Below are 49305 nucleotides of genomic sequence, written 5' to 3'. Positions count from 1 at the left end.
ATCGCAGCCTTCGGCAGCTCCTACAGGGGAACGCGGAAATCACTGTAGGAGCTGCCGAAGGCTGCGATCTTTTGATCTTGAAAATCCATCTACAAATAGAGATGCATGTCTCTTTATAGAGACTCTGCAATCCCCAACGCCACCATCTTCTTGTACAACGTCGACCGCCCCAGCCCCAACCGCGCCGCCGCTTCGATCACCTTCCCACCGCATTGCGCGAGGGTCGATTCAATCAACTGCCGATCAAACCGTTCGCGAGCCTCACTGAAGGTTTCATGGGCAATCGGTTCAAGGGGCAGAGGCGCCGCACGCTCCACTGGGGTAAAACTGCCAATCGCCGCGCGGATGTCCGCCGCGTTCAGCATCAAGTCATCACTGAGCAACGCCGCCCGTTCCAGCACGTTGCGCAGTTCACGAATGTTCCCCGGCCAGGCGTGTTGCCCCAACAAATCCAGGGCTTCGCGGTTCAATTCGTGTTGACTGCGCAGTTCCTCAAGGATCGCTTCACTAAGGGCCGGCAGGTCGTCGAGGCGATCACGCAGGGGCGGGACCTGGATCGGCAGCACGTTGAGGCGGTAATACAGATCGGCGCGAAACTCGCCGCGTTTGATTGCCGCCACCAGATCGGTGGAGGTGGCGGCGATCACCCGCACATCACTCTGAATCACTTCGTTGGAACCCACCGGTTCGAATTCCTTTTCCTGCAACACCCGCAGCAGTTTGCTTTGCAACGGCAGCGGCATGTCGCCGATTTCGTCGAGAAACAGCGTGCCGCCCTGGGCGATTTGCAACTTGCCGGCGCGGCCCTTGCGATCGGCGCCGGTGAACGCACCGGGCGCGGTGCCGAAGAACTCGGCTTCCAGCAGCGACTCGGGAATCGCCGCGCTGTTGATGCTGACGAAGGCTTTGTGGGCTCGGGGCGATGCGCCGTGGATCGCCTGGGCCAGCAGTTCCTTGCCGGTGCCGGTTTCACCGAGCAACAACACCGGTGACTCGGCGCTGGCGCTGCGTCGGGCGCGGCGTTTGACTTCGAGGCTGGCGGCGCTGGTGCCGATGAAGTGCGCGAAGTTGTACTTGGTCTGCCGCGCCCGCAGCAGCGAGCGGGTCGATGCCAGTTCTTCCTGCATGCTCAGGTAGCGCTTGAGCATTGGCGACAGGCTGCGCAATTCGTCGAACAGGGCAAAACCGATGGCGCCGATCACCGCGCCGGCATCGTCGTGAATCGGCAGGCGCATCACCACCAGCGGTTCCTTGGGGGTGTCTTGCATGTCCAGCAGGATCGGCCGTCCGGTGCGTACCACCTCGCGCAACAGGCTGCCGGGGATCACGCTTTCACAGGCCCTGCCGATGGCACCTGCGGCCGACTCCAGGCCAAACCGCCGGGCATAGCGCTCGTTCATCCAGACGATGTTCGCGTCGCGGTCGACAATCACCGTGCCTTCGCTCGATTGCTCGATGATCTCGAACAGCGAGCGGATCGCCAGGGTGCGAACGCGCTGGTAGTCCTTGAGGCTTTCGGTGGTGTTCATCGGGGTGTCCATTTTTGGAAATCAAGATCAAAAGATCGCAGGGATTATGCCTACCCCGGATGCGCCGCCGCCAACAGCTCTTTGGTGTAAGGGTGCTGCGGTGATTCGAACACCGTGTGGCTGGCGCCGCTTTCCACCACTTTGCCGTCCTTGATCACGATCATGTCGTGGGCCAGGGCACGCACCACCGCCAGGTCGTGGCTGATGAACAGGTAGGTCAGGCCATGTTTCTCCTGAAGCTGGCGGAGCAGGGCGACCACTTGCTTTTGCACCGTGCGATCGAGGGCCGAGGTCGGCTCGTCGAGCAGGATCAGCGCCGGTTTCAGCACCAGCGCGCGGGCAATGGCGATGCGCTGGCGCTGCCCGCCGGAAAATTCGTGCGGGTAGCGATGACGGCTTTGCGGATCGAGGCCGACTTCTTCCAGCACCCGGATTACCTGGGCCTCGCATTGCGCAGGGGTGGACTGGCTGTGAACCTCAAGGCCTTCACTGATGATCTGCGCCACGGACATTCGCGGGCTGAGGCTGCCGAAAGGATCCTGGAATACCACCTGCATCTTCTTGCGCCATGGCCGCAGTTGCTTTTGCGTCAGGCCATCCAGCGCCTGTCCCTGAAAGCGAATGCTGCCTTTGGAATCAAGCAAGCGCAGGATCGCCTGACCGAGGGTGGACTTGCCCGACCCGGACTCACCGACAATGCCCAGGGTCTTGCCGCGCTGAACGTTGAGGCTGATGCCATCGACTGCACGCAAGTAAGTTTTACGCTGGAACAGGCCGCCCCCGATGGCGAACTGTACGTGCAAATTATTCACTTCCAGCACGTTTTCACGCTCGTCCCGGGGCAGCGCTTCACCTTCCGGTTCGGCGTTCAGCAGCACGCAGCTGTAAGGATGTTTCGGCTCGGTGAACAGCGTTTCGCAAGGCGCCTGCTCGACGATTTCCCCGGCGTGCATCACGCACACACGCTGGGCGATGCTGCGCACCAGATTGAGGTCGTGGCTGATCAGCAGCAGCGACATGCCGAGTCGCTGCTGCAAGGATTTGAGCAGCAGCAGGATCTTGCGCTGCACCGTCACATCCAGCGCGGTGGTCGGTTCGTCGGCGATCAGCAATTCTGGTTCGCAGGCCAGGGCCATGGCAATCATCACCCGTTGCCGCTGGCCGCCGGACAGTTGATGGGGGTAGGCCTTGAGCCGCTCTTCGGGCTTCTGGATGCCCACCAGTTGCAGCAATTCGAGAATCCGCGCTTGCGCCGCCTTGCCGCTCAGCCCTCTGTGCAGCAGCAGGGTTTCGCCGATCTGCTTTTCGATGCTGTGCAGCGGATTGAGGGAGGTCATCGGCTCCTGAAAGATCATCGCGATCCGGTTGCCGCGCAGCTCGCGCAAGGTGCTGGTGTCGGCACCGATCAATTCCTGGCCGCGGTAGCGAATGCTGCCGGTGGTTTCAGTGCCGCTGTCGGGCAGCAGTTGCAGGATCGAGTGGGCGGTCACCGACTTGCCGGAACCGGACTCGCCGACCAGCGCCAGGCATTCGCCGGTGCGGATGTCCAGGCACAGGTTGCGCACCACGGTCTGGCCACTGAAGGCCACGTTGAGGTCACGGATTTCGATCAGGTTGTCACTCATATCAACAGTCCGCTTCAAGATCGTGGATCAAGATCGTGGATCAAAGGCATCACGCAACGCCTCGCCAATGAACACCAGCAAAGAAAGAATCAGCGCCAGGGTGAAAAACGCCGTCAGCCCCAGCCACGGTGCTTGCAGGTTCTGCTTGCCTTGGCCGATCAACTCGCCCAGTGACGCACTGCCGGCCGGCATGCCGAAGCCGAGGAAATCCAGCGCCGTGAGGGTGGAAATCGCCCCAGTCAGGATGAACGGCAGATAACTCAGGGTGGCGTTCATTGCGTTGGGCAGAATGTGTCGCACGATCACCTTGCGGTCGGTCAGGCCCAACGCACGGGCGGCTTTGACGTACTCCAGGTTACGCCCGCGCAGGAACTCGGCGCGCACCACGTCCACCAGGGCCAGCCAGGAAAACAGCGCCATGATCCCCAGCAGCCACCAGAAATTCGGCTCGACGAAGCCCGACAGGATGATCAGCAGGTACAGCACTGGCAGCCCCGACCAGACTTCTTGCAGACGCTGACCGATCAGGTCGACCCAGCCGCCGTAGTAGCCTTGCAGCGCGCCGGCAGCGATGCCGATCAGCGCGCTGACAAAGGTCAGCATCAGCGCAAACAGAATCGACACCCGCGCGCCGAAAATCACTCGGGCCAACACATCGCGAGCCTGATCGTCCGTACCCAGCCAATTGACACTCGTGGGAGGGCTCGGCGCCGGTTTGTTGAGGTCATAGTTGGGGGTGTCGTCGCTGAACGGGATCGGCGGAAACAGCAACCAGCCGCCATCCTTCTTGATCAGCTTCTGCACGTAATCGCTGCGGTAGTCGGCCTGAAACGGCAGTTGGCCGCCGAACTCCTGTTCGGTGTGGCGTTTGAGTGCCGGGAAGTACAGCGAGCCCTGATAACTGACCACCAGCGGTTTGTCGTTGGCGATCAATTCGCCACCGAGAGTCAGCAGGAACAAACCGACGAACAACCATAGCGACCACCAGCCTCGGCGGTTTTTCTTGAAACGTTCGAAACGGCGACGTCCCAGCGGCGAGAACTTGAACATCAGGCGTTCCTCGCGGCGAAGTCGATACGCGGGTCGACCAAGGTGTAGCAGAGGTCACCGACGATTTTTATCAGCAGGCCGAACAAGGTGAAGATGAACAACGAACCGAATACCACCGGATAGTCCCGCGATACCGCGGCTTCGTAACTCATGCGACCCAGGCCGTCGAGGGAGAAAATCACTTCGATCAACAGCGAACCGGCGAAGAAAACGCTGATAAAGGCCTGTGGAATCCCCGACACCACCAGCAGCATCGCGTTGCGAAACACATGGCCGTAAAGCACCCGGCGTTCACTCAAACCCTTGGCCCGGGCGGTGACCACGTACTGACGGGTGATTTCATTGAGGAAGGAGTTCTTGGTGAGGATGGTCAGGGTCGCAAAGCCGCCGACCACCAGCGCCGTTACCGGCAGCACCAGGTGCCAGAAGTAATCGGCGATTTTGCCCACGGTCGACAGCGACTCGAAGTTGTCCGAGACCAGGCCGCGCACCGGGAACCAGTTCAACGAGGTGCCCCCGGCGAAGACCACGATCAGGAACATCGCGAACAGGAACGCCGGCATTGCGTAACCGATGATGATCGCGGTGCTGCTCCAGATATCGAAATGGCTTCCATGGTGTACGGCCTTGCGAATGCCCAGCGGAATCGACACCAGATAAGTGATCAACGTCGCCCAGAGCCCGAGGGAAATGGTCACCGGCATTTTATCCAGGATCAGGTCGGTGACCGTGGCACCGCGAAAAAAGCTCTTGCCGAAGTCGAGGTGGGCATAGCTCTTGAGCATTAGCCACAAGCGTTCCGGCGCTGGCTTGTCAAAGCCGTATTGCTTTTCGATCTCCTTGATCAGCTGCGGATCGAGCCCACGGCTGGCCCGTGAGCTGCCGTGCATGGTCTCGCTGGAACCGCCGCCGACACTTGTGCCACCGATGCCTTGCAGGTGTGCGATGGCCTGTTCCACCGGCCCACCGGGCGCGGCCTGGACGATGGCGAAGTTGACCAGAAGAATGATCACTAAAGTCGGGATGATCAGCAGCAAGCGCCGCAGCACGTAAGCCCACATCAGTGCGACCCTCCGGATTTGCCGCGCTTGATGAGTTCGGCGGTCATCTGTTCGTTGGTCAGGGGTGTGGAGCTGACTTCCCACCAACTCTCGATGGCTTCGTCATTGCTTGCTTGTACAGAGGGAATGCCGAAGCGGTTCCACCACACGGTCGAACTGCCGGGCGGGTAATAGTTGGGAATCCAATAGAAGTTCCATTGCAGGACACGGTCCAGGGCATGGGCGTAGCGCAGCATGTCGGCCTGGGTGTTGGCGCGGACCAGGCCGTTGATCAACGTATCGACCGCCGGGTTCTTCAGCACCATGTAGTTGTTGGAGCCCGGATCGCTGGCCGCCGCCGAGCCAAAGTAGTTGTACAGCTCGTTACCCGGCGAGTTGGTGACCGGGTAGCCGGTGACGATCATGTCGTAGTCCCGGGACATCAGGCGGTTGACGTACTGGGAGGCGTCGATGCGGCGAATGTTCAGGTCGATGCCGATTTGTTTCAGGGTGCGCTTGTAAGGCAGCAGCAATCGGTCCATGCCGTTCTGGCTGATCAGGAAGGTGAAGCTCAGCGGTTGACCTTCGGCGTTGACCAGTTGATCGCCATCGGGTTTCCAGCCGGCCTGTTCGAGCAGGTCCAGGGCTTGCAACTGTTTGTCGCGAATCACGCCGCTGCCATCGGTTTTCGGTGCTTCGAAGACCTGAGTGAAGACTTCGTCGGGGATCTGCCCGCGCAGCGGTTCGAGAATCGCCCGCTCACCCGCGTCGGGCAGTTGTCGGGCAGCGAGGTCGGTGTTGGAAAAGAAGCTCTGCTGGCGGATGTACAGGTCGCGCATCATCTGCCGGTTGCTCCACTCGAAGTCCCAGAGCATGGCCAGCGCCTGGCGCACGCGGCGGTCCTGGAATATCGGGTTTTGCAGGTTGAACACAAAGCCTTGGGACGGTTGTGGTGCCTGCGTTGCCAAGTGCGCTTTTTGCAGGCGACCGTCGCTCAGGGCCGGACTCTCGTAGCCGATGGAGTAGGCGGTGGCGGAGAATTCGCGGTTGTAGTCGTAGGCACCGCCGCGCAGGACCTGACGGGCGACGTCGGTGTCGCCGAAGTACTCGATGCTGAAATGATCGAAGTTGTAGAGGCCGCGGCTGACCGGTAAATCCCTGGCCCACCAGTCGGCGTTACGCTCGAAGGTGATGCTGCGCCCGGAATCGACCTTGCTCACGCGGTACGGCCCGCTACCCAATGGTGGCTCGTAACCGCCACCGTTGGCGAAGTCGCGAGTCTTCCACCAGTGCTCGGGAAACACCGGCAGGGTGGCGATGTCGAGGGGCAGGGTGCGGTTTTCGTTGCTCTTGAAGTCGAACCGAATGGTTAGCGGTGATTCCACTTCGACGCCTTTGACGTCGGCGAATTGCGTGCGATAGCGCAGGCTGCCCTGGGTCATCAGCAGGTCGAAGGTGTAGCGCACGTCTTCGGCGGTGATCGGCTTGCCGTCGGCGAAACGGGCCTTCGGGTTCAGGTAGAAACGCAGGGACAGTCCATCGTCGGAACGCTCCATCTGCTGCGCCACCAGGCCGTACACGGTGTAGGGTTCGTCCAGCGAACGCACGGCCAGGGGCGAGTAGATCAAGCCATCGACTTGTGTGACGCCAATCCCTTTGTCGATGTACGGCAGGACGTGGTCGAAATGACCGATCTCCAGTGCCGAGCGACGCATCGTGCCGCCCTTGGGCGCTTGCGGGTTGGTGTAGTCGAAATGACTGAAACCCGCAGGATATTTCGCCGGTTCACCGTACACGGTCAACGCCTGTTGCGGTGCAGCGTTCACACCGGCGGCGCCCAACAGCAGGGCCACGGCAGTGAACAGTAAGGAGGGGAAAGCCAGTCGCATTGTCAGCCTTAGAGCCGGGTGATCGATAAGCACAATTTGTACGCTAGCGGCGCGTCCCTCGCCAGCCGTATCACGTAACGAAAACACAACGGCCCACCAAAGGGCGGGCCGTTGTGCAGGAAACCCAAGGGTTGATCAGTCCTGACGGCTGGTCACTTCCAGCAGGTGGTAACCGAACTGGGTCTTGACCGGGCCTTGCACCACGTTGATTGGCGCGCTGAAAACCACGGTGTCGAACTCCTTGACCATCTGGCCTGGACCGAACGAACCCAGGTCACCGCCCTGGCGGCTCGATGGGCAGCTGGAGTTGGCTTTGGCGACTTCGGCGAAATCGGCGCCGGCTTCGATCTGGGCCTTGAGTTCGTTGCACTTGGCTTCGCTGGAAACCAGGATGTGGCGGGCAGTGGCTTTGGCCATGGGAAAATACTCCATTCAATGTTCAGTAAAGTGCGGAGCCTACCGGATTCAGTGGGCTATTTCTTCTCAAAATGCCGTCCAGCTTAAGGCATTGCCTAAAGGCCGGCATTTCTCAAGCGTTCGGCATGCTGCACATACAGGTCAATGGGGTCGATGCCCTTGCGGACCTGACCGGTGGTCTGGCTGAGGCTGTCCAGATGATCCAGCGGATAGTCGGAACGGATCACTTTACCCAGATGGGAGCTGAACCGGCCGACCATGCCGTCATTCTGCTCGGCTTCGGTGGTGAAGTAGTGAGAGAACGCCCGCAGGAACCCGTGCAGCGGGTTGAGTGCATAGAGTCCTTCGTCGAGGATGTTTCCCTGCAGGGTGCCGCTCCAGGAATAGTAGCGCACGCCGTTCACCAGTTCGCGACCCTTGCCGCCCCAGGTTTTCGGCAACCCTTGAGGGTACTTGTCGTTGAAGGCACCAACGCCTTCGGTGGTCAGCGCGTTGAGTGCGGCGATGGCGTTCTGCGGCAGGTGCCGGTTGCCGCTGAGCAACGACAGGAAGTCGGCGAACAGGGTGGCCACCGCCCCCGCGACCTGTTCCGGCAGGCGCCCGGGCGTCAGTGCCTTGCGCAGGAAGTCGGCCAGTTCCGAGCCGTGGTTCGGCCCGCTGACCGATGTCACCGAAGCGACCACCTGTGGCGCCAGCGCCCCCGCATATCGTGCAGCCAATGCGCCCTGGCTGTGACCAATCAGGTTGACTTTGCTTGCACCGGTTCCTTGCAGTACCCGGTCGATCTGCACCAGCAGCTGTTCGCCACGGGTTTCATTGCTGTGGGTCGCCGACAGGTGCGGGATGAAAACCCTCGCACCGGCGCTTCTCAGTGCCTGTTTGACGTCATGGAACAGTTCCAGTTTGCCGATGCGATCGAAGCCGAAGAGCCCGTGGACCAGCAGGATTGGATAGTCCGTGGTTGCATTCCGTAGCATGTACATTTCCTTTTTCGGAGTAGGTCAGGTGTGTGCTCAAGGGGGCACTCTAAAGCACACCCACCGCTCGGCGATGTATGAAAAAGCCGCTGTAACCTGATGAAAACGGAATAGAAATGGTACGAAAACTCGAATGAGCGTGAGGTCTTGGTCGGAATATCCGGACATCTTTTTAACGATGGCCGAGATATTTCTTTCAATGACCTACCTCTGGTAGGTCATTTTTCCGTGTAAACCGACCCGATCGCTTTGCATCGCGGATCTCGGCACAGCCTACTTTGGCTGTTGAGTGCTTCGTTGTGCACGAAGTCTCTCGGCTCCCTGCAACAACAACTGTTCCGTCCCGGCCCAGCCAAGGCAGCCGTCCGTTACCGACACCCCGTACCGCAACGAAGGGCTCAACGGTTGGCAGCCTTCGAACAGATGACTCTCAATCATCATGCCGACCAGCGAGCGATCACCTTGCAGGCGTTGTTCAAGCACGTCGTTGAACACGGCGGGCTGACGCAACGGATCTTTACCGCTGTTGGCGTGGCTGCAGTCAACCATGATCCGCGCCGGAATCTTGAGTCTGGTCAAGTCGCTGTGCACCTTGGCGATGCTGTCGCGGTCGTAGTTCGGCCCGCGATGGCCACCACGCAATACCAGGTGAGTGTCGGGGTTGCCCGGTGTCTGGATAATCGCAGGATGGCCCTGGCTGTCGACACCGAAGTGGCGATGGGGATGAGCGGCCGAGCGCATGGCGTCGCTGGCGACAGCCACACCGCCATCGGTGCCGTTCTTGAACCCTACCGGCATGCTCAGGCCGCTGGCCATTTCCCGATGGATCTGCGACTCGGTGGTACGGGCGCCAATCGCGACCCAGCTCAGCAGGTCGTCAAAGTAACCGGCGGCCATCGGTTGCAGCAGCTCGGTGGCAACGGGCAGGCCCAGTTGGAGCATTTCGCGCATCAATTCGCGGGACAGGGTCAAACCGCCCGCCATGTCATCGCTGCCATCCAGGTGCGGGTCGTAGGCCAGGCCTTTCCAGCCGACCGTGGTGCGGGGTTTTTCGACGTAGGCGCGCATCACCAACAGCATCTCGTCGCTGACTTGTGCAGACAGGCGGGCCAGGTTGGCGGCGTATTCGAGGGCGGAACGTGGGTCGTGAATCGAGCAGGGACCGACGATCACCAGCATACGGGAGTCTTCACCGTTGAGGATCGCGCGGACGGCCTGGCGATGGGCGGCGACTTGTTGGGTCAGGGCATTGCTGAGAGGCAGTTGCTGTTTGAGTTGCAATGAGCTGGGTAGACGCAAGGTCAGCGCTTCATTGGCAGGGCTCAAGGTGGACAGCGGCAGAGCAGAGACGGACGAGTTCATATTCGGGCTTCCTGGGCTGGCGGCGGGTTCGTCCCGCGCGCTCGGCCCTAGTGGGGTGTTCGACAATTGGCCGGATTGGCTGCGTGTGTGTGCTTGCCACCTGTGGGTGACCGATCGGAGGCGGCAGGCTGTCCCGAGCGGAAGCTGGTAAATCGCCAGGCAGTAAAAGTGTCGTAACGGTAATAAGTGGCGTAATTCATGTCGTAAATCCTCAAGTTGTCTGGTGTGACGCTAAAAATGTTCAGGGCTGAAAAAACAAAACCCCCGGTCGGGAAGCCGACCGGGGGTTGAGAATTCTCTGGTGGCGACCCGTTTAAAGTGGGCGCCGTGTGGGTATCAGGCGCGCCAGTGGCTAAACCAATACCCAAAATAAAAGCTGACCGAAGCACAAACGTCATTCACCCGGGCAGCCGCAACCGAGCGCGGGGCGCTGGCGGTACGAAGCGGTGAGAGGGTGTTGAACATGGTCTGTCTCCGATGAATGAGCCGAGCTTACTAGAGGCCGGTACGCGGATTCAATCAGAAAATGCTATCGAGCATCACGGGGCGTTTCTATCGGTTGAGTATGTCGGGGGTTGTGACACACTTTGCGCAACGGGCGGCGTTTAACCGGCGCCCAACCATCAACGTCACAAGGACGAACCATGACGACACTGACCATCGCCGCCGCTCAATCGATCTCCGTCGCCGGTGATCTTGCCGCCAATATTGCCCGGCACCTGCGTTTCATGCAGGTTGCCGCGGAGCAGGGCGTGCAATTGCTGGTGTTTCCAGAACTGTCGCTGACCGGGTACGAGCGTGGTCTGGCAGCGGAGCTGGCCATCGTGCCAGACGCCAGAGTGCTGCAACCACTGCGCGATTTCGCGCGGGAGGTCGGTGTGACCAGTGTCGTCGGGATGCCGATTCGTCTGTCGGACGATTCGCCGGTGTTGATCGGTGCCCTGGTGTTGGGGGCAGATGGTTCGCTCGGGGTTTACAGCAAGCAGCACCTGCACCCAGGGGAGGAGGTGGCGTTTGCCCCGGGAACAGGCGGTTCGACGTTGAAGATCGGCACCGACACCGTCGCGTTGGCGGTATGCGCCGATTTTTCTCACGCCAGTCACGCAGCCGCCGCGGCACGGCAGGGCGCTGATCTTTATGCCGCGGGCGTGCTGATCACAGAAAACGGCTACGCTCCAGATACCGCACTGTTGCAAGGTTATGCCCACACCCACTCGATGGCGGTGCTGATGGCCAACCATGGTGGCGCAACGGGGGGCTGGGAGTCTGCTGGGCGCAGTGCAATCTGGGCGGCGGACGGGTCGTTGATTGCGGCTGCGCCGGGTACGGGGAACCTTATGGTCGTTGCTCGTCGCAATGCTGACGGCTGGAAGGGGCAAATCGTGGCTGTAGCGGAGGCTTGAATGGGTTTCGAATTGCGTCCGGCAACGTCTCGGGACCTGGACTTTGCTCGTGACCTGACTTGTCGAAATATGCTGCGCTACTACATTCAACATGAACTGTTGTGGCTGGACGAAGCTTTCGATGTTGCTTGGGAAGGGCGCGAAAACTGGCTGATTGTGCGTGATGACACACTGATGGGGTATGTCAGCCTGAGCCGTGACGCCAGCGCCTTGTATATCCGCGAATTGCATTTACTTGAAGCGTACCGGGGGCAGGGCGCCGGCTCCTGGGTGATCGATCAGGTATTCGCCATGGCCTGCAAGGAACGGCGCCCGGCATTGCGTCTGACCGTATTTGAAAATAATCCGGCAAAAATACTTTACGAGAGAAAAGGACTGAAGGTAGTCGGCAAGGACCAGTGTTTCCTGAGAATGCAGCGTGATATCAATGGACTGCATCGCTGAAACACACTGCCAGCAAGCCTCGCCAGAAGAATTGACACTTTTTATATGCTGCTTTCCGCTAGGTCTGCCAGTCGCTTTTTGCTAAGGTGTCCGGCAACCCAATAAGACCAAATCGCGAGGTGTCTGCTTGATTAGGGTGCTAGTAGTCGATGACCATGATCTCGTTCGTACAGGCATTACACGAATGCTGGCTGACATCGATGGCCTGCAAGTAGTCGGTCAGGCCGAGTCGGGAGAGGAATCCCTGCTCAAAGCGCGTGAGTTGAAACCCGATGTGGTGCTGATGGACGTCAAGATGCCCGGGATCGGCGGTCTTGAAGCCACGCGCAAATTATTGCGCAGTCATCCCGACATCAAAGTCGTCGCGGTCACCGTGTGCGAAGAAGATCCGTTTCCTACCCGCCTGTTACAGGCAGGTGCCGCGGGTTACCTGACCAAGGGCGCCGGATTGCCGGAAATGGTCCAGGCCATTCGCCTGGTGTTTGCCGGGCAGCGCTATATCAGCCCGCAAATTGCCCAGCAACTGGCGATCAAATCGTTCCAGCCAACCAACGATTCGCCGTTCGACGCGTTGTCTGAACGGGAAATCCAGATTGCGTTGATGATTGTCGGCTGTCAGAAGGTGCAGATCATCTCCGACAAACTGTGCCTGTCGCCAAAAACAGTGAATACCTACCGTTACCGTATTTTCGAAAAGCTTTCGATCAGCAGCGATGTCGAGTTGACGCTGTTGGCGGTTCGTCACGGCATGGTTGATGCCAGCCTCTGAAAATGACTGAAACCTTCGATCCAAGTGCTTTTCTGTCGACGGTCAGTGGGCGGCCGGGTGTCTATCGCATGTTCGACAGCGATGCCCGTCTGCTTTATGTCGGCAAAGCCAAGAATCTCAAGAAGCGTTTGGCGAGCTACTTCCGCAAAACCGGTTTGGCTCCCAAGACCGCTGCGCTGGTAGGGCGTATCGCCCAGGTCGAAACCACCATCACGGCCAACGAAACCGAGGCCTTGCTGCTCGAACAGACGCTGATCAAGGAATGGCGCCCGCCGTACAACATCCTGCTGCGCGACGACAAATCCTACCCTTATGTCTTTCTCTCGGATGGCCAGTTCCCGCGCTTGAGCATCCATCGCGGAGCGAAAAAGGCCAAGGGCAAATATTTTGGCCCTTACCCCAGCGCGGGAGCGATCCGCGAAAGCCTGAGCCTGCTGCAAAAGGCTTTTTTTGTTCGTCAGTGTGAAGACAGCTATTACAAGAACCGCACGCGACCTTGTCTGCAATACCAGATCAAGCGCTGCAAGGCGCCGTGTGTCGGCCTGGTGGAGCCTGAGGTGTATGCCGAAGATGTTCGCCACTCGGTGATGTTTCTTGAGGGGCGCAGCAATGCGTTGGCGGACGAGTTGTCCGCAGCCATGGAAGAGGCTGCGGTCAACCTCGAGTTCGAGCGTGCCGCCGAATTGCGCGACCAGATTTCATTGCTGCGCCGGGTCCAGGACCAGCAGAGCATGGAAGGCGGGACGGGCGATGTCGATGTGATCGCAGCGTTCGTCAATCCGGGTGGCGCTTGCGTGCACTTGATCAGCGTACGCGGTGGCCGGGTGTTGGGGAGCAAGAACTTCTTCCCGCAGGTGGGTATTGAAGAAGACGTTTCCGAAGTCATGGCGGCGTTTCTCGGTCAGTACTTCATCAGCAGCCCCGAACGCGACTTGCCGAGCGAGCTGATCGTCAACGTGGTTCACGAAGACTTTCCGACCCTGATCGCGGCCATCGAAGAGCTGCGCGGTCGTGAATTGACCATCAGCCATCGTGTACGGGGTACACGAGCGCGCTGGCAGCAATTGGCGGTCACCAATGCCGAGCAGGCGCTGGGCGCACGTCTGGCGAACCGGCAACACGTCGCGGCACGTTTCGATGCCTTGGCTGAAGTGCTGAGCCTGGACGAACCACCGCAACGTCTCGAGTGCTACGACATCAGTCATTCCAGTGGCGAGGCCACCGTGGCGTCCTGCGTGGTGTTCGGCCCGGAAGGCCCGATCAAGTCCGACTACCGCCGCTACAACATCGAAGGCGTCACGCCAGGCGATGACTATGCCGCGATGCACCAGGCCCTGACCCGACGCTTCAGCAAGTTGAAGGACGGGGAGGGCAAATTGCCGGATATTCTGCTGGTCGACGGCGGTAAAGGTCAGCTGTCGATGGCCCGTGACGTGCTCAATGAGCTGGCCGTGCCCGACCTGATTCTACTGGGCGTGGCCAAGGGTGCGACGCGCAAGGCCGGTTTCGAAACCCTGTACCTCAACGACGCGGCCCATGAGTTCACCTTGCGCGGTGATTCCCCCGCGCTGCATTTGATCCAGCAGATCCGCGACGAAGCTCACCGTTTTGCCATCACCGGGCACCGTGCGCGGCGCGGAAAAACTCGCCGTACCTCGACGCTTGAGGGGGTTGCCGGTGTCGGACCGACACGTCGACGCGATTTGTTGAAACATTTTGGTGGATTGCAGGAGCTGTCTCGTGCCAGCATCGAAGAGATCGCCAAAGCACCCGGGATCAGTAAAAAGCTCGCAGAGTTGATTTATGCAAATCTGCACAGCGAGTAGAATGCCCAACTCACCTCGTAGCCAGTTGTGCCGATGAATATCCCTAATCTGATTACCGTTCTACGCGTCCTGCTCATCCCGATCTTCATTTTGCTGTTTTACTTGCCTTACCACTGGAGCTATCTGGCGTCGGCTTCGGTTTTTGCCTTTGCCGCCGCGACCGACTGGCTGGACGGGTATCTGGCCCGACGTCTGGAACAAAGCACTCCGTTCGGGGCCTTCCTCGATCCTGTTGCAGACAAATTGATGGTCGCCGTTGCGCTGGTGCTGCTGGTGCAAGAACACGGCAACCTGTGGCTCACGCTGCCGGCCGCCGTCATCATCGGTCGCGAAATCGTCGTCTCGGCACTGCGCGAGTGGATGGCCGAACTCGGCGCCCGTGCCCATGTGGCGGTGTCGAACCTGGGCAAATGGAAAACCGCCGCGCAAATGCTGGCGCTGGTGATCCTGCTGGCCAACCCGTCGGACTTCAGCTTCTGGGTCCTGATGGGCTACGCTTTGCTGATGGTGTCCGCTGGCCTGACCTTGTGGTCCATGGTCCAGTACTTGCGGGCCGCCTGGCCGCATCTGAAGACGGATGTGGAAAAGAAATAAAACTTTTTTGAATCAAGGGGTTGACGGGGCATCTGGATTCTATAGAATGCGCCTCACCAAGACGCGGGAATAGCTCAGTTGGTAGAGCACGACCTTGCCAAGGTCGGGGTCGCGAGTTCGAGTCTCGTTTCCCGCTCCAAATATTGCGCTGCAGAGTTCCACTGAATTCTGTAAGTGATTGAAATCAGGACCTTCGGGTCCTTTTTTCGTTCCGGCGGGAACCACTGAAATCCAGCACCATCCAGTGTTTTTAAGTCCTGAATTGAGTCCTGAATGAGAGTCTTGAATTCGGACGCGCACTGAATCGGTTTGTTGCTGGAGCAGCTTGGATAGCGAGATGAGCATCTGGCCCTGACTCTGATCAGGAGCTCGCTATGGCACTCTCGGATACCACCGTTCGGCAAGCCAGAATTACCGGCAACGATTACTCCCTCGGCGACACGGATGGGCTTGCGCTCAATGTGACGGCCCGAGGGGGAAAGATCTGGTATTTCAGGTACTACTGGGCAGGCAAGCAGAAGCGCATGTCCCTGGGTAGTTACCCGCAGATTAGTCTCAAAGAAGCGCGTGGACGCCGTGATGAAGCGCGAGCCTTGGTTGCTCAAGGCATCAACCCTTATGAGCATCGTAAACAGCAGCGTCGTTCTGTTCGTAATGCAGCAGAGCACACCTTTGAAGCGGTGTTCGATCAATGGGTCGCGTTCCGCAGGCTGAGCCTGAAGGAGGGGCGCCAGAGCACACTCTCGCAGATCTTGAGAATCTTTAAAAAAGATGTCCTGCCAACGCTCGGTCGGCGCTCCATCTACGACATCAATCGCCATGACTTGATGCACCTACTGAGCGGAATCGAACAGCGCAAGGCCTTAACAACAGCCGAAAAATGTCGGACCTGGTTCAAGCAATTGTTCCGATACGCCCTGGTGAAGGTGGAGGGGCTTGACCAGAATCCCGCGTCGGACCTTGATGTGGTCGCGCTTCCCAGACCCCCTGTCGCACACAATCCCTTTCTTCGTATGGACGAGCTGCCTGCATTGCTGGCTGTGCTTCGAGGTTACGGTGGTGCAAACCAAACACGACTAGGTCTTCGCTTGTTGCTGCTAACGGGGGTGCGTACCGGCGAGCTGCGCTTGGCGACGCCCGATCAGTTTGATCTGGAGCAGCGGTTGTGGATCATCCCGCCGGAAGTGGTGAAGCAGCTTCAGTTGGGCATGCGCAAGGCGGGGAAACAGACCTCAAACATACCGCCTTACATCGTGCCATTGTCGGTCCAGGCGCTTGAAATAGTGCGCCAGATGCTGAGCCAAGTTGTCCCCGCGCAGCGTTATTTGTTCGCGCACCGGAGCGACCTAAGCAAGCGCATTAGCGAGAACACCTTGAATGGAGCGTTGCGTCGAATGGGGTATGCCGACCAACTGACCGGGCATGGGATGAGGGCTACGATTTCGACGGCGCTTAACGAGATTGGCTACCCCAAGGTATGGGTCGATGCGCAGCTTTCTCATGCCGATTCAGACAAGGTGAGTGCTGCTTACAACCACGCGGAATATGTCGAGCAACGTCGGACCATGATGCAGGATTGGGCGAATAGATTGGACCTTTGGGGGCAGGGTAAACCGAAAGCAGCAAGCTCTCCGCTGACTATTCGTTTGGAGGGCGCAGCTTCGCTGCCCTTACTGGAAAACGCGAAGGGAAATGCCGTTCTGTACAGCAGCAGCTTTGCAGCGGCGACCTCCCCATCGACGATGCTGGTCAGTAGCGAGAAAGACCCCATTGGGCCCAACCAATCGCCTGTCGTGCCCGCTCCAATACGGACTGAAAAACCTCACAAATCTCACGTGTCTGAAATCCAGCGTGAACGGGCCGAAATGTTGTCCACGTTTGAAGCTTCGAGTAACTTGCCGCTGCTGGTCTTCGCCAGACTGGCAGGCAAATCCCGCGATCAGATCAATCGTGATATTAAGGCTCGACGTCTTCTGTCCCTGAGCTTGGGGAATCGTGGTCAGCGCATTCCGGACTGGCAGCTTGATCCGTTACGGCACAAGTTGGTGCTTACGGTATTAGCGCGGTCTCCGGATGTGGATGCATGGAGGCTTTATCGGACGCTGTGTAAACCTCATGAGCGACTAAAAGGTCATTCGCCAATCGATGGGCTCACCATGGATAATTTCGAAATTACCGCGCGGATTGTCTGCAGGACCCTGGGCTCGAGCCGAGGTGCTGTCTTCGAGCGGTGACAACGGATGTCGCCGCTGGCTTGAGTGCATCTGGCGCGGGCTGCTCCAGGATACGTGGAATTTACAAGTCACCTGATGTGTTGGAGAGGGTCGTAAAGAGGCTTCTATTGCGCAGAAGGACACCATTTGGCAATATCCCGCCCCCCGCACTCTCTTGTCAGCTCTCCATCCCTCTCATTTTGGGGGCTGCGTCTTGGAGATGGTGGGTAACCCGGCCTCGTGCCGGGTTTTTTATTCGTCCGGCAAGCATGGCTGGCGGCGAAATTTGTGATATCCAGCTACCCCATGATGGGGTGCTAGGGGTCGAGTGTTCGAATCACTCCGTCCCGACCATATTTTTCAATGAGTTAGCCCAATCTTTTCAGGTTGGGCTTTTTCATGCCTACGAAATTACTCCCACATTTACTCCCACGGATAATCGTACCCTCGCAATAAAGAGCACTCGCTAATCCGCCTCATCTCTTCAGCTGAACATCTCGTTGATTTCCGTATCAGCACGGCCCAAGGATTTCATCGAGATGTTGCCTGCTTCGTTTTCACCAACGTGCCAGAGCGAAAATTTCGGAAGGTTGAGCCAGGCCGGACGCTGTGCCGCGACTGGAAACGCCGAGCGGGTTTCATAGGTAGCTGCACCGTCGATAATCGAGACCAGCGCAATACCGTGAGCTTTGGCATATTTGATTGCTCCTGACTGAAATCCTGATGTGGTGAACAGCATTCCTTTATGAGCGCCCACAGATCTGACCTTGTCGTGCAGCACTTGAACCAACTCTCGTTCGACTGCGCTACGGTATTTTTTGCACTCAATCAGAACCTTGAATTCGGCGCCTCCAAAGGCTTGAAATTTCGCTAATACGTCGATCTGGTAGGTTGAGTCGTAGCTCTCCACCTTCGCGTCATGAGTCACCTCTAGCGAGGTCAGCTCACCACCTTGCTTGAGGATCCAGTCCCTGACCAACCGCTCAAATTCGGTGGCTGTGATTTCGAGATAGGAGTTCGCCATAGGTGGAAACATTTGTCTTCCTTAAACTGAGAGATTGCCCGTCCAGCTTGCGGCTAGTGGGTAAAGTTAGTGCGACGGCGCGCAACTTGAGGTGCTGGGTTGGCATGACAGGGGAGCCATGCCCTCCATAAAAGAAATATAGCCCTATGCCATTCAAACTCACTAGGATGAGTTAAATTCGCCTAGCAAGGTCAGTGGTGCCCCGCGAGCTCTTAGCGCTTGGGGTTCGCTGAAGCGTACGGACAGCTTAGCGGAGTGAGCTCATGCTCGAGAAAATCATAAGCATCGACAACGTCGGGGTTCTGAAAAAAGCAGCTCAGCGACCTGTCGAGCTTCAGAAAGTCAGTCTAATTTATGCCGATAACGCTAGGGGGAAGTCGACGTTGTCGTCTGTGCTACTAGCCTGCTCTACTTTCGATGCCAAGGATGTCTCAGATAGGAAGACTGTCGGGGCGACACTCCCTCAAAAAGTCGTTTTACGGTTCAACCAAGGGGCACCGGGCGGGGCCTTCAACGTCCAGTTCGACGGCAATGCCTGGGCGGGGCAGAAACCCAATTTGCATGTATTTAACCAAGCTTTCGTTGATCGGAATGTGTATGCCAGCTCAGGTGTACTTCCGGAGCAGAGGGAGGCGCTGCTAGATCTTGCACTAGGTGACGCAGCAGTAGCACAGCGCACTAAATTTGATGCTGAGACCATTGCCGTGAAGGAGAGCACAGTAACGGTCAACTCTGCGGAGGCAGCTCTTCAAGGCTATCGAGGACAGCTTCCGCTCGCTCAGTACATCAAGCTTGCTTCTATTCCAGATGCGGATGACCTGATTGTTCAAACCGATAAGCTAATAGCCGAAGCTCGAGCCTCTGATCAAATTCGTCGGCGTCCTGAATTCCGGCCAGCGCCGTATCCAGCTTTCAGTTTTGACGATATTCCTAGCCTGTTGGAGAGCTCATTCGAGAGTATCTCCATCACTGCAGAGGAAACAGCGAAAGCTCACTTCGCGAAGCATAATGGAACAGCGACAGAGCGCTGGGCTGCTGAAGGGTTGCAGCACCAACCAGATAATGAATGTCCATTCTGTGGCCAGCCAACTCGGGATCTCGGCCTGCTCAAGGCATTCAAACTCTACTTTGACGGTTCCTATTCGGAGTACCAAAAACGTATCACTCAGCTTCGCCATTTGGTCAAGGAGCGTGTCGGAGAACAGCAACTTGCAAGCTGGCGCGCATGCAATGAGTACAACCAAGGGCTACGCAGCGTCTGGTCTGAGACCTCGCTAATTGATGAAATTCCCGAGCTGGATTTCGAGAAAGCCGCCTCGCTGCTTCAATGTGTTGAGGTGGCGTTGCTCGAAATCGTAGCCGCTAAGGAGGGCAATCCTCTCGATGCTTTGGATTCAAAACCATTTATGGCTGCCGTCGCTATGCTTAGTGAGCTGAGCGATCAAGCTCGCATCTTCAATGAGCAGATTGGTGAACTCAATGGTCGCATCTTGGCGTATAAACAGAGGCTTGCAGCACCTGATATAGCAGCTCTGAGTGAACAAAGGGAAGTGCTTACAATCACCAAAAACAGATTCAGTGCTGAGGTGCTGAAATTGATTGATGGGCTGGATGCTGCAAAGGCTCAGTTGCGGACTGCAGAGCGTGCGAGGGAAGCTGCACGCACTGAGTTAGACCATTTGATGGCCGCAACATTGCTAACTTTCCAAGATGCGATTAACGGTTGGTTACGAAGCTTTTCAGCTCCTTTTGAAATCGATTCCCTAGGCTCCACTCATTTAGGAGGCGGCCTGCGTTCGGAATACGTGCTCAAGATCAGAGGTGCTCGTGTGGTGATCGGGCCTAAAACTACCGGCGACTTGTCGTTTCATGCAGCATTGAGTGAGGGTGACAAGCGAACGCTCGCTTTCGCTTTCTTCCTTGCACGCCTATTTGCGGACCCGAAGCGAACTGAAACGACAGTCGTCTTGGATGACGTGTTCACCAGTTTGGATAGACACCGACGACACAACACAGTGGAAGCGGTACTGAAAATGGTAGCTGAATGCTCGCAGGTAATCGCCCTTGGGCATGATGCGCACTTCCTCAGGGAGGTGAAACGTCGTGTAGAGCGGAAAAAAATTGCGATTGTCGGCGAATACTCTCTCCATCGCGATGCTGAAGAGTACAGCTACTTGGACAGCTTTGATCTGGATGAATACTGTTCATCGGATTACTACAAGCACTATCAGCTGGTTGAGCGCTTCATCGCTGGGGATCAAACTTGCAGCATGCTTGAAGTGGCGAAGGCTCTGCGCCTGCTGGTAGAAGGGCATCTGCATCGATGCTTTCCGAAGAAGTTCAAGGAAGGCCAGACGGTGGGAGATATGTTGGGCCAGGTCAAAGCTGCCGCGCCCCCGAACCCCCTGGCCTTGCTGCTGCCTTTGCATGCGGATCTAGTGAGTTTTAATGAGTTCGCTGCTGCCTTCCATCACGATACGTCAGGGGGCTACACCAGGGTTGAGATCAATCAGGCAGAGCTACTTCCGTTTGCCAAAGGTGCTCTGGGCTTCATCCAGATGAGAACGTTCCGGTAAGCCTGTTTACCTGAGCGGTGAGCGGTGGCGCCTCATATTGAGGGTCGTAAGCGTCTAGGCAATACACCTTCCGAACTCCAGTATTAGGGGAGATGATGTCCGCGTATTTTTAATACGGACGCGATTGACCTTAACTTCAGACCCCTAATGCACCAACGATTTTTTACCCTAAACCTGTCAAGCCCCAGGTTGTTCAAGAGTATCTGCAATCAGGCGCGACGGAGTCAGAGGTCTATGGAATGTCAGCGCGTGTGGGCAGAGCAATCTCCGGCACATGCTTGATCATCAACTCCACTACCCAGTCCATGAACACACGTAATTTTCGGCTTACATGGCGGTTCGGCGCATAGGCAATATAGAGTGGCATCGACGCGATATCCCAGTCCTTGAACAGCGGTACAAGTTCGCCGCTCGCCACTGGTTGCAAAGCCATATATCGCGGCAGCCATATTACCCCCAAGCCAGCCTGTCCGGCTGCTAGATATGCATTGCCATCGTCCACTGCCAAAACATGTCGGCCATGCACCTGCAACTGCTCGCCCATGCGCCGCAAGGTGTAGGGGAGAGCTTTGCCTGTTCGTGCCCATCGATACCCCACAACACGATGCTCGCCTTCCTGCAATTCACGCGGATGGGCTGGCACACCATAGAGGGCCAGGTACCTGGGCGCTGCGTACACCCCCAGCGGCAGGTCGGCGATGTGCCGCGCGATCAGGGAGGTATCAGTAATCTCACCGCCGCGAATCACACAATCAACGCTCTCATCTATCAGGCTCACATGACGGTCGCTCACGCCAAGGTCTATCTGGATGTCCGGGTAGCGCTCAAGGAATGCTGGTAGCGCCGGAATCAGTAGCAACCTGGCCAGCGGACTGGGCACATCCACCCGCAGGCGCCCACGCGGCGCAGATGCGGCACTGGATAGCGCGGTTTCAGCGTCATCTAACGCTGCCAACAAGAACTGTACCCGCTCGTAGTAGACGCTGCCATCGGCGGTCACCTTCACCTTGCGCGTGGTGCGATTGAGCAGCTTCACACGCAAGTGCGTCTCCAGTTGCTGGACGAGTTGGCTCACTGTGGTTTTGCTCATGTGCAAGGTGTGGGCGGCCCGAGTAAAGCTGCCGGTTTCTACCACCCGAGCGAAGGCTTGCATGGCATCGAAACGATCCATGGATGCTCCATATTGTTTGGGGATTACAAACAGTAATGACCAGAATTGCCTGTTTATCGGGCCCGAGCAAGCGCCGTAAAGTCCTCATGTAGTTTCCAACTGCTGGAGTTTTCTGATGAACCAACGAGATGTTGTATTCCCCGCCGGCCGTCAGGCCCTTTACGAGCAAAACCGTTATTCAGCTGCGGTACGCGCCAATGGCTTGCTCTTTGTTTCCGGCCAAGTGGGCAGCCGCGAAGATGGGTCACCGGAGCCAGAGCTCAAGGCACAAGTTCGACGCGCTTTCGAGAATCTCAACGCGGTGCTGGCCGCAGCCGGTTGCAGATTTGATGATGTCCAAGACGTTACAGTCTTCATGGTTGAACCGCAGAAGATCTTCGAACAGGTGTGGGAGGTCGTACCGGAATATTGGGGCGAGGCGCCTTTTCCCACGGTAACGGTGGTAGGGGTCACTTGGCTGTACGGTTTCGATGTTGAGATCAAGGTTGTGGCTAAACTTCCTAACGTCTGAGTCTACACCTGCTCACCTTAAGCAAACTGGCATAGCTGGTTGCCTAACGGCACCCAGTTATGCGGCAACAACTTAACGATTTCACTCACGCGCTGTGCTGGCAATCGCGTGAGGATATCCTTCAGATACGCGTACGGATCATGTCCATTCAGCCGCGCTGACTGGATCAAACTCATGATCGCTGCTGCCCGTTTTCCGCTGCGTAGCGACCCTGCGAAGAGCCAGTTCTTGCGCCCAAGAGCCCACGGCCGGATTTGGTTCTCCGCCCAATTGTTGTCTATGGGGACGGCCCCGTCATCGAGGTAGCGCGACAGCGCTGCCCAGCGTTTTAGGCTGTAATCCAGGGCTCTGCTAATAGCCGAACCTTCCGGCACGAGATCTCGCTGGGCGATCATCCAGGCATGCAGCGTAGCCATCACTGGTACGGCTTTTTCTTGCCGTATTCGATGCCGTAACCCCGGTTCCAGGTCGCGGACTTCGCTCTCGATTTCATACAGCAACTGGATATAGCGAAGGGCCTGTTCGGCTAGCATGCTCTTGTTGGTGGCGTGCAGTTCGAAGAACTTGCGCCTTGCATGGGCCATGCAGCCGATCTCGGTCACGCCGAGTTCGAAACTGGCCTTGTAGCCACCAAAATCATCACAGACCAGCTTGCCCTTCCAGTCTTGCAGGAAGTTGCGCGCATGCTCGCCGGCGCGGCTGGGGCTGAAGTCGTAGACGACCGCCGCGGTTTCGCAGAACTGGCTGGTGGCGTATGCCCAGACATAAGAGCGGTGGGTTTTCTTTGTACCTGGCGCGAGCATCTGCACCGGTGTTTCATCGGCATGGATAACCTGCTGACCGAGCACTACGTCACGCAGTGCATCGACCAGGGGCTGCAACTGCACGCCCGTTATGCCCACCCATTGGGCCAACGTGGAACGGGGAATCGCCAAGCCGGCCCGACCGAAAATCGATTCCTGTCGGAACAGCGGCAGATGATCGGAAAACTTGGCGATCATGACGTGGGCCAGCAACCCGGCGGTCGGGATGCCCTTATCAATGACCTGCGCCGGAACTGGTGCCTGGATCAATGTTTCGCAGTCATTGCAGACCCACTTGCCACGGACATGACGTTCAACGGTAAACACGCCGGGCGTGTAGTCCAGCTTCTCGCTGACATCTTCACCAATGCGCTTGAGTGCGCAGCCACATGGGCAGTGAGTGTTGTCCGGCTCGTGATGAATCAGTGTGCGTGGAAACTCTGCCGGTAGCGCCGTACGCTTGGGCTTCTGCTTTTTTTCAGTCGCTACGGGAGCTGTTTGCAAGGCTTGGAGCTCGGCTTCAATCGCCGCGATATCGGTATCGATCAGGTCATCGAGCAAGCTGGCCTGCTCAGGATTCATCTGCTCGCTGCGCTTGGCAAACTTCAAGCGCTTGAGTTGGGCGATCTCGTGGGTCAGCTTCTCGATAACCGTTTGATCGCGGTTGATCTTCTTACCCATTGTCTCGACCGTCTTGCCCATGGTTTCGACTTGCGACAGTAGCTGCGCGGCCAAGGCACGCAGTTGGTCAGGGGACATTTGGTCGAGATTGGGCGAAGAAGTCATGCCCCGGATTTTGCCAGGGCGTGCCGTTCACGGCGATAGACCGATAGGATAATGGCTGCGTTTAAAGCAGTGTGATCGCGCCGCCGGAGCCCGCACGTTGCCATGGTAGCCCCAACACCAACGCCTGAAGTTGTTCGGTATCCAGCTCCATTTCAGCGCCGTGGCGAATGCCTGGCCAGTGAAACTTGCCCTGGTTCAACCGGCGCGCCGCCAGCCAGATCCCGAAGCCGTCATGCACCAGCACTTTCATCCGAGTGGCGCGGCGGTTGGCGAACAGATAAGCACAGTGCGGCTGCGCCGCACCGAACACCGCGATCACTCTGGCTAGTGCGGTCTCAGTGCCCGCTCGCATGTCCATCGGTTCGGTGGCCAGCCAGATGGAGTCGATGCGGATCACAGGGCAAGCCCCCGGATAAAGCGGGCGCAACCTTCAGGGTCGGAAGCTGGCCACTTCACGCAGATCGATTGCTCGCCAAGCAGAAGCTCGATGATCGCCGACGCTTGAGCCTTTGGTTTGGGGTCGACCGGCGCGACTTTCACAGGAACAAAAGCTGGCAGCGCGACTGCCTGTTGATCGCGGAACAGAGGTATCCAGCGGCGAACGACATTGGCGTTGATCCCGTGCCTCATCGCAATCGCGGCCACGGAAACTCCGGGCTGCTCACACTCTTGGACGACTTGGGTTTTGAAGGATTTCGGGTAGGACTTACGTTGGCGCATGGTGATCCTGGCGTTAAGGGCAATTGCGTCCGCTTAAAAATACGCGGACACAATCGTCCTTATGGGCCGGGCTCGGAAGGTGTGTTCACCGGCCCCTTACTGAGGGTCACCGCAGAGGGGATTAGTTGACCACTACAGGAGCACTCAACGCACTGGCTCAACGAACGCTGATTTACGATGAGTGATGTTACAAGTTGCCGCCCGATGATATGGAGCATTCCATTGAGCGGCTACTTGACCATTTATCTCGAAAGCCGAACCCTTAGTCGACGAGCACGCTCCTTGAAGGCAGTTTCTCCCCCCTCAAGAATTTCGCATACGCGCTCTCGGATCAACCTGTCCTCCAGTCCGCCCGATAAGTAGGTAATCGGAGGCAGTTGCCCGTTACCATGTGGGCCACACTCAGCGATGATGATCTGGTCGGCATCCGTATTCACCACCAGGTTGGCGTTATGGGTCACCATAATGACTTGCCGAGTCGACTTGGCGGCCATGAACAAAGGGACGAGATCGTTGTAGATTGACTTGGGGTCGAGGTTCTCTTCTGGCTGGTCAATGATCAGTGGCCGACTGTCATTCGCATCGAGCGAAAGGTAAAGCAGCAACAGTACAATTCCTCTGGTGCCAGGAGAGAGCTTCTGGATTTCAACGCCGTCGTAATTTATGGCGTAACGAACAGAAATGTGGTCGGTACCGTAGAGCCATTGAGCCAGGCGCTTAGTCCACCGTCGATACTCTGCCAGATCCGATGTGGCTACCGGCGCATGCTCAACGAGCTGTTCATGATAGTTCTTAATAAACTCTCTCAGCGCAGCAAGCACGGACTCGTCATCTCCGTAGAGCCAAGGAGCATTCAATGACTCGAGCACTTTCTCGCGCAAGGTACCCCGGCCTCTGAATGGGCCCTTTTTGGAGAGGTTGAGCAACGACTCACCCTCGGCAGACCAGGCCTCAATGTCGACAGTTCGGGCTACCGAAAACGACAGTTTGTTGAGCGTCCCTTGGGCACTATCCAGCCGCTGTTTGATGGGTGAGTAGAGCTCCTGAAGAACTTGCTCCTCAGCCACCAGGGCAGAGAAAACCCGTTTGTATGACTCGCACCTTTCGCTCACCAAAACTTCGAGACGTTGGGAGGCTCCGACATGGTCGGCTAGCTTCTCCCTGCTGGCTCGTAATAGCTCAGTTTCTGTGGTTATTTTTGTTGAAAGCTCCTTGAATCGATTTGCGGTATCTTGGTCAATGCTGACTAGTTGTTGTAGCCGATTAATTTCCGCCTGCAGCAGCGAGAGATTGCATTCTTCAAGCTTGGCACCTTCAGAAATATACTCGCGATGAGAGTCTTCGTTCTGAGTCGGTGGCATTCCTATCCATGCGTCTCTGTTCTTTTGAGCCTTGAGCAACATCTTTGACAGGATGGCTCCGACGTCGCCTTCGTAGTCCCTGAAAAAAGCACTCCACTCATCATTTCCTAGACCACTTTTGGTATGGCGTGCCTGGATGTCTCTAAGATCATTGGGCGCCACGACTTGACGAACATTGTTGACCTCGTCCTGCATGAGAAGAATCTGCTGCTCTTGGGCTTTGTAATACCTCACATAGCCGGCAACCTTTTCTGAGGCGGCAGTTAGTAATTGCAGCCTGGACAATCTGACCTCTGAGCCTTTAGCGACAAGCTTGCTTCTGTCTTCGGTTAACCTTTTGACCAGCGAATCTTTTTCCTGCACCTGAGTAGTCAACTGTGGCACGAGACTGCGTTTTTCGAGTTCGGTGTTAATTCTCTCTGACAGACCGCTGAGGGATTCTTCCTCCCGACGCCTAGCCTCTCGATAACGCTCTGAACGCATGTCTCTCAGGTCATTGAAGCTGATGGCACCCTCACGCTCGGTGGGCGAGTGCGCTTCGTAAATTACCCGTTCTACCTCTGCCAGGAGGCCGTCCGTCATACCATCGGCTGAGCAAAGCTCCTCCACGAACTGCTGCGACAGATACCGGGCTCTTGGATATACGAATTCATCGTCAGTCGTCTGGTTAAGCGGGCTGGCCTGTGTGTCCCCGTTGCACCAAGTGATATTCACTTCAGCATTTTGTAGGTGGTCTTGGGCTCTAACCAAGAATGAGTGCCCTGTAATTGCGTTGCCCCGCGCATCACAACCTGCCGCCAATATGTCAGCCAGCGCGGTCTTTCCTGAACCTCTTGCGCCTACCACGGCAATTAGGCCCGGGTTCAGAGCCAAGGATGGTGTCTTGAGCCACGGTGCGTTAGTAATGTCGACCTGGGAAATCACCTCGGAGGCGTTTCCGTAGGGCGGTGGTTCCTCTCCAATAAAAGCCCTGCCTGCCGGGTCGATACAAGCTTGCCGAAGTGTGTCGAAAGTAGGGCTGCCTTTAAGCCAGCTATATCTATTTCCGTCCGGAACTCCGGCTTTGGCAGTTTGATGAGCATCACTGCCGTGTAAACAGGGTTTCAGGCCGTTGTATCGCTCTATTAAGCTCTCCGCTGATAAAGCTTTCCTTCCTAACCAAAACTCGCGTTGATTCGGGTTAGAAGCGAAAATCACATGGGCAAAACGCTCTAATTCTTGGCGCAGCACCTCGTCTGCACCATCCTGCAATGCAGCGGTACCATCATTCTGCTTAGCCGCGACCGCAATGATGAGGTTATCTTGTGCCCACTGGCTGTGTTTGTACTTGTCCCTCAACTCTTGGAACGAAACCTTGAAACGTTCAGCTCCATGTCTCAACGCCGATTGGTCATCTTTGATTTCCGCATTTGCTCTTCTCCCAAGCCTCTTCAAATCACTTGGCGTGCATCTGAACTCATCATCAAAGGCTTTGAACGTAAGCGACGCGAGAAAACGCTCAAGCTCCTCAAGATGATTATCCTCATCGGGGCACACCAAAAGGTGAGCGTTGATCCAGGATTTAGCAGTTCCAATGTCGAAGCGAATTTCGACGTTGGGGAAGAGAAGCTCGCATTTCTCGAGCCGCCCTGACTGCTTGTGTTCAACCAGTTGCCTGTAAGTGTCAAGCAGGTAGTAATCCGTTACCGCGATCACACTTATGGGGGGAAACGAATCTTCAAGAGCCTTGAGATATCCGTCCCAGTCACCTTTGAACTGATCGTTGAACAACGTGCCTGGTGCGTGTACGTGAGGATCCCATCGAAGCCAGCGAGACCCTGAGGAGAGTGGCTTGGGTACAGTCTGCATTTTTACGTCCGAGTAGGCAGATAGATGATGCATGCCCCGACACACTATGAGTCATGGCTGTGCGCGAGGATGGATGTCGCCGTGCCACTATTTTGTATTCGTCCGTATGTGTCAATCTCAAGTAGATAAAGCGCGTGCTCTTATCTGCGAGCGAGTTCTGTTTGACCAAACGCGCGGCCGGGCCGCATCAATCAGTAGGGCTCCCTCCAATCTCCTATCGTGCAGACGGCTTGGAGAATTCGGATATTCGCAAATTGGTTTGTGACATTTTGGAAGGCGAAGAGTCGGCGTTCCGAGAGCACGCAAGACGTCTTCGTGTTCGTTTGGAGAGATGAGGCTTGAATAGCTTAGCAGCGGCCGCGCCAACCTCCAATGTTCGGCTGGCGTGGTGCTCCTTTTTATTGTGGGACTCAAGCGCTTGATCCTGCTTCATCCTGCGCTACCGGACCTGAGCACCGGACAACAGGATCGCAAGCTCGACGACGTTTCGAAGATAGAGGGCTGCGCGGCGGTCGAACTTGGACATCTCGATGCCGAGCGTTGGATGTCGTCGCACCAGAAACGCATGCGTGTGTTATGCGGGAGCACAAGTCATCATCACGGGTGCTTCCTTCCAACGCCTAAGGCGTTCATAGGAACAAACTCACCAAGTCTTACGTCGGATGACGCCCTCATACCATGTATTAAAGTTCTGCGATTTTAAGAAAAGGATTGTCGGGTGGTATCAATTCAAAAAAATGCTTCGGATCCTCAATCAAGTACCCCTTCAAGGTGGTTCTCTTCCTAGGGCCCTGCACTTGGCATGCCCAGATGTTTAGGCCATTGTCTCGCTTTCTGTGTACCTTCAGTTTCTCGAACTGCTTCTGTACCCAACGCCATTCTTCAATCTCTTGGTCGACACTCTTGGCGATGCCAGGAAACTCCTGGACATAACGTTGGAAGAGACCAGGCGTGACCAGAAATACGCTGCCACTCACCGTGTGGATTTTGGCCTTACTGTCATTGATGACTAGCTGGTGGCTCAGGATGCCTTCCTTGATCCAATTCAAGAATACGTAGCCAGGGTTGTCCGAAGGGAGGGTTGAGGTTTCAAGAGCGTTCTCTGACGGTGCATCACTGGCCTCAGGCTTTTCCAACTCGAACATGTCCAGCAACGTTCCGAGGTAATCGGCATCCTCCATCGCCAGGGGATCGGGTTGCGATGTGCTTTGAGTTGATCTTGTACTGACTGCGTTCGGCGGTGGTGATACCGGAGCATCAGCCGGGTGGTCATCGACTACAATGCTTACCGTTCCGCTGAATGCTTTTGGGCGGTCTTCGTTCCCCCAGATCAATGCCGGTTGAATGCGCAAAAACGTAAAGGTCTGCTGCCAGTCCCCCTGAGCGACAAGGGCGGTCCAGATGGCTTTGCCTTCAGGAGTCGACTCGGCAAGCCTATGCGATTGCAGTTCGTCGAACACAGCAATGTTGGAGGAGGGAATGCCCTCTATCGCTTGCGACAGCAGATAGGCTCGCAGCTTGTCCGTGACCGTCTTGCTGACCAGCCAGAGCGCGTCCTGGGTCAGCCATCCCGCGGCACCCGGCTGGTTGAGTTTCAGCTCGTGTTGAACCAGATGACGCAGTCCGCTGATCAAGTGATGTTGCAGCGAATGAATCGGCGCTTGCAGCGCCTTGCTCGGGTTTCCGCCGATGTTCTGCGCGGTGGAGACGCGGTCGGCCTGAATCACCAAGTCGCCCAGCACGCCTGCACGTTCGTACTGACCGGCTAGGACGTACAGCAGGCAGGCCCACAGCGACGGAAATCCACTGAGCCAGTCCAAGATAGGTCGGTTGAGAATTTCGGTGTACAGCAAGCCTGCGGCGGCGCCATGCAGGTGGTAGTCGCGACCTTTGAGGTAGCGAAAGCGGTAGGGTTGATCCAAGGCGCCGTGCCAAGGATGCCAAAGACTGCCATCCTGGCGTTCGACCTGCAGATCCACGGCGATCTTGCCGATGTCATGCAGCAGGGCGCCATAAGCAATACCCGCTGACCAGGCATCAGTCTGGGCGGCTTGGTCTTCGGGCGCGACGCCGGTGGGAAGCAGATACAACTGACGCAGTTTCAGACTACAGGCGACCAGTTCCAGTCCATGGTCGAGCATGCCGCCGAGATAAGCATGGTGGTGCGTCTCGCTGGCCGGGAGTTGCTGGACCTGTTCGGCGTAGCGATGGATCGGATTTAAGTAGAGCTGGGTGAATTGGGCGTGGGAGAGGGCGGTGTATTCCCAGATCCGATCGAGCAACTGACGGCGGTGCTCCGCTGCTAACAAGCTGTGGGCCGCCTCGATGGGCAGGTAGCCCTCGGCGACGCTCACGGAAAGTGGCGGAGGAGGCTTCTGCCTTTTGTGGCGAAACAGACTGAGCATCGTGACCTCCGGGTAGTGGCTGGGTCAGTGGCCTTTTAGCCTTTTCGGGTAGCGCTCTTACCCTTGAGTCCCCATTCCCTTCCAGCCCTTACCCGTCCTTTTGGCTTGTGTCCCTTTGTGCGGCAATCGAAATATGGATACTGCTAGACATCGTTTTGTTGGGGGGCTGGCACGGAAAAGACAAGAGTCGGTACACTGCGGTGCATATTTTTTGGGTCTTGCCATGAACCTCACTGACGCCACGCTCGTGCTGCTGCTCGCGGCACGTATCCATGGGACCGACGAGGCCGTCAGGGCCTCGGCGAAGAGCGTGGTCAAGAAGTTGCCGCGCAGTAAACGCGATCTGATCTACAAGGTAATCGATAGCCGAAGTCCGCTCGAGCTGGTGGATTTTCTGGCGCAGAACCTGGATACGTAACGGCATGCTGCGCGTGTGCGCCGCCTATCTTTTTTTTGCGTCAGAGTCCCGCGGCATGGGATTTTTTCTGGGCGTAGAAAAAAGGGCTCAACTCGCGTTGGGCCCTGTGCAGCGATTGCAGCGGTGAGGTAACGATTAGGCTCCATAGTTCATGCAAAGCGAGTCATCCAAGACTACTTGCCCCAGTTGCTGCTCCAGGTTGAGCACATACTCCGAGGCGCTGCGGGCGTGGCCACTGGCACGAAAGATTGCGCGCTTGTCAGCCTTGAGCAGGCTGAGCCAGTAGTCGATGTAGCCTTCGTGTCTCAGCGCTCCCTGAATGCCGGCGTAAGCACATAAAAACGCAGCGCCCATCTCGGCGATTAACTCCTCAAAAGCATAGCCTGGCGAGCCGAACGGGCAGGATGAAGTCACCCCCTCGCGCTGCAACCGCGAGTGATGCCCGGTCCAGTGTGTCAGCTCGTGTAGTGCGGTGGCGTAGTAGCCACCTTCATCGTGAAATTGCGCTTTTGTCGGCAGTTGGATGAGATCCCTGATCGGGTGGTAAAAGGCTTCGTCGGCAGAGCGATGCACGATGTTTGCCCCCGAACGTAACAGCAGATTTTCCGCAGCGCTGTTGGCCAGGAAGGGGCCGGTCGGGTCTGTCTCGAGCAGGGTGTCATTGAGCGTTTCGAGCCCCTCCGTTTGCTCGATGTTGAACAGAAAATGCGTCCTGAGAATGCCAAAGTGAGCGACCTTGGGCTTACCATGTTCATCAAGTACGGGTTGGCCTGACTCGGTCTGTTCCTCGCGCTCCATCGGCTTGTAGAGCACCGCCAGAGTGCTGTGTTCACCCTTACGGATGTGCCCACCGGCCTTTTTGGCTTGGTTGAAGGTCAACCAACGATCTTGAGTGAATCCCTGCAACCTGGCCTCAGCCCAGAGCAGCGGCAAGTTGATCCCGGAGTAGGGACGGCGCGTGATGGCGTTAATGGGGTAGGGTTGATGATGACCGGCGTAAGCGGAACCACTTGAGGACCAGGGTTTGATCCAGGGGGCAACGCCTTGGTCCAAAGCAGTAACGATCTTGTCAGTCACGTCTTGGTAGATATCGCGCATGGCATTTTCCTCGAGAGAAAACGGAGGAACGCCGTGCCCGTCGGGGAGGGTTCCCCGATTGGGTGATGGGTGGATTGATGCAGGTCTTGCATGCTGTCCGAATGTGGATTTGAGAGCCGAGTGCGGTTATGTGCGTTTAGTGTTGGCCTCTCCTGCAAGCGCTATCAGCAAGGCGCCAGGCTGACCCGCTTCTTGGAGCAGGCTAAGGCTTAATTGCAGTAACAGGTCATGGTGTGGATGACCCGTTGACGCGATTTTGGTTACCTCGAACAGCACATAGGGCTTGTGTGGAGAGGCGAGGTGAGCCTCGAAGGCTGCGCGCAATACGTGGCTCAGCCGATCGACCTGCAGCTTCTCAGCATGATCGGAACGCTCGAGCAGTACTGCGCGTTGCCACGCGCCAGGCGTGAACACGATGGGCAACCGAAGGGTGTTCAGTGCTTCCGGTGTAAGTGAGTCGGACATGGTATGCCTCCGTTGAAAGCGCGAAGAAACCTGTCCCGTGGGGGAAAGAATTTCCCCGCAGTGGGTTGAAGAAAAACAAGAAGGTTTGCCTGGCGAGCAGATCTCGAAAGGCACTCAGGAGAGCAGTAGGCGTTCATCACCGTTGAAACGGTCACCGTGCGAGCTACCGAACGCTAATCGCACTTGGGGAGAACCATCACCGAAGTGACGTAGTCTTGAAGGCTCTGGCTACCTAGGAAGGTGCTGTCGATAACAGCGATCCGTACTTGTATTTAGCCGGACGATTGATACGGGTCAATCATTTTAGAGAAGCTGGTTCACGAGGCTTGTCTTCTGTCTTCCAGTGAAGATTTTTCGGCTTGGCAAACTGATAAACGGTCAGGCACGGACAGTTTTCAGTAGTAGGCTGTTACTCTTGTCTCAACCATGAAAACGCTCAGAAGAGGGCGAGACCATGCCGACTCAAAAACCTGTTCAGAATTCACGTGCCCACTGCTGGGCCTATACCTGTGGCATGTCGATAAAGCGCGGGTATCGCAAGTTGAAAGCGTTTGAGTCCCGCGTGGCTGACCGTGCGGTGACGGCAGGAATGCCCGCAGGTAAATTACTCGTTCGCGGGAGCTTTCTGACTGCCAAGTTGGCGTTAGTTGGGGGGCTACTCTTTATCGGTTTCTGGCTGGTCGCTTCTGTTGTGGTGATGATTGCTGTGATTGCTTTTCTGCCGTCCAAGGTCGTCATTGACACGGATCTTGAAGGGGATAATCCAGGTCCAGACTATCTTGGGGCGAACTCCTATCTTGGCAACTACGATGACAATGGCCACTACATAGGTCATTTCAAATCATCTGATGACGTCAGATGAGTTTCTTCGTAGCACCCATTAACTGATCTGTTCCTTTGCCCGCTGCTCCATGCGAAGCTTTGCTTGCACCTCCTAACATCCCCTCAAGACTGTTGCCTATTGAGTAGCCAGCCCAGCTCATGGCGACCAAAAATAGTCCAGGCAGCACCAAGAACATCGCCCCCATCACATACTCAATTACTTGCGCCGTGACCGTCCCATCCATAAGGCCGGATGTGGGCAGCGATAACAGCACTTGCTTGGAAGTCGAAACTTGGTTGTACAAGGTGTCGAGCATGCTGGAGTCGACCCAGCGTGCTAACTCCCACCAGAAACTCAGCATGTGCAGCGTGAACAGTGCGAACGTCACCGTCATGACGGTCTTCAACTGGTAGGTACTGACCAGCAGAATCAGCGGCAAGCTGATGATGACGCCCATGATCAGGAAAGCCTGCACCATCGGCAGGGCGGCGCGTAGCGCATTCATTGCGGGAAAATTACTGAAGGAACCCAGTGCCAATCCGGTATTGGTGGCCAGGTTATTAAGCCCCTGATTGATCGAGCCGCCGCGGGCGCTGGAGCCATAGTCCTGGTACACCTGTCCGGGCGACATGGACATCGATTGCTGGCGCGGGCTGACCAGCTCACGCAAGGTCGCATCCTCGATCTCGTTGCTCGAACGACCAGTCAGCCAACCTTTCAGCTGAGTCAGCAGCGAAGGATCGACCTGCTCGATCAAGCGCTCGCGCAAGCCGACGCCGCTGTCGCTCCACCACTGCTTGCAGGTGGGGTAGCCGGCGCCATTCTCCAGCCGAGGCAAGGAGACATCGCGGTTTTCATCATAGGGCCAGTTGACGCGCGGCGTGCGTGAACGATCCGTATCGTAGTAGCCGGGTGTGTCGAGCAAATAGCTTGAGCCGATCCAGGACGTGTCGTGACTTTGTGCCTTGTCCAGCTGCGGACGGTTGGTGAACAACCGAGAACGGGAATAGCCATAGCAGTCGCGGGTGAAGTCGGCGACTTCCTGCAGCAGGACCTGACTGTCGATGCGCGAACTGTCGATCTCCATGCGCATCTGCCGGATATCCGGTGCGCAGGGGATGGACGCGGTGGCCGCGGAGGTCACGCCTTTGCTCAAGGCATGCACAAGAAACCACCAGATCGGCACGGTGGCGGAGCGTTCGCCGATGGTATTGAAGGTGGCACCCCAAGCCGTTTCCGCTGGCTTGGCCACACTGACACCGCAGCGCTGGCTCGCCGCATCATCGAACGCCATTGAGGCGAGGCTCAGCGGAAAGACCGGCGCGCAGCCAAACAACACGACGATGTAGGCCAGCCACAGCCGGTTTTCGATCCGCGGCACCGAGAGCAGTCCCTTGTTACCTTCATCCGCGCCTTGCTGACGGGCCGACAGCCATTCTTGGAGGATGATCGCGCCGAAGGGCGCGGCGAACAGCCCAGTATCGGACAATACACTCCAGAGACCGTTATTGATGATCCAGGCCAGCAGGGAGAGGTAAAACTCCAGGTAGCTGTTGGTACTCATGAGCATGGTAGTGGCCTCACAGTCGGGTGAACTCAACGACGGTCAATAGCACGAGCCCTAATGTCCCGATGCGCTTCACGCGCAGTCGATCCTGTGGTCGATGTCGGTAGCGCCGAAACAGATCCCACCAGAGCGTAAAGAGGGCGCCGTAGAGCAGGGCACGCCACCACCGCAGATAGGGCCGTACGGATTCCCATGCCTGCTGCCAGACCTCGAAACTACCCAGCGCAGTGCGGCCGATCCAGGCGACCAGTGCGGCAGTCAGGACCATCACCGCGGCAATCCACAGACTCGAAAGCAAAGTGAATAGCGGTGAGCGTTTCATGGCTCACTTGCGCCTGGCGTCAGCATCATTGAGTCGACCGGGCTCGGGGTCACCTTGCTCGACGGTACGCGAAGCATCGGCACCACCGGCATGCCGGTCGAGCACCAGGCTAGCGGTGTTGGTGGCCAGCATCTGCCGGACCTGCAGCTCGGTTTGTAGCAGGCGTATCTCGCGCTCCAATGCGTCGATATTTTTCGTCAGGGCGGTCTGGGCCGGCTCGGCGGAGGCGATGTTCGGTTCGTGACTGCCTGCCAGCAGGGTGCGCAGTAGTAGGAGCGCCTTGTCGAGTACGCTGGACAAGGCCGTCTCGCTGGCCAGACGTCGTGCCAACAGATCCTGATCGGGATCGTCGCGCAGGGCTTCGATCACACCACGGGTCACCGGCAACATCGGGCTGGAGGCTTTAGCCAGATTGTCAGAAGTAGGCGGCAGAGAGCCGGACAGCAACCCTTGCAAGGCCTTGAGGCGTTCGCTGTAGGCCTCCTGGATCAGCGGCGTCAGCCCGCTGCCGGCGGTAGCGCGCAAGGTTTCGCAGCTGTCGCAGGTCGCAACTTCGCTCTCGCCCAACACCCGAACGGCCCACTCGGATTCTTCCTGGGGCGAAGCCCAGGTCTGGCAAATAGTCCCACCTAGGCAATCACTGCTACTGATCGAGGCACTGTCATCCACCGAGCGGTTATGCAGCAGGTTGTAGCCTGCGCGCACTACGTCGGAGGTCACCCGGATGGGTGTCTGCCCGCTACCTCCAGCCTTCTGGCCGCCGACCCAGGACACCCCATTGTTGCCGTTATGGGTCTCGGTATTTTTTACCGCGGCCACCGCATCACCGCCGGTTTGCTCCAAATTGCCCTGCATCTCCTGGTGCTTGGCCAACGCGCCCCAGCCGGCTTGACCGACTTTGTCCGCCATCTTCTCAGCCATGGCCTGGCAGGTCAGCTTGGAACGATCGAAGTCAATACGGCCCTGCATCACCCCGTTACTGAGCAACTCGTAGAGGCCGGGGTTGGCGCGTTGGATGATCAATGCTGGCAGTGACATCACCGCCTGGGTCGCGTTCTGCACGACGCTGCCCATGATCTGCTGGAAACCTTCGGTGGCACCATTCAGTTGGTTTTGCAGGGTATTGGTGAGGCTCATGTTTCCGCACATCATGTTTGCTCGCCAGGACCCGCCGACGCCGAGACCGCTGGGTCGGTAGAGCGAGCTCGGTGAGCCCACTGCAGAGCCGCCACCGATGGTGTACATCACTCGGTCGTCGAGCACTTCGCCTTGAGTACCCAGGCGGTAGTCGCCCTCGGCGGCGCGGGCATGAGTGGGCATGGCGAGCAGTCCGCAGAGCAAAAGACTCACCACGCCCAACCATGGTCGCGCGCGAAGCCGATTCATGAAGCACCTCCTTCAAAGTCGATGCTGAACAGAAAGGTCTGCCCCTCACGTTTGCAACAGCTATAGGGACGCCATAGCGACCAGGCGTAGCCGCTATCCGCGCTCTGTACGGGATCGCTGGGGAAGATGGCGCACGTGGGTTGAACCTGAGGGTAGAGCAATTGCCATTTGTGGGTCGAAGCGTCGTTTTCAATGATTGGGCCCGGCGGCCAGTAACCGTCGCGTTTGGCCGGCGTGAGCGGTACATACACATGCGGTTGCCCGTTACGTGTGATGACATCGCCGGCCCGTTGCGCCATGACTGCGGCGGCTTTGAAGTCGTCAGGCTGTACCAGAAAACCCTGACGGGGATAGACGTTGCCCCACATGTTTCCCGAGGCCTGACGACCGACTTCACGGATCCCCGAGATGAGCGACTCAGGGTAAAAACTTTCCGGTATGCCATGGCGCCAAGCCAGCGAGTCCAGGGTGCTCAGGAAGTAGGGCATGAACGCAGTCGCGCCGCTGGCGCAGGCGTAACCGGATTGAGAGGCCAGTTGCGTGGCGGCCCAGCCACCGGGGTGACCGATGCCATCGACGTTCTTGAAGCGAGGCAGGTTGTCGCGGCGGGTGTTCGGCGTGATCAGGTTGCCACCCCCCTCCGCACCGCTGATGGGAGAGGAGAGGGTGGACATCTCGGTCCATGGGTTATTGCCGGTGGTGGCGTAGCTCGAGACCACCAGTTCAGGAATGAAATGACGAACCTTGGTCGAGGTTTTGACTGTGCAGCCGAAGGGCGTGCAGAGGAGCCAGAAACAAATGCCAACGACCCTGTATGCAAGACAATTTGGCGACAACACAGAGGACGTGATGCTGGCGGTATCCAGCGCCACGCTTGGCCCGCACGCCAGCAGGATACTCAGCGCCAAAGGTCGTAGCTTCTGGGGTGCAATTGACGGGCATACGACAGGCATGATCCAGGCTCTTTGGGCTAATGGCCTGGACAGGTTCAATGACGTAAGAGGGGGTTGTCAGTGATAAAGCCGAACGTGGGGTTGTCGGTTTGCAAGGATTTACAGGACGATGAAATGGCTACTCGATGTCCAGCACACGGCGAAGGGCGTCAGGCTCGATGAGTAGCTGATCCGCGGTGATCTCGAAAATATTGGCGAGTTTGCACAGGACCAATAGCGACGGGTTGCCTACCCCTCGTTCGATTTGACTGACATAGGTACGATCCACCTCGGCCATGAGCGCCAGTTGCTCTTGGGTAAGGTTCTTCACGCGCCGTATCAAGCGGATGTTCTCCGCCAGTTGCAGGCGAAGCTGTTCGTAGTCTTGAGTCATGCGCGCAAATTGCGCCTTGAGGGACTCTCAATCCACGGGATATAGTCTACATTGGTATTGATCTAGGCCATTTGATGCTCATGCCTGTTATCGAGCATTCATTTGGTGTCGTTAAGATTTTCGAGGCTGGACTCTGCGTCTAACAATAAATCAGAAATCTAGGGTGTGTATGGACGAAAACTACATTTCAATTCCTGCAGCGGATGGTTGCCCGAGTCTTCTGACACCTTGGGGCAACGAATTTGCTCCGATGATCGAACGTGGTGTGCAATGCGCGCAGGCTTGGCTTGATACAACCGGTGAGGTTCCCCTGTGGTGGGAGCTGGCGCAAACACGCAAGACCTTTCCTGTTGGAGACTGCCAAGATGCTTTTGAAGCCGGGTTCTTGTTGAGGATTCAGCAGCGGCTTGGAGGTGCACCGAGGTGATTCACTGCTCGCAGGCTTGGGTCGGTGTGCATTGGCACTGTCACAAGGACAGCAATTTGAATCTCTGGGGGCTTTGAAGCTTTGTGCTTTTGCCCCGTCGTTGTAAGACATCGATTGAGCCTCGGCGAGATAGAGCTATGGCGGCCATTCACTAACTATCCGGGCACACAGCTTCCCTAACACTTTCACTTAAATTGATCATATCTACCTCAATTTTGACCTCAGGCATCCATCATCGATGGGAGCTACTTTCACACTTCGGAACAGGGTTCTGTTGTGCATTGGAGTTTACGGTCTTTCAGCACAAACTCGAGGGTTCGAAACTGCGTTGGGCAACACAATCCGTCATTGTCAGCGTGCATCATGAGTTGCACGACGACATTCTCACCCTGAATAGATACGCTACGAATCTCTACCCTATCCCCCAAGACGTAAGCTTTCCCGTAAGCCCTTGCATTTCCTCTGTCAATGAAAACGGTGGCAAGGTAGTAGTAAATCCCACTGCCTCCTTCCGATGCCTGCAACACTGCGATGGCATCACCGTTACCGTCGCCATCAATATCGCCAAACGCATGGTCTACTAAGTAAACGGCTATATCTTTATCGGGCAATTCACGTCCGGTGTCAGGAGCAAACTCACGCTTTCCGCCTTGCAACGTAATGAAATCGTCGTCAATTCTATATGTAAGATTTTTCAATACCTCCATCGATATCGGAGGGTAGGTGATTGAGGCTGGTGGCTGGGCGCCAAAGCTTGCAATTGAGACATATACCCAAGCTGCGATGCTTGAGAGCCCTAGGGTCAAAAAAGTGAACGCCGTGAACATGACGATCCAAAAGTTTTGTTTCTTTGTGAGGTTCGGAAAGATGATCTTTGCAATGATGTCACGGCCAACGCAAAGGGCCGCTCCAATAGCTAGTCCAGCCGGTGCTGCAATTGGTGCGATTGATTTGATTAGGTCGAGTGTAATTGTTGAAGACATAGGGGATGGCAGTGCCTAGCTATCGAGTTGATGCGGTGTGCTTGAGACTCCGCGTAGTTTGATGTTCAAGAAAGACTCTGCCGAACCACCTCTGCTAGGTGTTTCACGGCCTGTAGACAAGTCTCCTGTCGATCGCCGAGGACACCAATGCAAAAATTGTGGGGGGGGAGACAACAGCAACGCGGCTCAATGTCGCCTTGATGGGGTGGCCAAGGGCCACTCGAGGGTGCAAGATGCGCTAACTTGCATTGTCCAGTCAAGATGCAAGAAAGGCAGGAGGATGCGTAAACAGATGTCCTACGCGGGTTCTATTCCTCGCGCTCTATCGATCCGTTCAGCTACCCGGTAAGCCGCTTCCAACTCTGAGCAGCCGTTGTCCTGCATCAGTTTCCAGCGCTCGGCTTTTTCCTCGGGCTCCGTCATGGCCAGGGCGAGGTAAAGACTGGGCGGCACGGCTCGAAACAGCGTTTCGAGCTTTTTCGACAGCACTACCCCCTCGGTGTATTTGCCCGGCTCCTTGCCGGCGGAGAGCAGCAAGGCTTTCTGCGCCGGCGTGAGCTTCTTGAAGCGAGCGATTTCTTCGATTTCCGCGGGCGGCATGTTCAAACAAATCCACCATTCGATCATGTTGAGCATGGTCTGCGCAGCAGTGGGGAAGTCGGCAAGGTTTTGCGTCGCCAGCCAGAACCATGCGCCGAGCTTGCGCCACATCTTCGTCCCCTTGACCACGAATGGCGCCAGCAGCGGGTTCTTGGTGATGATATGGCCTTCGTCGGTGACCATGATGATCGGCCGACCCAAATACTGGTCGCGTTCGGCGAGGTTGTTCACGGTGTTCATCAGGCTGATGTAGCTGATGGACATTTGTGCCTCGTAGCCTTCGCGAGCGTAAGTGGCCAGATCGACAATGGTCACATCGCTCTCGGGCCAAGGCGTCCCCTCGCGATCGAACAGTGCACCCTCGAAACCCTGGCAAAACAGGTCGATGGACTCGCCCATTTCCTGGGCACGTTCGCGACGCTTCTCCGGCAAGTGCGGGTCGGAGGCGATGCGCAGTAAGGCGTCGCGCACGTCGCGGGTCAGCACCTGACGGCCCGCGGTGACGCAAGTCTGCGCCGCATCGAGAATGCACTCGCGGATCAAGCTGCGATCGGCTCGGCTCAGGCGCGCCTCTTCCTTGGCCTCGCCGCCGGTGATCATCAGTCGGGCGGTGATTTCCAATTCACCGAGAATGTCGCGCTGGTCTTCGCGACTGGTTACCACCTCATCGTCCCGCTCATCGATCGACAGACTCGCCACCTGATCCGGCTGCTTGACCAGGCGCCAAGCATCGGCGAACGGGGCGAGACTGACCGAGGCACCAGGTTTCAATTGGACCTTGTTGACCGACAGGCCCTGTGTCGCGAAGTAGTCTCCCTGCAAGCCGAAGGAGTTGCCGGCCTCGACGATAAACAGGCGAGGGCGGTACACGGCCATGACCTGCATCAGCAGGGTGACCAGGGTCGCCGACTTGCCGGCACCGGTGGGGCCGAACAACAGCAGATGACCGTTCATGGCCCGATCCAGGCGGGACAATGGGTCAAAGCTCAATGGCGAGCCACCACGATTGAACAGGGTAATGCCCGGGTGGCCGGTGCCCGTGCTGCGGCCCCAGACCGGAACGAGGTTCGCCAGGTGTTGAACAAACATCAGACGGGTGTACCAGTTGCGCGTGTCGCGGGATGGGTTATAGGACATCGGCAGCCAGCGCAGGTAGCTGTTGCAGGCCGCAACCTCGTCGCCTTCACGTACCGGTTGGAGCCCCGCACCCAGTAGGGCGTTAGCCAGGCTGACCGAGCGCTGGTGCAGTTGCTGTTCATCGTGACCGCGCACGTAGAACGCCAGGGTGCCCCGGTACAGCTTGTGCTGACGGCCGATGATCGCACGAGCCTCTTCGACATCCTGGCGGGTCTGGGTCGAGGCCAGGTTTTCACCGATGGCTTTGCGCGCCAGGCGGTTCAACTGATCCTCGAGCACGTCCTGCGGTTTGATCACCAGGGTCAGGCTCATCACCGTGCCTTCAGGTAACTGGTCGAACAGGGCATTCACCGCGTCACCCTTGCGGGTTTCGCCGGTGAGTTGACCAATCAGGGGCGCTCGGCGCAGCTTGTCCACTATCATGACCCTGTGGGGCTGATCGTCAAAAAACCAGAGTCCGCGCTGCACATCGGAACGCGGTTCGTTGAAGAGCAGCCGCTCGGCAAAGTCATGATCGAAGGGCAGTTCCAGCGACTCGCCCTCGCTAGACTCCGGATAGGCCACGCAGCGGTAGAACTCCTCGGGCGCTTCATCAGTGAGCCTGGGTGCCGGATTGAACCAGGGCAATAACCAGGCATACAGACCTTGGCCATCGACTCGCGTCGATTGCACCCCGCACGCCTGCAATGAAGCCACGATACGTTCGCAAGCCTGATGCAGGGATTGCATCGGGGTGAGTCCTGTCTCCTCAGCATCAGACTCAAGCCAGCGATAGACCACCAGGCGCACCCGTCGGTTATTGCCACGCCAGGGCAAGCGCGTAACCACCTTATCCTCAAACAGACCATCGGGCTTAGTGATGGCCTTTAGATGACGGCGGCTGAACTCCAAATACGCCTCGGTGAAGAGCGTGCCTCGCGCGCTGTCCTGAATATAATCGGTGAGCCGGGTCAGGTAGGGGGTGAAGTCGTTGTCGTCCTGGCAGAAAAACTGCGCCACCCAAGGCGCTTGATCCAGCTCGTCAAAGCTATCTTGCAGGGCGTCTTCGAGGGCGTCGCGGGCCGCCATCAGCCAATCGGGTTCACGCCCTTCGGTGCCGATGGGCAGCAACTCGAACACCGCACCCACCGAGCGATTGTCATCGAGCAGAAAACACTGTTCGGTGTCGAGGTATTCGACCCAAGGCAGGTGATCGGTGAAGCTTGGGTTGTGTGCATAGAGTGCCGCTTCATCGGCCAAGGTCGCGCGAGGGCGCAATGGGTTGCGCCACGCTTTCCACGCAGGAGTGAGGTTGCCCGAATCGCCGGTACGCACTACAAGTCTTCCTGACGTTCACCCGGCAATGCGTACTGCACTCGTTGGTAGAACGGAAAAACGGTCGAGTAACCGGGGACTGGTGCCTGCTCGGTACCGCTCAGGTGCGGATACACGTACAGCACCAGATCGGGATTGGGCAAGCGAGGGAACAGGTTGCGGATCTCGTTCGCCGCTGTGCGAGTGTACGGTTCCTGGAGAGCCACCGAGAAGTCTGCTTGAGCCAACGGGCGGCGTAACTGCTGTCGAGCATCCAGCAGTTGTTGCTGAGTACCTTGCGAACCGGCGCCGTTCCAGATGTCCAGCATGGTTTGCTCGCCATGGGGCAGTAGTGTCTCCTTGTCGGTGGAACACCCCGCCAGGACCCAGCAGAGCAAGCTAATCCAGGTCAGGCAGAGAGGCATGGTCTTTTTCATGGCGAACGCTCCGGCCCTTGGGCTCGTAGTCGATGGTGATCTCTTGGTCGAGGTGCAGTGCGACTTGTGCTGCAGGCGGCACGTACACGGCAGCAAAGGCCTCGCCATACAGTTTGTCGACCCACTCGCGGATGTCGCTGACCCCACCGCTGAGGATTGAATTCAGTGCGCTATTGCCACTGCTATTGGTGACCCCGAGCGTACTGCCGCCCGAACTGATCACGCTGCTATTGTTCTGCTCATCCCCAAGCAAGGCGGCGACACCTGCGCCGGCCGCGGTGATCAGGCTCTGGCTGCCGAGGTACTGCTGGGCGTTCGAGCGGCGCTCGCCGGCAATGCAAGGAATGCCATAGGGATCGGACAGGTAACCGAGTCCGCCACGGATCTTGTCGGTGCTCGAACTCTGGGTGGTGGAGGCATTACGGCTGGCTACCGCTTTCGGCTGAGGCACTGTGCGGATGGTGCCATCGGTAAACACAAAGGTGATTGACTCGACCTGTCCGCGTACGCAAGACAGGGTCCAGTCACCGGACGCCGTGCCGCTCATCACGGCCCCCGCGACGTCCGGCAGGTCGATGCCGTTGGCGGTCAAGTTCTCCGGGCCGACCAGTACTTTGAAGGGGTAGGGATCATTCACGGTGCCGTCTACTGGGACTCTGCCGATCAGTGCGCTCATGGCGATCGAGCCCATCAATGTCGCGTTTTCGGGAATGGTGTAGACCGGCTTCGCGCCTTCGGTACGATCAGCGGATCGTGTCAGGTCACGTTCACCCTGGGTGACTGCACGTAGCTGTTTCTGGCTGCGATCAATAGCGTTATCGTTCAAGCCCTCCAGTGAGTTGAAGGCGGTAGGCAGACTCAGAGCGGAGGAGGTCTTGGTTTTGCCTCGGGCGTCGGCGGGCGGAGCATCCGAGGGTTCAATCCACTGCAGCGCATCATTGGTAGAATGTCGCCCTTCGAACTGAGTGCCGTCGCCAGGCTCGAGCCCCAATCCAATCGGCATGTCCTTACTTTTGCCGGTCAGCCCCGACAACTGTTCCTGCAATTGCGTCAGCAGACCGCGAGCCTGACGACTGTCTTGTTCCGCTTTGAGTCGGGCCTCGTTGGCTTGTCGGCGGCCTTCGTCGACCTGCTGGGTCACGCTACCAAGGGCAGTTTGGATACGCGAATCGACACTGTTTTCCCGCTCGCGCAAGCGGTTGTTCTCCGTCTGCAGCGAATCGTTGTGTTTCTTCAAACCGAGCATGTCGCTGCGCATGGCCTTCACCTGCCCGACGAGGGTGGCGACCGTGTCGCGAGGGGTATCGCCCGCAATGCCGAGCGACTTGGCTTGCTCGGCGGATAATTGAATGTTGCCCTGATCAACTGAGTTTTCTGGATAGTGAGTACTGCCACCCGCGACCCAGGTTTTCAGGATGATCAACACCACGGCCAGTAGCGCAGCCGGTACCAGCCATTTGAGTAATGCGTTAGCTTTCATCGTCAGCCCCTCGCGCAACGGGCGGGAGCAGCACGGCTTGTTCGAGGCCGGCACCGTGGGTGATGAGGTAGGCGATCGTGGTGTCTTCGGCGCTGCCGATAGGCCCGAGGAAAGCATGCTGGAAGGCTGCGGCGAACAGCTTGGCTTGAAGCCGGCGTGGATCGAGTTGCACTGTCGCTGAACCGCGATTGCGCAACTTCACCGCCGTCACCCAGTAATCACCGAGTCGCCAGACGGCGATGGGTGTGCTGGACACGTTTTCGGTCGGCAGCAGGGTTGGCAGTTCGGTGCGCAGCTTGAGTGGTACGCGGCGGACGCCGGGCAGGGATTCTACAGTGCGCAGCGGCGCGTACAGACTCTGTGCGGCGTAGCGCGTCAAAGCGACCGGGATTGGTGTGCGTTCTGGAACAGTGACAGTGTTAGATTCAGCCTCGGCAGCCTGCACCTGAGCATTCTTGAGAATACGCACGGGCTCTAGCGGTTGACCACCAGGCGTGGCCGCGATATCCAGCAGGATGATCTCGCCCGTCGCGACCGATTGCAGTTGCAGGCGGGTCGGGGCGATGGCTTCTGATGCGCGCAGGTACAGCGTGCCGCCGGTTGATTGCACGCGCAGCTTGCCCGTCAGGGTTGAGGGCACGCCGACTCGAACATCCTCATCGACAAAGACTACCCGTTCCTGATTGATTACCAGCGGGACCGCGAGGGGGAGGCGTTCCCAGTGCATGAGCTCGACGGCCTGCGCTGCAGCCCCCCATAGCATCAGTACGGCGGATAGTCCCAGGGTAGAAATCCGCTTCATGGCTCACCTCCAGGCAGGGAGATTTTTTGCGGCGTTCCCTGATAACAATCCAGTGCTAGCCCCCACTTGTTGCGCTCGGGATCAAGGTCAAAACGCACCACGCGCAATGGATACCGCACCACCACCCGCTTCACCGGTTCGGCGGCGTAATACTCATCGGCATTGAGGTCGAGCTTGACCAGCCAGCTATCGCGATCGAGTTGCTTGACCCTGAGTTCCGGATCTTCGCTGTAACCTCGGCCCAGAATTTCGTAGACGCCACGCACCCGCTGGCGCAGCTCGCCGGCCGCCTTGCGGTACTCGTAGTCACCGTCGAGGAAGGCCTTGCAGGCGGGCGTCAGGTAGGACTGCAAGCCATAGATGGCACGGCGATAGTCCTGCTCGCCGTCCGAGGGCCAGCGGTTGAGTTGGCCAAAGATGTACAGGGCAAAGGCATACACATTCTCTGAGGGGATATCCCACCACTTGCGGGTGCTGCCCGAGCGCAGATCCGGTGGTACATGCACGGTCAGATCGGTCGGTGCCGAGCGCCAGCCGTACCAGAGCCCGGCACAGACCAGGGCAAGGATCATTACCGCCAGACGCAGGCTGAAGATATGGGCCTGTTGGGCATCCACCTTGTTCCGAAAACGACTCATCGCTGCCACCGGGACAGGGCTGGGCGCAGTCGGCGCGAACGGCGAACCGTCCAGGCACCGGAGCGGAGGATCAAACTTCCGCGACCCAGGCGCCAGCGGCTGGCCAGTATCCATTCGAGCTTGCGGTACAACCAGGTCTCAGGGCGGGCCCGTTTGGCCCGACGCAGTAGTGTGCCACCGGCAAATAACACCACCGCCATGCTTGCGATCATGCTGGTCGGCGCCACGGCAATGGAGGCGGTGGCGATCGCCAGAGGAACGCCCAGCACCAGGCCAATGACGGCGCCGGTGCCGAGCGCCATCCACATCTCATCGTTGCTCAATCCACGCAGCACCGCAGGATCGCGATTGAGTCGCTCTGGCAGAAGGACCAGGGTGCCGTCAGCAAGACGTTCGATCGTGTCGTTCATACCGACCTCACAGAATCGCGGCGGCCTTGGTCAGAAACCAGATGATGATCACCACCAACAGGGCTCCAATACCGACCACCGCGCCGAGGTCCTTCCAGGTCTTGCGCTGGTTCTGCACGTCGGCATAGACAGTCAGGGAATGCCAAGCCACGCCGAGAAAAGCGAGCAGGGCGATCAGCAGGCCGAGCAGGATGCCGCCGTCATAGGCGTAGTTTTTGATCGTCTCGATCAACCCTGAACCTTCGCCGCGCGAAGGGGCCTCCATGGTCGGGAGCTCGGCAAAAGCCAGACTGGGGCCGAGCACCAACAGCAGACCGATCAAGCGTTGGCTGGCACGATCACGCAGGTTGTTTTTCAGAGGGGCAAAGCATTTGAGCATGACGGCGATCTCCGGTGTCAGGACAGGGTGAAGAACATCAGGACGAGTAGGGTGAGCAAGACGCGGGCGGCGCTGCCGCCGAAGGCTCCAAAGCGCACACTGCCGGCCGCCCAACCCCGGTAAGCCGTCCACATCACCCAGGTACACCAAAGCAAAGCCAGGACGAGAACTAGGGACAGCCACAGTGTCGAACTGCTCTGTGCCGAGAAGCCGGAGGCGTTTTGGAAGGCAGCGGTCTGGGAGTCGGTCATGCTCATGGCGAGGGCTCGGCAGGCGGAGTGTCGAGGCGGTAATCACCGACCAGTTCACTGGGGTCACGGGGTTGAGCGCGAGAGGGGGACAGATAGTCCTGCACGCCCTGGCGAATACGTTGGATGTCCTGAGACAGGCGGGGATAGTCGAAGCGATAGCGATCGTCGGGTTGAGGCGTGCTGGCTGCCTCAGCTTTCGTTGCAACGCGTTCGATAATGTCGAGCTGCTGCTGGATTAGGCTGAGCTGATCCTGCTCATGACCAGATGCGGCATAGCTGCTGTCATCGACGATAGCCAGCGAGAGTAGTAAGCAGCGAAAGACGGTAATAGTTGGCATGATGCTGGCCCATATGGATCTGAGGGCAGAATCAAGTCTGAGATCGATTTATTCAGCAGGAAATATGAGGTGTGATGGATCGCTTTTTGAGGGGAAGTACTGGAGATGTTTACTTGCAGTATTTACCCCTTCGGCCTTTGGTGGAAAGTGCAACCGACATCATTCCCAGGTCACATCCGAGCAGTGCGCTGTGAAAGAGCTGCTCGGATATGCAGAGGCAGCACCCGGATGTTAGAAAATAGTCCTATAGATACAATGCACGGAATCTCCTATCGGCAACGGAATCCTGGTAGGTACACGTGCCGCCAATAGACAAGACGGCTCTGGAAGTGGGCGTGTTGCTACCGGCGTGCGCTTCGCGGCCGCTTTCACTTTTGCGTCTGAAACTGCGATGCAACGATCGGAAAAAGCGTCAAGGAGCTTGAGTGAAAGTCCGGCGTAACGTCCCGGACATAGAAGTAGAACGTCGCCAAAACGGAATTGGCGAAAGGCGCTCACGCTGTAGAGACCCTCTGTGCCCTCGAATGACTGACGCTCCCAGGGAGCGGACTCAAATAGGGCTTTAGGATAGTCCTTTACATCCAGCACATAGCCGAGAGGTCGATTGTCACGAAGTTTAAGCAGGTTGGCGGCGGAATATACCCAGATGTCGAAAATTGCGGGCATTAGCATGGCATTGAGAAAAATAGCCCCTAACATCGCAAGAGATGCTTTGCCGGCGCGTTGTATCAGACTCCCCTTAAACGAATAGAACAAAATTACTGGGACTAGATAGATCATCATTACGAGTAGGCAGCCTCCAATGGCTGCTCGCGCCTCCCAGCCATTTTCAGCTCCTCGCCAAGCCAGCAGCGCGATTTGCGCAGGTAGGACTCCGCTCATTGCGGTAAACGCTAACAGGAAGCCCAATAGCGTCATTCGTAGGTATCGATGAGCTTTATGGTGCATCGTTTTTTTTTGACCTTGCGGTACCTCAAATGCCGCGTCGGCGAGCTCCTTGTGTTTAGACAGCAATACCTTCGCCGCCAACATCGATATGACCGTCACCAGCGCGAACGTCAACCATGGTGCCAGCTCAAGATCAAACGTGGAGGCCAGAAGATTCAACGCCATTATTCCGAAGCCAACTGCGATCACCCAGCTCAAGTGTTTGGCAAGCACCGGTTCTAAGTCGCGTCCAGGTTCAACCAAGCCCATGCAAAGCATGAATGACAGCGACGGTACTGAGAAGGTTACCAGCAGTAGTAGAAAGCCAAGCACCGTAAAGATCAGCCAAACTAGCAGATTCGAGGGACTTCCAATGGAACTCAGGATCAATTCTGGATGACCGATGACCCATAAATACTTCGACAGCAGTAAGATCGAAATTAGGCTAGCCATGGGGGCCAACCACCACTTGCCATCATTTAGAATTCCCAAGAAAACCTGGATATAACCTATCGAACTTTGATTTTGTGTTTCAGTGTTTTGTGTCCTGATCGCTTCTTCTGAAGCGTTTGACTGTGCGTTCATCTATTGCCTTCCTTCCGTTGATTTTGAGTCGTCCGCTGTAAACATGATTTGTTTCGGCAGCTTGAGTTGAAAGCGTAGGGCTAATGGGAAAATAGCTTCGCTAAGCGTCTAGAGATATTTTTTGAATGTCGTCACTGTGATCGCTACCGCCGTTCCAAGTACTACCGCGCAAGGCAAAAAAATAACTATGGGATTGAGCGAAAAGGGCAGTGACAGATAAATGATCCAGGGCACGACTAGCAGTGGTATCACTGCTCGTTTAGCCCTGTGATAAACAAAGCTGCTTTCCCGCCCTGCGCCAAATTTTCGCAGGTCGCGACGCATCAAACCATCGACCAAACCGGTGAGCGCGGCCAGCAGAAACAAGGGTGTCGCCAGGACCAGAATGCTCAGGCGCACCACGAAGGTGAAGGTGACATACACCGCCGCAAGGACAAAGTCCTCGATACCCACGTAGAGCTGGTTGATCCAGCCCCAGAAACCGTTGCCTTGGCTCGACACCCGCGCCTGCAGGAAAAAATCTGCAAAGCCGGTCTTGACCAGCAGCCACTGATTGAGGAGATCCAGCATCTGGATAATCGTTGGCCCAGGCTGTTGGATGAGAAGTGAAGATTTGAAGTGCTCGCTGAGCCAGCCCAGTTCACTGGTCAGCATGGCCTGGCTGTGCCGCCAGCCCTGATCACCCCAGAACAGCAGCAAACCAGCGAATTCAATCAGAATCGAGAACAGCAACGTGGCGATCAGCAAACCGATGATGCGCAGGACCAGGCTGATGGCTGAGACGATCATTCCCGGACGCTGGACCGGTTGTGGCGGCGTGTTCTGGGCGGAAGTTGCCATCGTTCACTCCATGCGCGCTGCAGAGTTGAT

The 49305-nt window shown here is 57.3% G+C and carries 45 protein-coding genes and 1 tRNA gene; 12 read left to right on the top strand and 34 right to left on the bottom strand.

Translation table 11 applies throughout. The features are described 5' to 3' along the window. Positions 1-113: 113 nt before the first annotated feature. The 8 genes from ACCC96_RS08660 to ACCC96_RS08625 all read right to left on the bottom strand — a co-directional run bounded on the left by ACCC96_RS08660 (position 114) and on the right by ACCC96_RS08625 (position 9889). The gene (locus ACCC96_RS08660; RefSeq protein WP_413695552.1) at positions 114-1529 is read right to left on the bottom strand and encodes a sigma-54 interaction domain-containing protein; all 1416 of its coding nucleotides are present in this window, start codon (positions 1527-1529) and stop codon (positions 114-116) included. A gap of 50 nt (positions 1530-1579) precedes the next feature. Further along, positions 1580-3154, bottom strand: a complete 1575-nt coding sequence (locus tag ACCC96_RS08655; protein ID WP_413695551.1) for an ABC transporter ATP-binding protein — start codon at positions 3152-3154, stop codon at positions 1580-1582. 27 nt (positions 3155-3181) lie between these two features. Continuing rightward, positions 3182-4204 carry an ABC transporter permease gene (locus tag ACCC96_RS08650; protein ID WP_413695550.1) on the bottom strand — a complete coding sequence of 341 codons (1023 nt, stop codon included), beginning with the start codon at positions 4202-4204 and terminating at the stop codon, positions 3182-3184. Next, on the bottom strand, positions 4204-5265 hold the full coding sequence (locus ACCC96_RS08645; RefSeq protein WP_019649162.1) for a microcin C ABC transporter permease YejB: 1062 nt from the start codon (positions 5263-5265) through the stop codon (positions 4204-4206). The genes ACCC96_RS08650 and ACCC96_RS08645 overlap by 1 nt, the downstream gene beginning before the upstream one ends. Further along, positions 5265-7133, bottom strand: a complete 1869-nt coding sequence (locus ACCC96_RS08640; protein ID WP_413695549.1) for an extracellular solute-binding protein — start codon at positions 7131-7133, stop codon at positions 5265-5267. The genes ACCC96_RS08645 and ACCC96_RS08640 overlap by 1 nt, the downstream gene beginning before the upstream one ends. A 135-nt stretch (positions 7134-7268) precedes the next feature. Continuing rightward, a complete protein-coding gene (locus ACCC96_RS08635) occupies positions 7269-7550 on the bottom strand; it encodes a peptidylprolyl isomerase (RefSeq protein WP_007933754.1) in 282 nt (93 codons plus the stop codon). 95 nt (positions 7551-7645) lie between these two features. Continuing rightward, positions 7646-8527 (bottom strand): esterase/lipase family protein, encoded by an 882-nt coding sequence (locus ACCC96_RS08630; RefSeq protein WP_258673600.1) that lies wholly within the window; start codon positions 8525-8527, stop codon positions 7646-7648. A gap of 273 nt (positions 8528-8800) precedes the next feature. Beyond that, positions 8801-9889, bottom strand: coding sequence for a 3-deoxy-7-phosphoheptulonate synthase (locus ACCC96_RS08625; protein ID WP_413695548.1), 1089 nt, complete (start codon positions 9887-9889; stop codon positions 8801-8803). 644 nt (positions 9890-10533) lie between these two features. Here ACCC96_RS08625 and ACCC96_RS08620 point away from each other — a divergent pair. The 7 genes from ACCC96_RS08620 (at position 10534) to ACCC96_RS08590 (ending at position 17159) form a co-directional block, all read left to right on the top strand. After that, the gene (locus ACCC96_RS08620; RefSeq protein ID WP_413695547.1) at positions 10534-11292 is read left to right on the top strand and encodes a carbon-nitrogen hydrolase family protein; all 759 of its coding nucleotides are present in this window, start codon (positions 10534-10536) and stop codon (positions 11290-11292) included. Further along, positions 11293-11736, top strand: a complete 444-nt coding sequence (locus tag ACCC96_RS08615) for a GNAT family N-acetyltransferase (protein ID WP_018927675.1) — start codon at positions 11293-11295, stop codon at positions 11734-11736. It begins immediately after the preceding gene. Positions 11737-11863: 127 nt separating this feature from the next. Beyond that, positions 11864-12505, top strand: coding sequence for a UvrY/SirA/GacA family response regulator transcription factor (gene uvrY / locus ACCC96_RS08610; RefSeq protein WP_008015884.1), 642 nt, complete (start codon positions 11864-11866; stop codon positions 12503-12505). 2 nt (positions 12506-12507) lie between these two features. After that, the gene (gene uvrC, locus ACCC96_RS08605) at positions 12508-14331 is read left to right on the top strand and encodes an excinuclease ABC subunit UvrC (protein ID WP_007933764.1); all 1824 of its coding nucleotides are present in this window, start codon (positions 12508-12510) and stop codon (positions 14329-14331) included. A gap of 33 nt (positions 14332-14364) precedes the next feature. Further along, positions 14365-14925, top strand: coding sequence for a CDP-diacylglycerol--glycerol-3-phosphate 3-phosphatidyltransferase (gene pgsA, locus ACCC96_RS08600; protein WP_007933765.1), 561 nt, complete (start codon positions 14365-14367; stop codon positions 14923-14925). 63 nt (positions 14926-14988) lie between these two features. Beyond that, positions 14989-15064, top strand: a tRNA-Gly gene (locus ACCC96_RS08595). Positions 15065-15299: 235 nt separating this feature from the next. Further along, positions 15300-17159: a tyrosine-type recombinase/integrase gene (locus ACCC96_RS08590; protein WP_413695546.1), complete on the top strand. Its 1860-nt coding sequence runs from the start codon at positions 15300-15302 to the stop codon at positions 17157-17159. Between the two features lie 463 nt (positions 17160-17622). On the opposite strand, the gene ACCC96_RS08585 is transcribed toward ACCC96_RS08590, so the two are convergent. Then, positions 17623-18174 (bottom strand): restriction endonuclease, encoded by a 552-nt coding sequence (locus ACCC96_RS08585; RefSeq protein ID WP_112196231.1) that lies wholly within the window; start codon positions 18172-18174, stop codon positions 17623-17625. Positions 18175-18425: 251 nt separating this feature from the next. Here ACCC96_RS08585 and ACCC96_RS08580 point away from each other — a divergent pair, with 251 nt between their 5' ends. Beyond that, positions 18426-20738: an AAA family ATPase gene (locus ACCC96_RS08580; RefSeq protein ID WP_413695545.1), complete on the top strand. Its 2313-nt coding sequence runs from the start codon at positions 18426-18428 to the stop codon at positions 20736-20738. Between the two features lie 232 nt (positions 20739-20970). Here ACCC96_RS08580 and ACCC96_RS08575 read toward each other — a convergent pair whose 3' ends face one another. Beyond that, positions 20971-21909, bottom strand: coding sequence for a LysR family transcriptional regulator (locus ACCC96_RS08575; RefSeq protein WP_413695544.1), 939 nt, complete (start codon positions 21907-21909; stop codon positions 20971-20973). A gap of 115 nt (positions 21910-22024) precedes the next feature. On the opposite strand from ACCC96_RS08575, the gene ACCC96_RS08570 reads away from it, so the two are divergent. Beyond that, positions 22025-22420 (top strand): RidA family protein, encoded by a 396-nt coding sequence (locus ACCC96_RS08570; RefSeq protein WP_111289544.1) that lies wholly within the window; start codon positions 22025-22027, stop codon positions 22418-22420. Positions 22421-22437: 17 nt separating this feature from the next. Here ACCC96_RS08570 and tnpC read toward each other — a convergent pair whose 3' ends face one another. The 5 genes from tnpC to mobH form a co-directional block, all read right to left on the bottom strand. Next, entirely contained in the window at positions 22438-24009 is a 1572-nt protein-coding gene (gene tnpC / locus ACCC96_RS08565) for an IS66 family transposase (protein WP_413695543.1), read from the bottom strand. A gap of 61 nt (positions 24010-24070) precedes the next feature. Then, positions 24071-24406, bottom strand: a complete 336-nt coding sequence (gene tnpB, locus ACCC96_RS08560) for an IS66 family insertion sequence element accessory protein TnpB (protein WP_007996831.1) — start codon at positions 24404-24406, stop codon at positions 24071-24073. Beyond that, positions 24403-24729, bottom strand: a complete 327-nt coding sequence (gene tnpA, locus ACCC96_RS08555) for an IS66-like element accessory protein TnpA (protein ID WP_111287737.1) — start codon at positions 24727-24729, stop codon at positions 24403-24405. Before tnpA ends, tnpB begins: the two co-directional genes overlap by 4 nt. Before the next feature lie 242 nt (positions 24730-24971). Next, positions 24972-27938: a TrlF family AAA-like ATPase gene (locus ACCC96_RS08550; RefSeq protein ID WP_413695542.1), complete on the bottom strand. Its 2967-nt coding sequence runs from the start codon at positions 27936-27938 to the stop codon at positions 24972-24974. A gap of 683 nt (positions 27939-28621) precedes the next feature. Then, complete coding sequence (gene mobH / locus ACCC96_RS08545) at positions 28622-30343, bottom strand: MobH family relaxase (protein ID WP_413695541.1); 1722 nt, start codon at positions 30341-30343, stop codon at positions 28622-28624. 223 nt (positions 30344-30566) lie between these two features. On the opposite strand from mobH, the gene ACCC96_RS08540 reads away from it, so the two are divergent. Continuing rightward, the gene (locus tag ACCC96_RS08540) at positions 30567-30761 is read left to right on the top strand and encodes a hypothetical protein (RefSeq protein WP_020300924.1); all 195 of its coding nucleotides are present in this window, start codon (positions 30567-30569) and stop codon (positions 30759-30761) included. A 135-nt stretch (positions 30762-30896) separates the two neighbouring features. Here ACCC96_RS08540 and ACCC96_RS08535 read toward each other — a convergent pair whose 3' ends face one another. After that, positions 30897-31859, bottom strand: coding sequence for an ArdC family protein (locus ACCC96_RS08535; RefSeq protein WP_413695540.1), 963 nt, complete (start codon positions 31857-31859; stop codon positions 30897-30899). Between the two features lie 126 nt (positions 31860-31985). Continuing rightward, positions 31986-32324 carry a hypothetical protein gene (locus ACCC96_RS08530; RefSeq protein ID WP_413695539.1) on the bottom strand — a complete coding sequence of 113 codons (339 nt, stop codon included), beginning with the start codon at positions 32322-32324 and terminating at the stop codon, positions 31986-31988. Positions 32325-32778: 454 nt separating this feature from the next. Here ACCC96_RS08530 and ACCC96_RS08525 point away from each other — a divergent pair, with 454 nt between their 5' ends. Then, a complete protein-coding gene (locus tag ACCC96_RS08525; protein ID WP_413695538.1) occupies positions 32779-33186 on the top strand; it encodes a DUF3742 family protein in 408 nt (135 codons plus the stop codon). Here the strand turns inward: ACCC96_RS08525 and ACCC96_RS08520 are convergent. The 5 genes from ACCC96_RS08520 to ACCC96_RS08500 form a co-directional block, all read right to left on the bottom strand. Beyond that, positions 33179-34717, bottom strand: a complete 1539-nt coding sequence (locus tag ACCC96_RS08520; RefSeq protein ID WP_413695537.1) for a conjugal transfer protein TraG N-terminal domain-containing protein — start codon at positions 34715-34717, stop codon at positions 33179-33181. The genes ACCC96_RS08525 and ACCC96_RS08520 overlap by 8 nt on opposite strands. A gap of 10 nt (positions 34718-34727) precedes the next feature. After that, the gene (locus tag ACCC96_RS08515) at positions 34728-35036 is read right to left on the bottom strand and encodes a hypothetical protein (RefSeq protein ID WP_413695536.1); all 309 of its coding nucleotides are present in this window, start codon (positions 35034-35036) and stop codon (positions 34728-34730) included. Positions 35037-35039: 3 nt separating this feature from the next. Next, the gene (locus tag ACCC96_RS08510) at positions 35040-36422 is read right to left on the bottom strand and encodes an integrating conjugative element protein (protein ID WP_413695535.1); all 1383 of its coding nucleotides are present in this window, start codon (positions 36420-36422) and stop codon (positions 35040-35042) included. Beyond that, complete coding sequence (locus ACCC96_RS08505) at positions 36419-37375, bottom strand: TIGR03756 family integrating conjugative element protein (RefSeq protein ID WP_413695534.1); 957 nt, start codon at positions 37373-37375, stop codon at positions 36419-36421. The genes ACCC96_RS08510 and ACCC96_RS08505 overlap by 4 nt, the downstream gene beginning before the upstream one ends. Positions 37376-37493: 118 nt before the next feature. Then, positions 37494-37748 (bottom strand): helix-turn-helix domain-containing protein, encoded by a 255-nt coding sequence (locus ACCC96_RS08500; RefSeq protein WP_087092597.1) that lies wholly within the window; start codon positions 37746-37748, stop codon positions 37494-37496. A gap of 169 nt (positions 37749-37917) precedes the next feature. On the opposite strand from ACCC96_RS08500, the gene ACCC96_RS08495 reads away from it, so the two are divergent. After that, the gene (locus tag ACCC96_RS08495) at positions 37918-38175 is read left to right on the top strand and encodes a LasR-specific antiactivator QslA (protein WP_413695533.1); all 258 of its coding nucleotides are present in this window, start codon (positions 37918-37920) and stop codon (positions 38173-38175) included. A 251-nt stretch (positions 38176-38426) separates the two neighbouring features. Here ACCC96_RS08495 and ACCC96_RS08490 read toward each other — a convergent pair whose 3' ends face one another. The 12 genes from ACCC96_RS08490 to ACCC96_RS08435 form a co-directional block, all read right to left on the bottom strand. Beyond that, positions 38427-39158, bottom strand: a complete 732-nt coding sequence (locus tag ACCC96_RS08490; RefSeq protein ID WP_413695532.1) for a hypothetical protein — start codon at positions 39156-39158, stop codon at positions 38427-38429. A 297-nt stretch (positions 39159-39455) separates the two neighbouring features. Beyond that, entirely contained in the window at positions 39456-42209 is a 2754-nt protein-coding gene (locus ACCC96_RS08485) for a conjugative transfer ATPase (protein WP_413695531.1), read from the bottom strand. Beyond that, entirely contained in the window at positions 42209-42625 is a 417-nt protein-coding gene (locus ACCC96_RS08480) for a TIGR03751 family conjugal transfer lipoprotein (RefSeq protein ID WP_413695530.1), read from the bottom strand. The genes ACCC96_RS08485 and ACCC96_RS08480 overlap by 1 nt, the downstream gene beginning before the upstream one ends. Next, on the bottom strand, positions 42588-44105 hold the full coding sequence (locus tag ACCC96_RS08475) for a TIGR03752 family integrating conjugative element protein (protein ID WP_413695529.1): 1518 nt from the start codon (positions 44103-44105) through the stop codon (positions 42588-42590). Before ACCC96_RS08475 ends, ACCC96_RS08480 begins: the two co-directional genes overlap by 38 nt. Beyond that, the gene (locus tag ACCC96_RS08470; protein ID WP_413695528.1) at positions 44095-44907 is read right to left on the bottom strand and encodes a TIGR03749 family integrating conjugative element protein; all 813 of its coding nucleotides are present in this window, start codon (positions 44905-44907) and stop codon (positions 44095-44097) included. The genes ACCC96_RS08475 and ACCC96_RS08470 overlap by 11 nt, the downstream gene beginning before the upstream one ends. Next, positions 44904-45545 (bottom strand): PFL_4703 family integrating conjugative element protein, encoded by a 642-nt coding sequence (locus tag ACCC96_RS08465; protein WP_016978885.1) that lies wholly within the window; start codon positions 45543-45545, stop codon positions 44904-44906. Before ACCC96_RS08465 ends, ACCC96_RS08470 begins: the two co-directional genes overlap by 4 nt. Further along, positions 45542-45955: a TIGR03750 family conjugal transfer protein gene (locus tag ACCC96_RS08460; RefSeq protein ID WP_413695527.1), complete on the bottom strand. Its 414-nt coding sequence runs from the start codon at positions 45953-45955 to the stop codon at positions 45542-45544. The genes ACCC96_RS08465 and ACCC96_RS08460 overlap by 4 nt, the downstream gene beginning before the upstream one ends. Positions 45956-45962: 7 nt before the next feature. Continuing rightward, entirely contained in the window at positions 45963-46334 is a 372-nt protein-coding gene (locus tag ACCC96_RS08455; RefSeq protein ID WP_046509162.1) for a TIGR03745 family integrating conjugative element membrane protein, read from the bottom strand. Between the two features lie 17 nt (positions 46335-46351). Beyond that, positions 46352-46591 carry a TIGR03758 family integrating conjugative element protein gene (locus ACCC96_RS08450; RefSeq protein WP_413695526.1) on the bottom strand — a complete coding sequence of 80 codons (240 nt, stop codon included), beginning with the start codon at positions 46589-46591 and terminating at the stop codon, positions 46352-46354. Further along, positions 46588-46923 (bottom strand): RAQPRD family integrative conjugative element protein, encoded by a 336-nt coding sequence (locus ACCC96_RS08445; protein ID WP_413695525.1) that lies wholly within the window; start codon positions 46921-46923, stop codon positions 46588-46590. The genes ACCC96_RS08450 and ACCC96_RS08445 overlap by 4 nt, the downstream gene beginning before the upstream one ends. A 231-nt stretch (positions 46924-47154) precedes the next feature. After that, positions 47155-48435, bottom strand: coding sequence for a hypothetical protein (locus ACCC96_RS08440; RefSeq protein ID WP_413695524.1), 1281 nt, complete (start codon positions 48433-48435; stop codon positions 47155-47157). Positions 48436-48543: 108 nt separating this feature from the next. Beyond that, complete coding sequence (locus ACCC96_RS08435) at positions 48544-49275, bottom strand: TIGR03747 family integrating conjugative element membrane protein (RefSeq protein WP_413695523.1); 732 nt, start codon at positions 49273-49275, stop codon at positions 48544-48546. Positions 49276-49305 lie beyond the last annotated feature (30 nt).

Origin of the sequence: Pseudomonas sp. Pseusp11 (assembly GCF_047304405.1) — a bacterium.
GTDB lineage: Bacteria > Pseudomonadota > Gammaproteobacteria > Pseudomonadales > Pseudomonadaceae > Aquipseudomonas.
Note: the sequence above shows the minus strand (reverse complement) of the source record. Positions and strands in the feature narration are given on the sequence as shown.

Bases quoted from the DNA above. Each gene is read 5' to 3' on its own strand.
- ACCC96_RS08660 (WP_413695552.1), bottom strand. From the start codon at position 1,529: ATGAACACCACCGAAAGCCTCAAGGACTACCAGCGCGTTCGCACCCTG.
- ACCC96_RS08655 (WP_413695551.1), bottom strand. From the start codon at position 3,154: ATGAGTGACAACCTGATCGAAATCCGTGACCTCAACGTGGCCTTCAGT.
- ACCC96_RS08650 (WP_413695550.1), bottom strand. From the start codon at position 4,204: ATGTTCAAGTTCTCGCCGCTGGGACGTCGCCGTTTCGAACGTTTCAAG.
- ACCC96_RS08645 (WP_019649162.1), bottom strand. From the start codon at position 5,265: ATGTGGGCTTACGTGCTGCGGCGCTTGCTGCTGATCATCCCGACTTTA.
- ACCC96_RS08640 (WP_413695549.1), bottom strand. From the start codon at position 7,133: ATGCGACTGGCTTTCCCCTCCTTACTGTTCACTGCCGTGGCCCTGCTG.
- ACCC96_RS08635 (WP_007933754.1), bottom strand. From the start codon at position 7,550: ATGGCCAAAGCCACTGCCCGCCACATCCTGGTTTCCAGCGAAGCCAAG.
- ACCC96_RS08630 (WP_258673600.1), bottom strand. From the start codon at position 8,527: ATGCTACGGAATGCAACCACGGACTATCCAATCCTGCTGGTCCACGGG.
- ACCC96_RS08625 (WP_413695548.1), bottom strand. From the start codon at position 9,889: ATGAACTCGTCCGTCTCTGCTCTGCCGCTGTCCACCTTGAGCCCTGCC.
- ACCC96_RS08620 (WP_413695547.1), top strand. From the start codon at position 10,534: ATGACGACACTGACCATCGCCGCCGCTCAATCGATCTCCGTCGCCGGT.
- ACCC96_RS08615 (WP_018927675.1), top strand. From the start codon at position 11,293: ATGGGTTTCGAATTGCGTCCGGCAACGTCTCGGGACCTGGACTTTGCT.
- uvrC (WP_007933764.1), top strand. From the start codon at position 12,508: ATGACTGAAACCTTCGATCCAAGTGCTTTTCTGTCGACGGTCAGTGGG.
- pgsA (WP_007933765.1), top strand. From the start codon at position 14,365: ATGAATATCCCTAATCTGATTACCGTTCTACGCGTCCTGCTCATCCCG.
- ACCC96_RS08590 (WP_413695546.1), top strand. From the start codon at position 15,300: ATGGCACTCTCGGATACCACCGTTCGGCAAGCCAGAATTACCGGCAAC.
- ACCC96_RS08585 (WP_112196231.1), bottom strand. From the start codon at position 18,174: ATGTTTCCACCTATGGCGAACTCCTATCTCGAAATCACAGCCACCGAA.
- ACCC96_RS08580 (WP_413695545.1), top strand. From the start codon at position 18,426: ATGCTCGAGAAAATCATAAGCATCGACAACGTCGGGGTTCTGAAAAAA.
- ACCC96_RS08575 (WP_413695544.1), bottom strand. From the start codon at position 21,909: ATGGATCGTTTCGATGCCATGCAAGCCTTCGCTCGGGTGGTAGAAACC.
- ACCC96_RS08570 (WP_111289544.1), top strand. From the start codon at position 22,025: ATGAACCAACGAGATGTTGTATTCCCCGCCGGCCGTCAGGCCCTTTAC.
- tnpC (WP_413695543.1), bottom strand. From the start codon at position 24,009: ATGACTTCTTCGCCCAATCTCGACCAAATGTCCCCTGACCAACTGCGT.
- tnpA (WP_111287737.1), bottom strand. From the start codon at position 24,729: ATGCGCCAACGTAAGTCCTACCCGAAATCCTTCAAAACCCAAGTCGTC.
- ACCC96_RS08550 (WP_413695542.1), bottom strand. From the start codon at position 27,938: ATGCAGACTGTACCCAAGCCACTCTCCTCAGGGTCTCGCTGGCTTCGA.
- mobH (WP_413695541.1), bottom strand. From the start codon at position 30,343: ATGCTCAGTCTGTTTCGCCACAAAAGGCAGAAGCCTCCTCCGCCACTT.
- ACCC96_RS08540 (WP_020300924.1), top strand. From the start codon at position 30,567: ATGAACCTCACTGACGCCACGCTCGTGCTGCTGCTCGCGGCACGTATC.
- ACCC96_RS08535 (WP_413695540.1), bottom strand. From the start codon at position 31,859: ATGCGCGATATCTACCAAGACGTGACTGACAAGATCGTTACTGCTTTG.
- ACCC96_RS08530 (WP_413695539.1), bottom strand. From the start codon at position 32,324: ATGTCCGACTCACTTACACCGGAAGCACTGAACACCCTTCGGTTGCCC.
- ACCC96_RS08525 (WP_413695538.1), top strand. From the start codon at position 32,779: ATGCCGACTCAAAAACCTGTTCAGAATTCACGTGCCCACTGCTGGGCC.
- ACCC96_RS08520 (WP_413695537.1), bottom strand. From the start codon at position 34,717: ATGCTCATGAGTACCAACAGCTACCTGGAGTTTTACCTCTCCCTGCTG.
- ACCC96_RS08515 (WP_413695536.1), bottom strand. From the start codon at position 35,036: ATGAAACGCTCACCGCTATTCACTTTGCTTTCGAGTCTGTGGATTGCC.
- ACCC96_RS08510 (WP_413695535.1), bottom strand. From the start codon at position 36,422: ATGAATCGGCTTCGCGCGCGACCATGGTTGGGCGTGGTGAGTCTTTTG.
- ACCC96_RS08505 (WP_413695534.1), bottom strand. From the start codon at position 37,375: ATGCCTGTCGTATGCCCGTCAATTGCACCCCAGAAGCTACGACCTTTG.
- ACCC96_RS08500 (WP_087092597.1), bottom strand. From the start codon at position 37,748: ATGACTCAAGACTACGAACAGCTTCGCCTGCAACTGGCGGAGAACATC.
- ACCC96_RS08495 (WP_413695533.1), top strand. From the start codon at position 37,918: ATGGACGAAAACTACATTTCAATTCCTGCAGCGGATGGTTGCCCGAGT.
- ACCC96_RS08490 (WP_413695532.1), bottom strand. From the start codon at position 39,158: ATGTCTTCAACAATTACACTCGACCTAATCAAATCAATCGCACCAATT.
- ACCC96_RS08480 (WP_413695530.1), bottom strand. From the start codon at position 42,625: ATGAAAAAGACCATGCCTCTCTGCCTGACCTGGATTAGCTTGCTCTGC.
- ACCC96_RS08475 (WP_413695529.1), bottom strand. From the start codon at position 44,105: ATGAAAGCTAACGCATTACTCAAATGGCTGGTACCGGCTGCGCTACTG.
- ACCC96_RS08470 (WP_413695528.1), bottom strand. From the start codon at position 44,907: ATGAAGCGGATTTCTACCCTGGGACTATCCGCCGTACTGATGCTATGG.
- ACCC96_RS08465 (WP_016978885.1), bottom strand. From the start codon at position 45,545: ATGAGTCGTTTTCGGAACAAGGTGGATGCCCAACAGGCCCATATCTTC.
- ACCC96_RS08460 (WP_413695527.1), bottom strand. From the start codon at position 45,955: ATGAACGACACGATCGAACGTCTTGCTGACGGCACCCTGGTCCTTCTG.
- ACCC96_RS08455 (WP_046509162.1), bottom strand. From the start codon at position 46,334: ATGCTCAAATGCTTTGCCCCTCTGAAAAACAACCTGCGTGATCGTGCC.
- ACCC96_RS08450 (WP_413695526.1), bottom strand. From the start codon at position 46,591: ATGAGCATGACCGACTCCCAGACCGCTGCCTTCCAAAACGCCTCCGGC.
- ACCC96_RS08445 (WP_413695525.1), bottom strand. From the start codon at position 46,923: ATGCCAACTATTACCGTCTTTCGCTGCTTACTACTCTCGCTGGCTATC.
- ACCC96_RS08440 (WP_413695524.1), bottom strand. From the start codon at position 48,435: ATGAACGCACAGTCAAACGCTTCAGAAGAAGCGATCAGGACACAAAAC.
- ACCC96_RS08435 (WP_413695523.1), bottom strand. From the start codon at position 49,275: ATGGCAACTTCCGCCCAGAACACGCCGCCACAACCGGTCCAGCGTCCG.